Consider the following 47,335-nt stretch of genomic DNA (forward strand, 5'->3'; position numbering starts at 1 on the left):
TATCTATGTAATGCTTCATTTCATTTTTAAACTTATCTATGTCTGAATACTTTCTTAGTAAGTGGTGTTCAAATTTAAATCCACTCTTACGATTTTTTCTATAGTTGGAGTAAAGAACATATTTACTATTCATTTCTTTGATATACTTGTTAATTGCATTCTTATTTATACCTAAACTATTCGACATACTCTCTATAGTCATAAATGACTTTTGTTCAGTATTATTGCTCAACTTCTTAATTAGGCAATATACAGCATAATATTTTTCGTTTAATCCAATTGCTTTGTAATATTCCATAAGCTTAAGATCTACACTTACATAGTAGTCATTTTCAGTATCCGCTTGATCTCTATCACCATGCTCAGTTAAAATTCTATTAGTTACTGGAATATCGATAGCTGCAATGTGAAGTATGATTTGTCCTGGTATTACACCATTCTTAATGAATCTATCCCATCTGCTAACATTCAACACCTTTATTATTTTTAGTTTAATAAGCAACGAAAGATTGTCATATGTTCTTTGTTTAGTGTAGCCAGTTTCTTTTTTAAGATCATTAATTGATGTGACAAAGTAATATTCATATTGCTGTTTAGAGAGTCTAAACTTGAAAAGATTAATGTATGAGTTAAAAGCATCATATTTCATTTGACTGTATTTACCGCCAGTGTCAAACCAATTTGAACGTACCTTTAAGTGGTTTATAGTAAAGTTCATTTATTCTAAGATTCTCCCCGAATGTTTGATGGTAGCTCTTATTTCAAGCTACGAATAACTTTTTTTATTTCATTTTGCTTTGTGGTAAAGTTTTTGAATTTAGAATTTTTATAAATTCCGATAAGCCTATTAACAGACTCCCTATCCTGGTACACAAAGACCAGTTTATCTGCATCTTCTTTTTGTAAGATGTGGTCGTAATCAATTCCATTCAAAGACAGATAAGCTACAGCATTGATATCATTAACATAGCGCATTACATAATTACCTCCAAAATAAGTATAACTGTGTAGATGAGTTTGGATAAACAGCGAAAAAATAGGATGAAAGAAACGTATTCATATCAAGGGTTTGAGCACTGTGGCTTGGCAGACAGCCCAATTTCGATCATTTTTGTACATTTTTTTTGGATTTACACTAAAAAAATAGGATGAAGTAACTGATATTTTTGGATTTGAAGCGAAAAAATAGGATATACCAGAGTTATTAATTATAGCCTCAAAACCCAACTCCCATAAGGATTATTAGTCAATTGTTAAAATATGTATTTTGGATAAACAGCGAAAAAATAGGATGAGGTATGGTCTATTTCTTGGATTTAACCTTAAAAAAAGGGATATAATATTAAGATATAATAATCTTAAAGAATAAATATAATATCTCTTGTGTATACTACACAATTGCTTTAGGATACTAAAGGATTTGAGTTCAAGTTCAAAAGATAAAATTCAAAGTCGAAACCTACTGAACATGGTTTTGGATTGATATTATTTACTTCTTCTTGCGCTTCATTCTTATAATACCTGTGACTAATGCGTATATGCCTACGATGGTAACTATACCTATGTATATAGGTTTATTTGCTACTACTGGAATAGTACAGAATAATATGATTGAAATAGTTAAACGCAATTCCCCTTCTGTCACCTTCTTCATATTCATCATCTCCTTTTTAAATAATTGACATTAACCTCGTTGACTTGAATCCAATTACTGGTTTAAAATGTAAGGGAAGGTGAGACGGTTCTAGTATCCGTCTCGTGCTATATCTTATGTTTGTTTACCTTTTGGGCTGACGCTTAGTCTTTCGTGGAGACTTGGGCGTCTTTTTCTTTTTTCTCTTCCTCTTCTTCTTACTTGGCTTATGTATATATTCTATGATGTCTTTTGCTACCAATCGGATGAAGGTTAATAAGGAAATGATGACTGTTGCTTTTTGCCAAGAGTCCAAAGGTTAACACCTCCTTTCCCTTACAAGAATATTATACCATTTATTATATAGTTTGTACATTATTTTTATTTCTAAAAGGACTATACTTCTGATTAATTTTAGAAAAATAAAAAAAGAGCAATGCTTAATCAGCATCACTCTTCTGTTTGAGATTGTTTGATAATTCTAATTCATCAGCTAACTTCTTTAATGATTCATTCTTATCCCCTTCTATCTCTTCTATTGCCTTATTGTGTCTAACCTGTTCATCGTATTGTTGCTGCTCAATTTGAATGATTTGATTATTAGCCTTCGATATGTTCTCTATATGTTCACCAGTATTATCTCCAAAAAATGAGTATATGAGCTGGATCATCTGTAATATTACAAACAAAGTATTAATACGTTCACTGATTGTCATTGCTTTAACTGATACAGATTTAGTTTCTTCGTCAGTCTTAGTATCTTCATCGGTTAGAGACTCGCTTATACTTGATACTGAATCGTATGCCAATTGTAAATCGTCAATCCCTTTACCTGTATCAAGATACTCTTCTGCCTCATCTATCGTATCAAATTGAAACAATGAAGAAGGAATCATATTGCTAATGTTTATAGTGGACTGTCTCACTCGTTCATTGATACTATTAATATGTGATAAATCAATTGAAGCTATTGATGTTTGAATATCACGTATTTGCTTAATTGCATTGATATATTCTTGAGATGGTTGAACGATACGTTGAAGTTCACTTTGAAGCTCTAATATTGGAACAACAGCTTCTCTCATTTGACGCTGTGTGTTTGATACTATCTGTGATACTTTAGACAGTTCAGCAAAATTAATATTGGCATACATTTGTTTTATTGCTTTACTCAATTCATTTGATTCATTATTCAAATACTACACTCTCCATTTACTGTTCATTGGGATATGATACCATACTATTATATCATAGAGTGAGTCCACAGACACTATATACATGTAATGTTAGAGGTAATACACAACATATAGTATATAGATATAAACTGTATGGATAAATAGATAAGAATAATAATTTTCCTGTAACCATTATAGTTACAAGTATAAGTCAGCGATTTTGCGTTACATGTTATTGTCGATCTGGACTTTTTACGTCCCACCTATACATCATATGTATGAGTTAAAATTCAAAGCACAATTTGCATGATTTTTAAAAATTTTAAATTGGTTGGACCAGCTATGGAATTGTAAGCAGCCCGTGGCAGCCCGTGAGTGGTCAATAGCTCTAAATAATACACAAGTATAGTTGTATATGATATAGGGGGGATATTTAAAAGTTGAAATTGGTTAATATAAGGGAAATATTCGCCTAGCACTTCCATCTCCACACTCAACTTATTTTTCCCTTATTCAACTTTAATTACAATACTGTAACTTTTAACCTTACTCTCTATCGGAATCGCAATCGGGAACGCATCGGATTTTCCCTTATTCCATCTATGTTTTTTAACTGGTAACATTCCTGTAACCTACCCTAAATTGACCATTTTCACCCCTCTCACACCCTATAAACCCTTGCTGCGCTTACACTTTTTCGATGTGGACTACCTATTTTTGACTCAAAATTGACAAAATCCCTTGGTACATCTACGTTTTTACCACTTTTGGCTACTCTCTCCGATTGAGACTTTTCAAGCTCACGATACAGACTAACGCTTTAACGTAAAAAAGAGTAATCAGATAATAAATGACTACTCCATTAATTTTCATATTCAATTTTAACCCACTAAAAAGCAAAAACGAATCAATCGTCACCTTTTCAGGATCAATCAATTCGCCTATGCTAGATAATCGAGATCTTATACTATTAAATCTTATTTGATCAATACGGGATTTACGACAGCTGCGGTTGTATTAGCCGAATCACCTTCCGGAGCCTCGAATCTGATTTCCAATTCCTGCACTCCCTTGACAGGAACAGAAGCCGTATTCACTGGAACGCCATTTACGGCATTTCCGCTCCACAGCTCTTTGCCGTCTCCGTATACGGATATTTTAACAAGGTTTCCTGACGACCATACAGAAATTGTACCATAACCAAAATTAAGTGTCTCGTATTGTCCATTTAGGTTGTAGCTCTGAGATTCCATACGATTGTACGAATGCACAGAGGTCATAATTCCTTTGGTGTAACGCTCATCATTAATTTTCAAGCTTCTGTTTGTATCAACATTCCCAGAAGATATTTTCAAAGGAGGCAAATCAGTTAAAGACTTTTGCTCTCCAACTGAGCCTGGATCTCCAATCAATACCGATTTCGTTTTACCATCCCAAGCAACTTCCTTACTTACCATGTCCCCAACCATCTTTAATGGTACATAAGTCGTTCCACTGTATGAGAGCGAAGCCGGAACAACAGTTCCATTATTGTTGAACTTTCCGTTTAACGGAGTCTTGTCTTTGCCATCTACAATAAACTTGATTGGATCTAAACTCACTTCGATCTTTGTTGTCGCTCCAAAGGCAATTCCGCCGAAGAAAACTGCACCAAGCGTAAATCCGGTCACACCATACTTTAACTTTTTCGTCAAACTCATAAATACTCCTCATTTCTTCAATCTAGGCTAATCTTCTTTATGTATTTCTTTTACTTACTTGCCTAACTTATTATATTCGAACTTCATATTATTTACTATATCAGGAAAGATATTTATGTCCCTTTGATGTAATAAGGATTAATAGGAATTAATCCTTAATGTTTAAAAAACACTCTCAACTGGTCTATTGGTGATTATATCTCGTGCTTCCCTTTTCATTTGAAACAGCAATCCTTGATTTTGAGACTCAATCAATTTAATCAATTCCTCTTTGCTCAACTCTTCAAAAATTTGATCTTCAATCTTATCTTCAATTCTTAGACTAATCGCATTTGATTGATCATCACTATAATGTCTATAGTATTTATCAGTTACTACTATACTTGAGTGATTATAGTGAGTTTTTGCTTCTTCTAGTGTTCCAAACATGGCAGCTACGTTTCTAAAACTGTGAAATACGATATTCCTTTCAGTAGGAATATTCATCTCATCCTTCAGCTTATTCATCATATTTTGAATGGTCATCTTATCCAGGTGAAAAAACTTTCCATCATTATATTGTGCATAATATTCTTGTTCAGTAATCTTGACCAATTCTCTATACATTTCATGAGATATTGGTACTGTATGTTTTTCTCCTCCCTTACCTATTGCTGTTAACTCATAATAATTACCTGATGGATGAAGTACGATGTCATCTTTGGTAATACTCAATAAAGTACTCTTACGTAAACTTGTTGTGTAAGCTAGTCTAATTAAAGCTGATTTTTCTTGTCCTTTAGTTGTACACAGTACTCTTTGACTCATTTCTTCCGCTTCATTTGCGTATAAAGATCCACACCTTACAGAGTCATCGGGTAATGGTTTTAATTTTACATGTGAAGCTTTTAGATCATATTCATTTCTCTCTAGGAATTCATATAAGCTTTGAATTGCAGCGATTATACTATTGATATAATTGTTTGTGTAATCAGCAGGATGATCTTTAAGAAACTTTCTATATCGTAGCATATCTGCATTTCTAACATGCAAATCCTCTTTAACCAACTCGTTTACTGATTTATTTTTATACCACATAAAAAAATTCTTTAGACTTCTTTCATAATTACGTGTTGTATACTTGCTCTCAAATGAATCTAAAAACGTTCTAATGTCTCCATGTACACTTCCATTATGTAATCCAACAATATTATTTGCTGCCGTATTTTCCATATGCTTAACACTCCCTTCTTCTATATATTACCATTCAGTAATCTTCTTAGTCAATTAGAAATAAAAATAATTTACTTATTGACATAATTATATCCGGGTGGTAAATTGAATTTACAGAGATTGGTAAACAGTTTCTGATACCACATTAGAGAGGAATTAAAGACAAGTACATGACAAAAAGAAATGCGGGGACAATCTTACATAGAACGAAGCAAGAAAATTACTATGATGGTTTCGAGGAGTGGTATGATGAAGAGTTGGTGAGTAAGGAATTTAGCGGGGAATACATATTGCAAGAAGCTTATGAGCAAGAAAAGTACGATACATATGATGATGATGTTATCTGGTTGAAGAACGAAGCACAAAAGAAATATTATAGAGAACCACATAAGCCAGTACATAGTAAAGTAGAAGTTTAAATATACATATAGAATTAAAAATAATGTAGTTAATACAAATTTTTATAGGGATTTCGAATACATAAATGAAAGATAAAGGGTGTTGTAATGGCATTAGATAAACAAGTATATATTTATAGTGTAGATACAAGCGCATTTTATAATCAGAAAGAGAAATTGCTAAGAAAAGAAATACATAGAGCAAAACAGATGAAAGAATACTCCAGGGTTAAAGAACTTGAAAGAAGCTTTAGAAATGTTATTGACGCAAATAGCTATCTGCGAAGAACTTTAGATCCTACAAGCTTAAATATAAAGAACAAGGTTTCTATATTTGAGTCTTCATTAACGCGAACATTAGGACTTGAAACAGGTAATACATATGAAGAAGTGTTAATTGTTGAAACGAATTACTATAGTATTTTTGATAGTCTAATTGACAATGGATTTACTTATCATGGCGAAGAATACATCCCCTTTACTGCATCGGCTGGACAAATCAGGACTAAAAAGACACTATTTATGAAGAAAGATGTTTGGGATACCGTCAAGCAAACATTAATGTGCGGAATTAGCGAAGAAAGTATAAATTCTCACTATGATTTAGATAGGAACAACCACAGGAAATACGGAGTTAGTATTAACAAGTATTTGGCATATCTCGCTCTTTGCTCTAGTGCAACAGACCTTTGGGAAAAGTTTAATATTGACCGTACAATAGTTGTAGATGATTTTGAAACGACCATTAACACTACTGTTGATTTCGTAGATGATATAAAATATGAAATCACCCGTAAGACAATGGATATTCCAATCAATCATACGGATGGCTGCGGAATGATCTTACCTAATAAAAGTAAGAAGGCATTTATGACTAGACTTCCATGGGTAAAAGGCTTACTTGTTCCATTTCCTTTTGATAAATTTGCATTTGCTAATGGGAATAGTAAAGTGACTGATATTTATGGCAAAGAATATGATGTAGTAAAAGATAAGATTGAAGTTATTTTCACCAAAAGTCAGTTTAAAATGTGGAAATATTATAGTAGTTGGGATGACTACAAGAAATTGTTCAAAATACATAAGTGTCACGCAAGCATTACCAACATTGAAGAAGATGATATTAGTGGTGCAAGACTTTGTTATCAAATGCTTCAAACTCTAACATCAATAACAGATGAAGAATTAGATAAATTAGCTTCTATCACAAGAAACGAAATCAAACTATCCGTAAGTGAACCTGAACAAATGTTAAAATTGATTGGTGCCGTTGGCGGTGCATTTAAAGATAAGAACCATCTACAACAAGCATTATACATATATCCAGAGTTATTATTGGATTCTCACACCAAACAGAAAATTAAAGATGCTAAAGGAAGTTTAGTTAGACGAGCTAACTCGGGCAAGGTTAAAGTTGATGGGTGCTATACATTTGTAGCTCCTGACCTGTATGCATTCTGTGAATGGCTATTCAATAAAACAAGTAATCCAGTTGGACTTTTGAAGAACGGAGAAGTTTCTTGTTCTGTTATTAACCCCGGAGAAAAGGTGGATTGTTTAAGAAGTCCTCATCTATACCGAGAACATGCGGTTAGAATAAATACTCAAACAACCGATACAGACAAATGGTTTGTAAGCAAATGTGTTCATTCATCTATTCATGATCCCATTAGTAAGATTCTTATGTTTGATTGTGATGGAGACAAGATAACTGTAAGTAACGATAAAACTTTAGTTTCGGTTGCTGAGCGAAATATGATAGACATAGTTCCACTATACTATGATATGAAGAAAGCACCTCCAGAGAAGATATCAAGAAAAAGCATGAAAGAAAATCTCAAACGAGCGTTTAGCGGCAACATCGGGAATATAAGCAATGATATCACTAAGATTTGGAATAGTGATAATGTAGATATTGAGTTAGTAAAGATTAGGACGATGGAAAACAACTTTGAAATTGATGCAGCCAAAACAAATTATAAGCCGACTAGACCAGCAAATATTAAAGCACTATTCAAGCCTTACAACAAAATGAAAATGCCTTTCTTCTTCTCATATGAAAAATATCGCCCAAAACCACAAGACAAAAAAAATAAAAAGAAGAAAAGAGAAACTCAACCATGGGACAATAAGACAACCGTGAATCGGTTAAAAGAAATGTTCCCACCTGTGCGCATTAAGTTTAAATCAGTTAGTGATTTGTATGATTTTGACTACGCTCAACTAATGAGTGCTGAGCCACCAAGAGATCAAATATATGAGGAAATAATCACAAAATATAAACAGCTAAATGAACAAAAATGGTGTTTGACACCGAAAAAAAAGAGTAATGACGATATTACAACATCAGATATCTTGCCAATATACACCTATATTAAAGAAGAATTACTGAAGGTTTGCAACGACCCACATCATGTAACTAACGTTATACTTGATTATCTCTACAGAGAAATAAATGGGCAGTATAAAACTACTCTGTGGTCGTGCTTTGGAGATATCATTGTGGAAAATTTAAAAATCAATTTAAAAGATAGAATTCGTATTTGTGAGAACTGTACCACAGTCATTGATAACACTAAAAGAAAGAGCACTAACTCCAAAAAGTATTGCGAAGACTGTTCGAAGGAAATCAGAAAAGAAAAAGTTAAGAATAATGTAAGGAATTTAAGAAATAAAAATAAATAAATAGGTGTAATCAAATCGATAATTCATAGTATAGTATGAATCGTTGATACATAAGGGTTTATTAGCTTTTAGGCAATAATTAGATAGGTCTTTTAGGGGAGTGTGTAGTTAACGACTTAATGACAAAGATAGAAGCATTGCAAAGCGTTCCCTCAAATAATAAAAACTATAAAAACCAAGGGAGATTTAAAAAATGAATAAAACTGAATTGATCGCAGAGGTAGTAACTAAAACTGGATATCAAAAAAAGGATATTGAAGCTGCAGTAAACTCAACTCTAGATGTTATCTTCACTGCTCTTGCTAACGGAGGCAAAGTACAACTCGTTGGTTTTGGTAACTTTGAAGTACGCGAGCGTTCTGCACGTAAAGGACGTAATCCGCAAACAGGTGAGGAACTAGATATTCCTGCATCAAAAGCCCCTGCTTTCAAACCCAGTAAAGCACTCAAAGAAGCAGTAAAACAATAATTTTAAATATAAAATAATTAATTTATACATAATATAAAGCTTTGCATATACCGGATTAAATTTAAATAAACAGAGCCCATTTGCGGCAATGTCAGATAAAACTGTATTTTGCTTCACCGAGGGGTTCAGTTGATAAACTATGGCAAATTGACTGCCCCCTCCCCTATTCTACCTATATGAGAGGTAAATACTATGCCATTATCAAAGAGTAATCCATTGTTTGGATTTGCACCTAAGTTGACTGACGAACAGAAGGAATATGTAGATAGTATTATTGATAACCATGTTACTATTGTTAATGCGTGTGCTGGTAGTGGTAAAACTACACTGGCTGTAGCTTGTGCAAAATTATTGAATATGGAATTGTTGTACATCTTCTCCCCTGTTGAGGAAAGCGTACTTGGATTTACTCCTGGTGATGTGTTTGATAAAGAATCAAAATATACTACCCCACTTAAAGATGCCTTACTGAAGATCAATGAAAATCCAGATAGAGTAATTATATCAAAGGAAAATATTCAGAATGTGAAGAATGGAACTGCTTGGGTTACACCTGTATCACATGTGTTTGCGAGAGGCACGAATATCGAGAATAAGTTTGTAATAATTGATGAATCTCAAAACTTTTCTCGTAGCGAATTAAAGAAATTGCTAACAAGAATACATGAAAGTTGCAAGGTGGTTATTATAGGTCATGATAAGCAATGTGACCTGAAGAATCCTGCTAAAAGTGGATTTGTACCATACATAGAACATCTTAAAGACGAAGAATACGTTAAAGTGTGCAGCCTTACTCATAATTTCAGAGGTAGATTGGCAACTAAAGCAGATCAATTAGAGTGTTAATAAAAATTATATTTTAGGGAGAAATATAAATGTCAGATATTAAATTAGATGGATTGAACGAAGTTAGAGAAGTTCTTTATGATTTATATCCAAACGCAAAAACAATTACCGTAGTGGTGACTGGTGAAAAGATTAAAGTAACACCCAATGAAGAATATAGCGTTCCTGTAGGCATTCAGACCGACGAAGAGGAGTGATTGAATGACCATTACTCCTTTGCAAAGTTTAAAGAACGAATCATATGAGGACTATTTGCTAAGATTGGGTTCCAATAAAGAAGAATTAGAATTATCTTGGAGCCAAATAGCTACATTGATGAATAATTTCTTAGATGAGGAATATACGGAATCAAAATATCGTAAAGAGTATCACAACCTCAACCGTGGAATTGAAATTGGTATACGTAAATCAGCTTCGGGCGAACAACTTAGAGAGATTGAAGATAAAACAGTTGAACTCCAAAAGCAAAAGTATCAATTTAATGATCAGAAGCGTGAATACAACAATAAAATCAGATTAATTGCTCGATACGAACACCTTAAAGATGAAATTTTGAAGGGGATTAAAGAATTAGAGAAAGTAAAACCTCTCCCCTACTCGTTCGAACCATCTATATCAGACACCAATATTAGGGCAAATGTATTGTGGAGTGATTTTCACTACGGTCAAGAAACACAGAATAGTCTAAATACATATAATCCAGTAGTATTTGAGAAAAGGTTTCAACATCTTGTGGCTAAAACCATCTGCTATTGTAAGAAACACGATGTTCAAGAGTTGACTATTGGTTCTCTCGGCGATCAGATTGCTGGCTTCATTCATTTAACTTCTCGCATAGAACAAAGTGAAGATGTGGTTTCTCAGATTCAATACATATCAGAAAGATTGGCTGAAGCTATTGCAGAAGTTTCGTTACACGTCCCCAAAGTTAGAGTGGTAAATATAATCGGAAATCATGCAAGAACAACTCCAAATAAGAACGATTCAATCCTTAAAGAGAATTTTGAGAATCTCATTCCTTGGTATTTAGAAAGTAGATTAAGAAATTACAGCAATGTAGAAATCATTAGAAGTGAAGATGGATATTTTGTTGACACTACGTTTAAAGAGCCTCATGTATACGTTCACGGAGATTTAGACCATGTAACCAGCGTAGCTAAAAGTTTGCCGCAATTTCTAGGAATAATCAGTAAGTACGTTTTTATGGGACATATACATCATGATACAGTTAAAGATTACGGAAGAACCACTGTAATCTCAAACGGCAGTTTATGCGGATCGGATTCCTACGCGCTTGGTAAGCGTATGTACTCTGATGCGATGCAGAAGATGCATATTTTTAATGATAGTGGTCGAATTGAATATAAGATTGATATTAATTTGCAAGATATTAAATAATACATATCGGTATGCATACTAGTGATGCCAATGCCTTCTAATTGTTAAGGAGGCTTTATGTCGGAAGAATATAATCAAGAAGATATGGCTCTCCCCTCATCTTTTCTTTCAAAAGAAAATGAAGTGAGTTCTACAAATGTCATTGTGATACCACATTACACATTAGATATTGAATCTGTAATCGACTCCTATGTTAATCAGAGTCAATCACTTGCAACTAAAAAACAGTTGAAGTTGTTGCTACAAGACTTATGGGTAGAAGCTGAGCGTCATGGAAAAATTTTAGAGATGATAAATAAAATACAACTAGACATCAATATTCTTCAAGATGAAGTGATTTACGGTATTCCTGATGATTCGGAAGTGTTTTACGATTCTTCAGAGGAAGATTATTAATCAAATATCAAGAAGTACGGCGGACAAGAAATCTTTTGTCCGTCTTTTTGTTCATATTTGTAATGGAGGAATCTCCTGTTACAAGGCGATTTAAAAACGGGGCTCTCCCTCCCCATCTCCTCCATTGCTTTACCTATTATTCAAAAGGGAGACACAGGAAGGTGAAACAACTATGTCAGGGAGCAGCAATGATTATAAAGTATGTAAAACTTGCGGCAAAAACAGAAAGAAAATCTACTTCTATGCTTCCAAAAACAAATTCGATTCAGACGGAAGATTGGAAATATGTAAAGAATGCCTTAAAAAAGATATCGACTATAATAACTTAAATACTATTAAAGATACGCTCTTGCAGATCAACAGGCCATTCATTACCCAACTATGGCAATCTGCATTAGATGAAGCAAGTGTGAAAAACAAAGATGTTTTTGGTGTATATATGAAGAACATTCAGTTTGGAGATAATAAAGAATTGACATGGAAAGACGGAGATGATGTTCAAAGCAAGAATGTTGCTCCTACTCCTGTATTTAATACCCAATTAGTGGTTGATGATACTTCGCTCATCGAAGATGAGAAAGTATTTGATGAAAACAAAAACAAAAATGATGTCTTGAGAATGTTGGGTTATGATCCCTTTGAAACAGAGCCACAATCCGATAAGCGTCATCTCTATAATAAGCTAGTAGATTTTCTTGATGAAGGAACACTTGAAGATAGCTTCAAACTTCCAACAGTTATAGAAATCGTAAAATCTTTTAACCAATTAGACAAAATCAATAGTGCGCTTTCTACATTAGCGGCTGATGCAAAAACACTTGGTGAAAACGTTGGTGCAGTCAATTCCTTGGTTTCTACTAAAGATAAAATGTTGAAATCTGTATTGGCCCTAGCTAAAGACAATGGTATTTCTGTCAATCACAATAATAATAAAAGCAAAGGCGCAGGCACTCTTTCAGGCATAATAAAACAACTTCAAGAAAAAGGGTTCGAAGAGGCAGACGTCAATATATTCAACATTGAGACATGCGAAGGGATGCAGCAAGTTGCAAACGTGAGCAATGAAAGTATCTTCAAACAATTACAGTTTGATGAGAATGACTACACTACAATGATAATGGAACAGAGAAGTATGATTGACGATTATGAGAAAAAAACTTCAAAACTAGAAGAAGAAAATCGACTGCTTCGTAAACAACTCCTCCTGTTGCAAGATGGTGAGGCATAATGGAAAAACATAATATGTCTCAACGCAAGATAGATGGCTATTTAAAGTGGGCTGAAATTGTCAACTGGGGCAGAAAATATCCTGTAAGATTTGTCGAACGCTTCCTGGGTATGGAACTTCTTGATTATCAAAAGTATGTATTTATGAGTAGTTGGACTACTCCATTTGTTTTATGGTGTATGGGTAGAAACTCCGGCAAGACTACTCTTGGTGCTCCTTTTATAATGGCTAAATCCTTATTGATACCGAATTTCGAGGCTTATATCCTCGCTGGTGTTGGTTCTCAGAGTCAGGAAATGTTTATGAAAATTGAGAAAATCGCCAAACGAGAAATAGCATCATTCACTGGGTTGACCGATATTTTCTATAATGAAACAGTAAAAAGCTCAGCCAATACAGATGGATTTACTCACAACCCTGCTTCATATACATATAAGTTATATAACGGCAGTGTAACGCGATCACTGAACGGCTCCTTCGACAATAATAGGTCAAAGAGATCGAATTTAAATTTTTATGATGAGAGCGGATTTGCTCCTGATGAGTTATTTACGACCTCAGAACCGTTCACAACCCAGAATAGTGATTTCCGATTAGGTGGGGACACTGATGTGACACTTCTGCCAAGACAATTTCCCAATCAACTTATTTATGCTTCCTCGGCTTCCTCTACTGACACTTACTTCTTTAGAAAATATAGAGACTTTGGAATGAAAATGTTTTTAGGAGATAAGCGTTATTTTGTAGCAGATATCAGTTCAGATGTTGTTATCAATGCGACTTATAATGGAGTCCTCTACCCCGTCTCTCTTCTCTCTCAAGAAAAAGTGGATTCAGCAATGCGTGAAAACAAAGAAAAAGCATTGAGGGAATATAAAAATATATTCACTACCGAAGGCTCTGATAATCAAATAGTTAAACGAGCTACAATTATCAGAAATTCTGAAGTAAGAGTTCCTCAGCTTGCTAATGATGGTTCAAAGAAATTCGCATTGGCAGTTGACCCCGCTAGACAGCACGACAACTCTATCTGCACCATTGGAGAAATTTATTTAGATGAAAATATTGGCTACAAATTGAAATTGGTTAATTCGGTTAGTTTTGCAGACATAGCAAAAAAGAAGAGAACTCCAATGAAGACCCCTGACCAAATCAAACATTTTAAACAATTATTGCTGGATTATAATGGACCACAGTCTGCAGATTACGAAAATATCAATGGTGTATTAATCGATTCTGGAGCTGGTGGTGGAGGAGTATCTGCATGGGCTGATGGACTTTTAGACGACTGGGTAGATACTAGAGGAGTAAGGCGTAAGGGTTTAATTGATAAAGATCACGACGAATACAGTGTACACTCCCACAAATATCCAAATGCCTCTAACATCTTAAAACTCATCTCACCTCAGAAATACAAACGAGATTTATTCGATGCTCTAATTGAAATGTTAAGCCTAGATTTAATATCTTTTACGGAAAATTATGATAGTAAAGGGTATTTAAATATTGACTTAGGTGAAGGGCAATCTAAACAATATACTTTATCTCAAGATGAAGAACTGGCTTTAGTGAATTTGGATATTGCTAAAGAAGAATTGGTAAGCATCTATTCTTTTAAGAGCTCTAATGGAAATATCCGTTATGATCTACCTCCAGATAAACAAAGTAAAATCGGAGATGACAGGGCTTACACTATAGCAATGTTGGCATGGCATCTTCGAAATTTACGAAGAGAAAATATAACAAATAAATCGCAGAACAATATGAATCCTAATGACTTCTTTCTAATGAGGAAGCCAGTAATTTACAAGTGAGTTGGTGGTGACATGTGACTAATGTAAACTCGCCAGAATACTTCAAGCAGATGGCTATGATTAATTTAAGCAACGGTTCTTCGGGTACTCGATTGTTGAGCTCATACAATAAAGAAGATATTAAGAAGTTTCTCAAGAACAAACACACAGCCGACAATCAAAAGAAACTTAGAGAAATAAGTAGGGAAATTTACTATACTAGCCCTCAATATCGAAGACTCGTTAATTATTACGCAACTTTATTTAACTTAGATTATGTTCTTGAAGGATACGGCACAAGTCCTGACAAAGTAAATGCAAAATTATTCAAAAATGCTTATTTTAAAAATGTTGATTACGTTGAAAAAATGAATATCAAAGATCAATTCACTAAAGCTAGGTTTATCTCGTATAGAGATGGTATTTTCTATGGGTACGCCCGGGTAAGCAAAGATGGTTTCTATATCCAGGAGTTAAATCCAGATTATTGCCAGTTGTCCTATGTTGATATTGATACTGGTTTACTAGGTTATTCGTTTGATTTTTCATTTTTTGATAGTAAAGAAAACAGCATAGAATCATTCCCAAACGAATTCAAGTCTATTTATAATTCTCTCAATAGAGATAAGAGCAAAAGCGTTAAAAACAAATTTGTTAGAATTGAATCCCCTTATGCTATATGTTTAAAACCTATCCCAGATTTTTATGCAGTTCCCCCTTTTATCTCTCTACTTGAAGAACTCCTAGATATCCAAGACTATAAGACTTTGGATAAAAATAGTGAAGAAATCAGTAATTATATGCTGCTTACTCAAAAGATCCCAATGGATCAAAGTGGTTCAGATTCGAATAGATTTCTACTCACCCAAGACTGGGTACTCGCCTTTCATCAAAATATCGAAGATGGACTCCCGTCTCAGGTTGGATTAGCTACTACTCCAATGGAGATTGATGTAGTCAGGTTTGATAAGGAGATGGCAGAAAAAAGTAAAGTCTCTCAAGCAACAAGCCAATTTTGGAAAGACTCTGGTGTTTCGGAATTGCTATTTGGGTCAGACGCAAATTCTACAGCTTCTTTAAAATCTTCAATAATCGTAGATGATTCTGAAACTTTTGGTTTTATTAAAGATATTGAGAAGTGGATAAATGAACATCTAAAAGCTACTCAATCTGGAACTTATAAATTTAGAGTAAGGATTCTAGAAACAACCAAACACAATAGAGATGCATTTGTAGATTCCAGGTTAAAGGCTGCACAATTCGGAATGCCAGTTAAAAATGAAATAATAGCAGCTATGGGTCATCAACCTAGTTCTATGTATCTCAATAACTTTTTAGAAAACGAAATTCTAGAGCTAACAGAGAAACTCATCCCATTAATGTCTAGTCACACAGGCAATGCAACCAACAATGAAGCTGGAGCACCCGAACAAGATGAGCGAGACCTCACTGATAAAGGACAACAAACTAGAGACTTAGAAAGCAACTCGTCTGGGTGAGGAGGTGAAAAGGTAAATTGACAGAGAAAATTATGCGATTCGAAGTAAAAGCTTTAAATGTTGAGAAGATCAATCCGCTATTTAGCCAATGCAAAATTAGAATCCTCTACCCTGGTCTTAATAGAAACAATTCATACATGTCTAAAGAAGTTATTGAAGACGCAATCCCTTCTATCTACGGCATTCCTATTGTTGGTGAATTCAAAGAAGAAGATAAGAATTTTGGTGGTCACGGTGGGGAAATCGACTTTTTAGGTGATGAGATACGATGGAAAATTACTACTATGCCATATGGATTTATCCCAAGAGAAGCAAATGTTTACTGGGAAGATGTAGAAGAAGATTCTGGTGAAATTCGAGAGTACCTTGCAGTTGACGGTGCTTATTTATGGACAGGTAGATATCCTGAAGCCAAGATGCTAATTGAGCAAGAATTTAATCAGTCTATGGAAATTGATATTACAAAAGGTAAATATTCAACTTTTGATGGTCATAAAGCCTATGAGATTAATGAGTTCCTCTTCTCCGCTCTTTGTATTCTTGGTATCAGTAAGGAATCTGATCCTGATGGACATGTGGAACCTTGTTTTGAATCAGCGTCAATAGTGGCTTATCATTTAGATGAAGATGAGTTTAAAAGTAGATTTACACAAATGGTTAGCGAGTTGAAATTTTCTCTCAATATAAATAAAAATACGCAAGGAGGAAAAGAAGTGGACGAAATCCTTGAAATGCTAGAATCCTACAATGTTTCATTTGAGGATTTAAAAGCTAAGGGAATTAACCACGAAGACTTCTCTCTTGAGCAATTAGAACAAAAAGTAAAGACTGAATTTAGCAAAGAAAACAATCAAGTTCAATCTAATACATACGCTTTGACTGGTTCGCAATTGTTTGAAGAAGTTAGTCGTGAAATGGTTTCTTTTGGAACTATTGATTTCTATGGTTATGAATATCCAAGGTTTGGTTTAGTAGATATCGATACAGAAAATGGATATGTGATTGCTCAGGATTATGAGGATTGGTATTTTGCAGGCTTCTCTTATTCTTTAGATGGTGACAAAGTAAATATTAATAAAGAGTCTAATAAACGTTTTAAAATTAGTTATTCACCGATGGAATTGAATGAAGAAAGCATATTTAGTCTCGATACTGTTAAGTCCTTTAGCGAAGGCTACGCTGATCACAAAGCATCAAAAGTTAAAGAAGAGTATGATTTAACAGTTACCGAGAAAGATCAGATTATCAATGAAGCAAATCAAAAGTATGAAGCACTTCAAGCTGATTTTGCTAAGGTATCAACTGAATATTCGGCTAAGTTAGAACAAGAAAGAAAAGAAGCAGAAGATGCTATGTTTGAGCTTGTGTCCAGCGAATTAACAGAAGAGGAAATGAAATCTGTTAAGGATAAAAGTTCCGATTATACTCTTGAAGAACTTGAAGAAAAATTGTTCGCTCTAGTCGGTAAGAAGAAAGCTAAGTTTAATCACAACACATTTAAACAAAAAACAGTAATTCAAATTGATCAACCTAAAGAACCAAAATCTACAGGTAAATCATACGACATTCTATTTGAATAACATTAAACACATCTCAAAGAGGTGTGTTTTTATTTTTCCCTAAATTTAAGGAGGACTTTTTAATCATGGCAATTCGTAAAGACAAGATGCAGTCAGTTTATGCAGGTAATATTACAAGTTTACTTCTAAGTGCAGACGCACATAACGGTCAAGTGTTTGTTGTGGGTGATCCTGTAGCAGGAGAGCGTGAAGTTTTCAAAGGAGTAGCTCCTACTGATGTGTTAACACAGGAAATTGTAGTCCTCACTTCACCAGAAGTACTTTATGAACGAAAACAACACATCACTGATTTTGTAAATATAGCTAATAAAGTAGCTCGCGCTGATCACTATACAGTTGCTGACATTATTACTGTTACAGATGATGTTATTGAAGGAACTAGCGTAGTTGGTCAATACCTTATCCCAGCTAACGGCAAAACAAAATTAGTTCCGGCTGCCAACCTCACTGGAGGCACTCGTTTTGCAGCTCAAGTTATTGAGAAAACAAAAATTTATGGCAAAGCGGCAACGGCTTACCGAGTAGTAAAAGCTTAATCACAAACAATACATATAATCTGGAGGATATAAATAAATGAGTAAAGATGTAAAAGTAATTATTGAACTAGCAAATGACATCGTAACAGGTTCGCTTGGCAGCTATTCTACAAATGAGGCAAATGACAAACTTCGTGAAGCGATGAATAAAATTCTAGGCTCCGAAAACGGTAAATTTAACGCTAAAAAATTACGGAGAAATAAACTAGATTTGTTTGAGATTATTGAAGAAGCTGTTGATCAGCGTGTTGAGGCTGATGTAAGAGAGCGTTTTAAGGCTTTTGTTGATTACAGATCAACTGCATTTGGGGATAAGCTTGAGTTTATTCCAAAAAGCACAGAATTCCTCTCTGTTTCCAAGATTGCTGGAGGCACTAATAACCTTCGGAGACAGAGAATTGGGAAAGGTGAAGCCTACCGTATTGATACTGAATGGTACGGTGTAAAGATTTACGAAGAACTAGAGAGATTTTTGTCTGGTCAAATCGACTGGGTCGATCTAATCAATGATGTTGAACGTGCATTTGAAGAGCGAATTACTGCAGACATTTTTAAAGCTATTAAGGATGCATATAATGGACTAAGCGCTCCGTACAAGCATACTGGAGTGTGGGATTTAGAAGAATTCAATCTGGTGGTCGAATATGTACGTGCAGCAACAGGTCTTAAACCCATGGTAATCGGTACTCGTGTTGCTGTTTCAAAAGCAACACCTGCTTATGTTTCTAACGGCATGATGGAACAACGTAATTCGGATGGCTTCTTTAAGGAAGTTGATGGAATCACATTTGGTATCATTGAACAAGGTTTCTTGCCAGGTACAGAGCAATTTGCTATCGATAATGATTTTCTATTAATCCTTCCAAACGGTAATGAGAAAATTGTGAAGTTTGTGATGGAAGGAGAAGCTCTTATTGACGATGCAAAAGATTCAGCTAACGCAGATGACTCTGTAGAGTACACACTACGCAAGAAATATGGAGTAGCTGTAGAAAAATCCGCTAAATATGGTGCTTATATTTTAGGGTAAATAATACATGTTCTATCTAAGGGGTGAGTAGTTTCACTCCTTAGAATTTATTAAGGGAGCTGAATTTATGGTAAAGCCAATGCAAAAAAAGGAGACTGTCATCAATACTGACCCATCAGGAGATAATGATGCGCCTGAAAAAAACAATGAAATAAATGACAGTAAACAAACTACTATTGAACGCAAAGTTAGAAAACAATTAGATGAGAATTTGCTTGTTCCAATTCGAAGTAATGTAACTGGAAGGCTTACTTACAAATCTAGAACTGGAGTAGATATTCGATTCAGCAACATTGGTGATGAGGATGTGATCACTCTTAGAGATTTGCGCACCATGATCTCTTCCAATAGGTCGTTTCTTGAAAAAGGATGGATTTTAGTCCTAGATGAAGAAGTTGTTGATTACCTAAACATTAGTAGAATTCAGAAGAATGTTGTTGATGCTGAAGATATCGAACATATCCTCCAACTTCCAGGAGATAAGATTCTTAAAACTGTTAATGAGGCATCTGCTAATACAAAATCTTTAATTTTTGATCTAGCCCAAGACAAATTCCTAAACAATCAGTTGACTGATTATCATACTATAAAGGCTATTGAAGAAGGTTTAGGTCAATCTTTAGACCCTAACAACTAGGGGTGATTAATTGAGCACAACGTTTGATGAAATATATGATGTATTTCTTAGTCAAATTTCAGATCCTATTTTTATGGAGCGAGACCAGGACAATTCATTAAAATATCGTTACTTACTAAATAGTATTCCAAGGTTCAAGAAATGTAAAAAAGACCTGCAATTACGTACTGAAACCTCATTCATTGAAAAATTAAGTGATGAGGAACAGCTAATTTTAGGAAGTCTCATGGTAGTCGAGTATTTAAATCCCTTAATCACTTCAATCCGAAATATCGAGCAATTCATGTCCACTAAAGATTTTTCTATGACATCACAAGCAGCCCATCTAAAGCAACTTTTAGACATGAAGGAAAATAAAAAGCTTGATGTTAATAAGTTGATTTTAGATTATACATACAATAATGGCGATTTAGGTTTGCTTAAATGAGTTACAAAGACAAATATATAGCCAGGGACAATGCATATGGTGTTGATGTGCGTTCTAGGATTGTAAGTAGAAACAGGGATAATATTAATAGTACAATCACTCAGTCTCCCTCCTATTATCAAGTCAATGTATTAAACAAGACTGTTCCTTGTGACATGTTGATTATAGACAATAGTGATAGTAAGGATCTGAAAAACTTTGCTGTACCATTCGATTCCGAATTCTCTCTTGGGGATACTATCCACTGGAAAGACAATCATTGGCTCGCTATTCACTTTGACGAGATGAGCGAAGTTTATAAAAGAGGAATTTTACGTAAATGCTTCACCACTCTTAAATGGCTGAATTCAGAAGGTAAAGTGAAAGAAACATGGTTCACTTACTCGGGTGAATCTACATCTAATTTTGGTGTTGATGAAGGACGTTTTATTGTTCTAGATAAAGATCGAAGGCAAATTATCATCAAGAATGATAAGGAAATTTCTAATGATTTGGATAATGACAGCAGATTTATATTTGATGATAGAGCCTGGAAGGTAACTTCTATAGACAGACTTGAAAGCAATTTGATGTATTTAGTCTTAAATGCAGATCAAATAAATACTGCTACAGACAATGTTGAGCTTCGAATAGCTAATTACTATGGCAATATTGCCACCCATGAGATTAACGTGCTGAGCGGTACCTCGCTAACCCTCTCCCCTAACTTTCCTCTCCAGCTTCAAGTAGAAGTAAGAAATAGAGATCAAATAGTTCCATCCCCTACTCTATCCTTCTCTTCTAAAGATGAATCAATTTGCACAGTAAATCAGAATGGATTGCTTACACCAATATCAGAAGGTTTGACATCAATAATTGTCCAGTTTAAGGATATTCAAAGTGTGATTTCAGTTAAGGTTGTTCAAGAACAAACTTACAACTACACCGTTGAAATTATTGATGATTCATCCAATCCATTTGTTATTTACCGTGGAAAGTCTAAAGAGTTTAAAGCTGTATTTAAGGATAATGGAATAGCTTATGAGGACAATGGATTAGCTTATGAGGACAATGGATTATTCTCGCTTACTACAAATCTAGCGACTATTACATTACAAGGCGATAATCGCTGTGTGTTACAAGCTAATAGCGTTGGTAAAGTTACGTTAAAAGTTGTAGGTTCTCATGCTGAAACCACAAAAGAAATCACAATCAAATCGATACTATAGGAGGTGTGAGTCGATTTCTAGATTAAGAAACTTGTCACCAAATAAAGAAAAAATCATGAATAGGATTATCGGCTCACCCGATTTAGTAAAGGCGATATATTATCCGAATAGAGATTTTCTCGATCAGGCAGATGTTGAAGTCCCAGAAGAGTTGATTAATGACAATATTCATTTGAAGAAGAGCATCCCTCTAGACAAAGAAACTAAAACGTTCATTACGATAGATATTACTGATTTCAAACCCTCTAACAACCCTCGTTTCAAAAGAGCCACAGTCTATATTTATGTTCTCATACACAATAGTTTACTTAGTACTGATTATGGTGTTTTGCGAATGGATTACATACTATCTAAGGTCGATGATTTATTCAATGATAAACGTGGTGTTGGTGATTTTAGACTAAAGTTTAAATCAATTAGGGATGTCTCTGTGAATTCGAGTTACGAGGGTAAGTTTATCTCATTTGATTTATTGGAGTTCAACTGATGATTGATGTTGAAGACGTAAAACTTAGAAGCTGGGGTAATGAGCCATACATATATAAATCAATTCCTATCAAGCCTAAAACCATTAAAGAGATAATTCGTGATGGCTATCAAAACTTTCTTTATAACTTAAATCTGGTGGCTATAGATAAGGAACAAGTATTTCCTGACGGTAACAGTTTCGATACAGCTCTAAAAAAACTAAGTTTTGCTGAACTATTATATGCAACAGAGAACTTTGATTTTCTAAATAGCTATTTAGATGCGATCCAATACTTTCTGTCTACAGAAATATCAGTTGAACCTGATAAAGTTATTCTTATAAATGAGAACAAATACACTCTCGAGGATATTGCTTCTTTGGTCGTTATAATCAAAATCCAAAATTGTATGAGCAACAAATCAGGCAAGGACGAATTCAATCCTAAGAACGATAGAGTTCGGAAGTTAAAGGAACAACAGCAGAGATACAAAGATAAGATAGCTAAATTGAAGACTGAATCGCAGAAAGAAGATAATTTATCGTTCAGAGATTATTTATCTTCTTTAGCTGTTGTGGGTAATGGAATGAACGTCAATGAAGTGTTGAAGTTAAACTATTATCAATTCCATGATCAATTAATTCGTCTTCAAAAATACCAGAGTTATAAAGAAAATATGGACGCACTATTTCATCAAATGCTAGATACAAACAAAACTAAAATTACACATTGGATGACAAAAATCGAGTAGGCATATGTGTCTACTTATTTTTGTGTTCAATAAACGGAGGAATTCCTAAGATGACAGCAAGTCAAAACTATGGTGTTCGTGAGATTTTCAACGTGACACTTAGAGACTATAAATCAAGAGAATTAAGAGCAATTATTGAAAGCCTGACTGCATCTTCAGTTGAGATCTCAGCACAATCAGCATCTCTTAGAGGTGGACAAGGAAACCCTGAGCGTATAATTTGGGATAGTGAAAAAGATATCGCACTGAATATGACAGACTCTTTGATTACTAAAGCAACTCTTGAAGCCTTAACTGGTTCTAAATTTACTAAGGGTGCAAAAATTGTCCCTAAAAAAGAAGTAGTAACTGTAACAAGCGATGCTGGAAGTCTAGCTATCGTTCTAACTAGAATCCCTGTTGCTTCGAACGCCAAATATCCTATCTTCTTCTATAAGACAGTTGATGGTACAAACATGGGTGAAAAGCTAACAGCTACGAGTACTGGCACAGAAGTTACTTTGACAGGCAATACAGACATTAAAGAAGGTGATCAAGTAATTGCTAGTTACTATTACGAATCACCAGTCACTACACAAAGCATCACAATCACTGCTGATATTTTCCCAGGTGTTTACACACTCGAGGGTACTACTTTCTGGAGAAACGAAGACGGGTATGATGTTGAAGCTCTCTTCTTAATCCCTAAACTAAAAATTCTTCCTAATTTCACCATCGGTATGGCTTCCTCTGGAGACCCACAACCATTTGAATTCAATTGTAAGGTTCTTAAAGATAAAGAAAATGAAATGATCACAATCGTATTGCTAGAAGAAGACGATGAATAATAATTTATTATATCGAGGAGATGGCGTATGCTGTCTCCTCTTCTTTTTGTCTTATGAATCAAGTAGTTGAGTTTATTGAAAGTTTGATTGTTAAGACAATTATAATTTATAGGGAGCGTGTTAAATAAGAATGGCTAAAAATATGACTGCTACTTCTCTAAAGAAATTAGAACAAAAATTAAATCAGACAGAGAATGTTGTTATTACAGATAAATATGGTGATGAACACAATATAGCTTTATCTAAGGATTTTCGAGATTCAAAAGTAAGTAAGGTTGCTCTTCGATACTTGAAAGCATTGCAAACTTTAAACAAAAAAACTGAAATAGAAGATGAAGATGTCGTAGATACCTCTCAACTTCTTCCCGTTCTAATTTTTCAAGAATTCACCAATATACCTATTCCAAAGGAATTGAATGTTGATCAACTTATTAAACTTAATTATGCCTTTATAGACTCCTACATTACGGCAGCTCTCTTTAATGAAATGGGACAAGAGAATATTGATAAGATAAGTGATTTTGCTAAACGCGCTAGTGAAGGAGCCAATGGGATTGGTCAAAACTTTGGAGAGTTGGCATTAAAAGCAAAGTGAGTTGATTAAATGAAGATTAATGTCAGTAGTACAAAAGATTTGAATAAACTATTTGCAGAATTACAGCGGAGAGTAAATGTTACTCAGACAACTGACGTAGCTCCAACAGTAAGAGAAGAAATGAAAGATCAGATTGAACAAGTAGTCTATAGCGTGTACGACCCCAAAGAATATGAACGTCAGATGGATGATGGTGGCTTAATTGATGATGAGAATATTGATACATATATGACTGATGCTACCACATTAGTCGTTGAGAGTAATCGTTTTGACGGTGATAAGAATGTTGGTGAAGTGGTCGTTACAGGCCAAGGATATAGTTTCCCCTTCGCATATAACGGAGTAGCTAGAGATTATATTGAGGCAACAAAAGATTCTTTAGAAGCAACCAATGCTCATGTAGCTGCACTAGCAATGGGGCTAAAGAAGACTGGACTACAGATTAAGTAAAAGAGTTATTTCATAAAGAGATTGGATGTGACATAAATGATTCAAGTTTTTGACATGGAAAGAGCATCAGGAAAGAAAACGCGAGTTATCGAATTGCTAAAACAAGACCCTTCCCTATACTGTATTATCCCAAACAAACATATGAAACAATTTTACCCTAAGCACCTTCATAATCAGATTCTATATGGTACAGACATCATTGATCGGAGAAGTTTTGAGGGCAAAAAGGTTGCCAGAGTTGTGCTCGATGAAGGATTTTTATACAGAAAGAATCAAATAGCTGAATTGTATTACACATTAGGATTACTAAAAATCAAAACAATTTCCTTTGGTACATCATAATAACCTCTAGAAAGTGTGGTTTTATTGGGTAGAAAAACATACAAAAAGATCATTACAAGCGATGAACTAATCCAACAGTTTAACCCTGAGAACATAAAGCTAGTAAATAGATTCCTAAAAGACAAAAACATGAAGTGTTCCGAAGGAACAATCAATGGATATAAAAGTGATTTAAATATCTTCTTTACTTGGAACTTGCTTGAAAATGATAATAAGTTCTTTGTAGATATCCGAAAAATTGAATTTTCTGATTTCTTCAGTTATGGAATTGAGGAATTAAAATGGAGTCCAAAAAGATTTGGGCGACTGAAGTCTTGCTTAAGTAGTTTTTCGAACTTTATTGAAAACTATTTTGATGACATCTATCCATCTTTTCGCAATGTAATTTTGAAATCTATTGATAATCTTATGAATAATCCAGTTAGAGAGAAAACAATACTTCTCGAAGATCAAGTTGATGGACTTCTTAAGTATTTAAAAGATGAGCTTAAAAAACCTCAAGAGGCATGTCTCTTAGCTTTGGCTGCGAATAGTGGAGCACGAGTATCTGAGTTACTAAGATTCAACACTTCAATAATTGATGAAAACAATACTGCATTCGAAGGAATGTTTCTTGAGACAACCAAACAGATTAAAACTAAAGGTTTTGGTAAGCAAGGCAAGCTTTTACACAAATACATAATCAAAGATAAGTTTCTTCCCTACTATAAAGATTGGCTCACTGAACGGGAAAAAATTATGACAAAGAATAATAAGGAACATGATGCTATCTTTATTAAGTCTAACGGTGAACCAGCACAAGTAAGTACAGTTCGTTCTTGGAGCACCAAATGGGAAAAATATTTAGGTGTGCCTTTTTACTTCCACTCACTCCGACATTACCTTGTTACCAACTTAACTCGTATCGGTATGGAGTCAGACTTTATTATTGAGCTTGTAGGTTGGTCAAGCAGTGATATGTATAAGGTCTACAATGACCTAACAGCAAAAGAACGTAAGTGGAAAAGTTTAGACAAACTTAAAAACCATGTTGTTAAGGAAGAAAGTAACGAATAAAACTATCCTTTCATCACAATAAAAAGGACTCCTAATTTGGGAGTCCTCTTTTAATTATTGATTTACAATGGATCTTTGATTGCGACTTATTATTACACTCATTATGCTTTGCCACTGACTAGCATCTTCTAATGCTTGAGTATAAGTTGTATTTGATAATTTTAATGGAATATCACTATTTAAGATTTGTATGTTCTGGTATGGTCTTTTCAAATCATCCAAAACTATTTTTAACGAGATGCTTCTCACTTGAGTTTCGTTTTGTTTCGAGCTACTTAAACCACCTATTATTGCTCCAACTCCACCAGCTAAAACCCCACCAACTAGAGCTCCGCCAATTTGACCAGTTCTAGATACTTTACTAATAGATACTTCATCTTGGAAAATTTCTGATTCAATTACCTTCTTAAAGTCATAAGTGTATGTACCCACTGTATTAGCAATAACTAATTTCTCTTTGTTTTCATCTAAAGCTACTACGCAGTTTGCAGCATGCAGAATATTAGTCGGAGTAAAATCTTTCACCATTGAAATCTGCGATTCCAACTTCTGTATAGCATCCTCTTTCTCTTTAGTTTCTTTGGATGATAATACTAAAAATCCAGTTATGCACAAAGAAAATACTGTTAACATCACAGGACCAACTGATATTCCATTTATAATAACTAAAATTATACTTGGTATTATAAAGATTGCGTTAAAAATGAGATATCCTGTTCCCTTCTTCATCTTATATCCCCTTTCCAGTTTCATACATCTTTAATTCTAAATATATGCTCTTCAATGTCAATAAGAATATCAAGTTCATAATAGTTACATGTAAAAAAATCCTCGTCAGCTTATGTTGGTGTGGATTTTTTTGCATATAACCCCCATCAAGGAGCGATATCTATCGCTTCTTTTTTATTTTAAAAAGGAAGTGATATCAGTTTTATGGATAAATTACAAATACTAATCTCTGCTGGAATAAACACTAGTGAGAGTATTGGTAATATTAATGCTGCTCTAAAAGCATTATCAAGGCATCCTTCTCTTCAAAAATTGGATGTGAAAATTAATGTAGATGAGTCATTTGTTAAGTCGATTAGTAATTTTATTGAATCAACAAAGAAATTAAATGTAGCATTGGAAACTCAGAACAAAGTTACTCAAGAGACAATTAATGAATATCGCAAGCTAGATGGAACTGTTGAGAAAGTCACACAGCAGATTCTTAAATCTGGTGAGATCATTAATAAAACTAAAGTTATTCACGATGAAAACAAGAATAAATTAGCCGAAGAATCAGCTGCGTATAATAATCAATCGGCTTCAGTCGAACGACTTGAGAAGGATCTTAAGAATCTCAGTTTAGCTCAAGAAAAAGTTAAAAAGAATAAATATGGTGAAATAACGGGAACCAATTCAACTTATAAGTCTGATGACGGAACTCAAAAGGTAACCGCTAATTACAATAAAGATGGATTGTTAAATAGTTATTCCATATCTGAGGACTATGAAAAACTACTTCGAGACGAAGAACAATTCATAGATCAGATGTATCAACAAAGACTTAAGGCAGAATCAAATACACGAAACTTTTATAACAATTGGGAAAAGGCTCAACAAGAACACATTAGCAAGAATGCAGATTTAAATAGAAAAGATATTCAAAATGAGAAACAACTTGAATTAGATAGAGACAAGCAACATTACATAGCCTTACAACAAAACCGTAAAAGACAACAAGAATATGAGAAAGCAATTAAAGAAGCTGAGATAAGATTAGCTTCAGCTAGAAAGCAGTACAGAAACAACTCTACTTCTGCGAATAGCATAGATGGATTGACTAATGAGTTATCCCAGATTACAAGTGTTGGGAACTATAAGAAGGCTATTAGTGATGTCAATACAAAACTTAAAGAAATAACTACAACATCTAAGAAGGCAGAATTGCAAGTCAATGCTCTAGGGCAACAGTTTGCAAGTGCCGCTAGTAAGATTGCGTTATGGGGTGGTATATCTACTGCCATCTTCCTTCCAATTCAAGGCTTACAGAACGCTGTACAAACAATAGTTGAAGTTAATACTCAAATGACTCAACTGCAACGTGTTATGAGTGACAACACTAACTTCGACTCAATGTTGGAAAGTAGTATTGAATTAGCAAATGAATATGGCAGATCCATCAAAGATGTTAATGAGAATCTTATTGGATTTGCTCGAATGGGCTTCAGTGAAATTGATACTACAGCATTAGCTGAAACCACAACTTTGCTACAAAACATTTCTGATTTAACACCCGAAGAATCGGTTGATACATTAACTGCAGCCATGACTGTATTTAATATTGAGGCAGATAAAAGTATTGAGATTGCAGACAAGTTGAACGAGGTTAACTTATCAGCCTCCTTGTGTGATAACACACATGTAAAATCTCTTCTAATTGACTTGGAGTTCCGACTTGTCGGATAACAGGGGGCAAGTTTAAATACAGCCTGAACGACTTAACGAAGAGACTTCCTGTAATAAGGGAGAAGCGAAAGTCTGAACTTCTGTAGTAATACAGAGAAGGATACTCAAACGTAAAGACGTTTCTGGAAGCAGTATCCTCGCTATTTCAAACTTGAAATAGTCAGTAGCTCGAATATGAGTGAAAGTAACAGATCGTGATAACAACTACGCAGTCACAACGCAAGACCTTGCATTAGGTATCACCAAAGCTGGTTCAGCAGCAAATACATTCGGTGGGGATTCAACCCTAGCCGCCTAGTCGAGTGATCGATTAGTGAAAAGTCAGCCATATCGGGAAAACTCTGGGGACAGACAATTCCGAGGAAAGAACACTATAAAATTCAGTAAATTGTATGGGTCAATTAATAATGGAGGTTATTAATTGATAGTTAATTGTGCGTTTTGTGATAATGAAATAAATAGAAGCCCTAGCGATATTAAAAGATGTAAGAATTCGTTTTGCAACAAAGAGTGTAAAGATAAGTTTCAATCAACTCTAAAAGGTGAAGATTCCCCTCATTACAAACAAGCCACAGTAGAATGCGGTCATTGCAATAAGAGCATAAGAGTTCCACAATATAAACTTAAGGATTTAAAACAGGGTAAAAGAAAAAATCTGTTCTGTGACAGACACTGTTTAGCTGAATGGCAGAAGATTGAGTTTTCTAAACAACCTATTCTAAAGACTTGTAAGACTTGTGAAACGAAATATCAAACAAAAAGAGAAAATCAAGAATATTGTTCTAATATATGTTTTAACAAGTCGAAGATTGCGAATGTAGACTTAGAATGCGATTATTGCACCACTCTACTTACAAAGAAACCTGCACAGGTTAGAGATAACAATTTTTGCTCAGTTGAATGTAGATCAAAATGGAATTCAGAAACCAAGAATAAGCAAATTAATAAAAAGTGTACGATATGTAATGAAAATTATATAGTTCAAAACAATCGAAGAAAATCTAAGTGCTGTTCTGTAAAATGTTTAAATATCTGGAAAAGTAAAATCTACCCTAATACTCCTGAAGGAAAGTTACTTTACATCAACAACGGAATTAGATCTACTTTAAACGCAAAGCATAAAGACACAAAGCCGGAGAGAATGGTTAGAGATTACTTAAAGTCTAATCATATTCCGTATGAACCACAGAAACTAATGTACGACAAATTCATTGTAGACTTCTACCTCCCCTCTCACGATACAGTAATCGAGGTTTTAGGTGATTACTGGCATGCCAATCCAATCAAATATGGTAACGAAGAAGATGGTTTAATCCCACTCACTCCCAAACAAGAAAGACAAAGAAACAAAGACAAAGCTAGATTCGCTTATCTCAAGACAGTTGGGCACAATATTGTAGGCATCTGGGAAAATGATATATACATAGATACGTCATTAGCAATAAAAGAGCAAATAGATTTATTTGAGTAATAATTGATTCATATATTTGCAAAGATTTTATAGTGTTATCCGTAACGACTACGCGATTATGATGGTGACATCATAGTCCTACGCTGACTATCTTTCACCCTCCATGAAAGATAAACATAGAGTCTGTTCTGCATCGATAATCCAATTCTTTTTTATGAATATGAAAATGCAGAGACAAGCAGAAATGACTTGTCCCCTTCTTTACCGCTAAGAAGGAGTAACAAAAAGGTAAGCTTAGAAAAGCTTTTAGGTGATACTACAGCAATTACAACAGCTACTCGTGAGAGTGGATCAGTGGTCGGTAAAATAGTTGCCGCCTAGCATAGGAATATGTTAGTGAAAAATCTCTACTTATTGACTTGGAACTCCTTAATGGACAACAAGGCGGAAGTTTAAATACACCGTGAACGACTGAGTGTAGAGATATCCAGAACGGATAATGCGACAGTCTGAACTCTATAGCAATATAGAGAGAAATGGTCAAGTGTAAAGACACTTATTGAAGAACCATTTCCGCTACAATTTTAACTATTGTAGTCAGTAAAATTGAAATAGAATTCTTCAATTTGAAGTAACAGAGTGAACTCACTGAAAACCATCTATTCACGAATTACAACAATGGATAAATCCGAAGGTGTTTTAAAAGATGTTGGCATAGCCATGAGAGGCATCAACGGTGAAGTCCGTGATGTATCTGATATTCTTGATGAACTTGCTGGAAAATGGAACTCATTGACCTCAGAACAACAACAAAATACAGCAGTTAATTTGGCGGGTTAAAAATAAACGGCCCCACAATCAAGTGATTGATTGTTGCAAAGTCAACCGTATCGGTGAACACCTTAACATGTCACGATGAAGGCAATACCGAGGAAACTTTGTTTTGTGAGGACATTGTTTCTCATGAACTTAGATCCGTAACGACTAAACGTTGACCATCTTATAACCTAAGATGATGTTATAGTCTGAGCACTATGGAAACATAGTGAGGAATGGTCGAGTGTAAAGACACTCTGAGGGTTTAACGCTTCTCTAAGAAGAACCATTCCCGCTGTACTTTTTAGTATAGTCAGTAAGGCAGAAAAGCCTGAAAGTAACAGATACTTGCGTTTCCAATTAACTCGCTTCCTTGCGCTTATGCAGAATTATTCAATTTCGGTTAGCGCCACAGAAACAGCTCTAAATTCTCAAGGTTCATCTATGCGTGAAAACGAGAAGTATATGGACAGTCTTGCAGCTCGTATTCAGAAAATGAAAACAGCCTGGGAAACCCTTTCGGTGGCATTCGGGAATGCAGTAATCTCTGATTCGATTATTGCTATTACCACAGCACTTGCATCTCTTTTAAATTCTACTGCAGTTATTGTCGATAAATTTGGCGCACTACCAGTTGTATTGGGGCTTGTTGCAGCTTCTTTAACATTAGTTAGCTCGAAATATCGTACATTTAATGTTTCTCTAGCAGCAGGAACAACCTCTTTAATCAAAAATGCAGCAGCAGCAACTACTGCAGGCACTGGTTTCAGAGGATTAGCAACCGCTCTTACGATTTCTAAAACAGCTATGAGAGGATTTCTAGCCAGTACTGGAGTTGGGCTAGTTTTAGTCGCAATTGGATATGCTGCAGAATGGCTAATTGGTAAATTCGCAGATGCGTCTGAATCTACCGAACAACTATCGACCGATCTCAATGAGCTAAACGATAAAACTGCTTCACTTAAAAATCTCGAACGTCTCTCCTCTACTTACCAAGAACTCGCAAATAAAACGGAGTTAACAACAGACGAAAAAATTAAACTCGCCAATGCGGAAGAAGCTTTGTCATCCCAGCACGGTATCGTTCTCTCTAATCTTAGTAATCAAAGCCAAGCTTTCAAAGAGAACACTGATGCTATTAACGGCAAAGTAGCAGCACTTAGAGAAGAAATTGCTATTGAACGTGAAAAGGCTCAATTGGAATACCAGTCCAATGCATCAACTATTAATGCTGAGATTGACGAACGTAAAAAGAAGACTCAGGAAGCTGCTACAGCATACCAGGAAGCGAGTAAAAAACAACAAGAATTCCTGAACAACTTACGTGATAATGTAGCCATGAATAACGAAGGTGGTCAATGGACTGACCAATTACCGAGTATGATTGGCCTTGACCCGAACAATAAAGATCATATAAACGGAATTGAATCGATGGGTGAATTACTTGCCCAGGCAGTTAAAACAGCTAAAGAGAAATATGATAAAGAAAATGGCGAGTTCATCAAACAAATCAGCGTCAAAGAAAAGGCGATGGCCGCTGCTTTTCAAAATTATATCGACTCACAAGAACTACAAGGCAAAAAAATCAAAGAATCTACTCGCTCTATCTCAGATATCTTCGCTGCTGTTTCTGCTAGATCTGGACAAAGTGAAGTAAGTTCGCTTGAGGACTTTGAGAAAGTATTTAAAGAAATCCAAGATGCTGATGTATCAAATATAGATCAAGCAGTTAAGCTATTTGAAAAGTTGCCCGGAGTATCAAAACTTAATACAGATGAATTTAAATCACTCAGCAATGCATTGTCTCAAATTAACTTCAGTGGAATATCTGAAGACGCAGATGAGCTATCTGGTATCACAGATGTTGCAAATATAGCGGAAGATGCTGTTCTTAGTTTGGCAGATGCTATTTCATTATTATCCGGTGATACCAATTTAACTTCGGCTGAGATTGGACACTTTGCAAAAGCACTTAGTGCAGCGAAAGATGAAACAACACTACTTGATACTGCTCAAAATGAACTTAAGAAATCTAACAAATTATCTGCCGAGACAATTGAAAAGCTTAATAAACAATACGGTGATTTTAACAAAGTTGTTGGACTAAGCAGTGAAGAGTTATACAAATATCTAACAGCCAAAAAAGATGAGACTGACGGCTTCATACAGGCTGAAAAGGATAAAACGGATAATTTAATAGAAGAAACCAAGAAACGTATCAAAGCTATTGATCTTGAGCGTGAACAACTCATTGAATTGTATAGTGTTAAAGTTGAAACTGGACAAGTGGATGAGTTAACAGCCGAACGGATTATTGCTGGAAACACCAATGGATCTTCTCGCTTACTAGCAGAACTGGAAGCTCTTAAGCAGAGAAGCAATCTACTCAGCACAGCTCGACAGGAGTTAGCTGAAACTACTGCAAACAACAAAAAATCTTTTGAAGAAGAAGCTAAGTCTGCCTCAAAAGCAAGTAAGGCAGAAAAGAACTCACAAGAGACTACAAAAGAAACAACAGAAGTACTCACAGAACTTCAAAAGAAGCTTAATGATGTTGAATCAGCGCTCTCTAAAATTCAAAACGAACGCAGTAAATATGCCACTTCATCAAAGAAATATCTCGATTCAATCGCAAAAGAAAACAAATTACTACTTGAGAAAAAGAAATTGCTTAAAGAAGGCGAACTAGATCCTTCGAAGCTTATGTCGATTAAGACAACAACCTCAACTACAACAACTTCTTCGGGAGGCTCATCTTCTGGTTCTACGGTTGTTTCTGGATCGAGTAAGAACGTAACTGGTGATTATTCTAATTACATAAACAAGTATGCAGCGCAATACGGAATTGATCCCGCATTAGTTAAAGCAGTAGCTATGCAAGAATCAACTCTAGGCAAAGCTTCGAACAATGTTATGCAGGTAAATGGAATGAGTAATTCTACTCCTGAAGCAAGCATTAAAAAGGGAACTCAAATGCTCGCAGATTTGCTCAAGAAGACGAACGGAGATATTAACAAAGCGTTATCTGCTTATAACATGGGTCCCGGAGTACTAAACTACTTTAATAAAAATGGTGGATATTCCAAAGAAAACATGCAAGGATTTTCAAATTATCAAAAGAACAAAAATGGATACCGTATATATGGAGATCCTGACTATGTTAATCATGTTCTTAGATACTATGATAACGCATCAACTACTACATCCACTCCCTCAACCAATACATCTTCATCCTCAAGTTCCAAAACAAAGGTTACCGTAGATAAACCGACTCAAAAAGAATTAGATGCACAACGTGAAAGTGCTATTCAAGAGCAACTAGCAATTGATAAGCAGATTTATGAGAATAGACTCAAAATTATCGATGGCTACACCGCACGCTATCAAGGGAAAATTGCCGAACAAGATGCGGTACTTTCTAAATCTGAACGCACTCAAGAAAAGTATAGTCAGAATACTGAAAGATGGCGCAAAATTGAGGGCAACCAAATTGACGTACTCACAAAAAAACAAGGAATTATTCACAATGAAGCTGAAGCTATTCGAACGCTTATGTCTAAGTGGGGTATTGAGTCAGATGAATTGACTCAGCGATTAGCTCAACTATCCGAAGAATGGTATTCCTTGGCCGATGAAAAAGCCGCTAAACAGTTTTCCATCACTATTAGTGTATTGGATGAGTACACTGAGAAAGTTGCCAAATTAGGTGATTCCATTGATTTCTCTAATGCCAAACTTTCTGCTCTAAACGATGGAACTGATGCCTATAAAGCTGAATTAGCCGCACAAATTCCTTTGCTTCAGAAACAACAAGACTTACTCCATAAGGAAGCAGAGCTTATTAGAGAAAGCTTAAAGAATGACAAGTTAACTGCTGAACGGAAAGCTGAACTAAGCGCCAGATTACAGCAGCTAACAACTGACTGGTGGAATAATGAAGCTGCCATTAAATCCACTTATCAGACTCTCCTTTCATTCACCAATGAAGCTTTATCTTCTCTTATTGACACGATGAAGACTTCTCTCGATTCCGAGGATATCTTCAATTTGGATGAGTTTAATGACTCAATTGATTCTATAATCGCTCAATTAGATATGATTGATGGTAAATATGAGAACGGTGTACAGTTTGTAGATACTACTTCTCAATCACGCTCGGATCTTAATGACTATGCTAATAAAGTTAAAGATATTGCTAACAGTGTAAAGAGTGCGCTTAATTACACCAGCGATATGAGCAACATCAATTTTAGCAATATGTCTGCTCTTGGTAATCAGATTAAATCTCAAATTAATTTAGTAGCACAACTTAAGAATCAGTTATCGGATATAGATGATCAAATTCGTGATACTGAATTAGCATATCAAAAGCAAGAAGCAGCTCTAGAACAGCAGATTAAAAATACTGAAAAGTATTACGATGTTCAGATTGAGAAACAACAAGAGATTCTTGATAACTTAGAGGAACAGTATGAGAAAGAAGACAGAGTAAAGAAACTCAAGGAAATCAATGATGAACTTGACGCAGCTAAGAATGATAAGCGATTCAGCTATATTACTGAAGCTGGAGAAGAAATCCTTACATATGATAAGGGTAGAGTTGAAGAACTTGAGAAACAAAAGGATGAACTTGTTGAACAATATGAACGTGAAGATGTAAAACAAGCTATCCAAGATGAGATTGATCGTCTACAAGAGGCTAAGGAAAGAGAAGTTGAAATACAGCAAGAAGCTCTAGAAAAGACGAAACAAATTCATCAGCAAAATCTTGAGTCAATGAAACTTTATCAATCCTACTTATCCTCCCTCTACTCTCAGACTGTTACAGACACTCAAACTAAAATGGATCAGTATGAGGAAGCTTTACGAAAAGGTTTGGAAGATGGAACTCTTAGTGCAGATGAAGGAAGTAAGTTGCTACAACTCGTAGTTGATGGATGGCAAGCTTCATCATTGCAAAAATGGGATGTCTATATCTCACAAGTAGCATCTAAATTAGCTGAGCTACAGTCTATGTATGCTAATTTGGCGAATGTTGCAGCTTCTATGGGCTCAATTGGAGGAAATTCCTCTGGTTCATCTAGTTCTTCTTCAAGTGGAAGTTCGAGTGGTAGCACAGCATTACAGTCCGCAAAGGATCAAGCTATATCCTCTAGTAGTTCAAGCGCACAAGGCTATATCAGCGGTATCGTATCCGTTGATGGGAACAAGATATCTCAGGATGCTTTGGATGCTATTGAGTACAACACAAATTGGAGAGCTAATCGTAAGTATCATACTGGCGGACGTGTTGGAGATGCTCCACTCAAATCCAATGAGTACCCTACTGTTCTTGAAATGGGAGAATACGTTTTAACCGAGGATCACATGTCTAAAATAAAACAATCGCTTATGGAACCTTGGACAATGTTGAAGAATCTCTATAGTGGAGTTAAGGACAATATTTCTAGATTTGCTTCTAGTGCTGATAAAGCAACTATTGCTACACCTTCAGGTGATACGTTTAACTTCTACGATACAAAAATCACTACTAATAATCCAGATGATTTCTGGTCTAAAATCCAGACTCAAGTTGATGCTAGACGAAAGTAATAGGTACACAAAAGGGAGTACTCCTCCCTTTTCTTCTTTTTCACGGAAGGTGATTTATATGACAATGATTGGACTAGATTTTTATGGTACTCATTTTTTCAGGAGTCCTGGAACAGCTATACGAGATATGTACTATGGTGAATTAAAAAATGGCACATACGATGAATTAGAAATTAGAGAAGCTACAAATGTTAATACAGATAGCAATAAAAGTAATTGGGAAGCTGATACGAGAGCGATATTTAAATTTATCGAGGATCTTGAAGGTGGTAACATTGCCAACAATGGACTAGAAATCGTATCGTTTCAAATTAAAAGACGTAGACTGAATGAGTTAGACGGATACACGCTTGCTACCATTCCTTTTGAAAACAACAAGAAAATTGAATACATAGATTACACTCAACCAAATGGTGAACTTATTTATAGTATTGTTCCATTGGCTGAGAATGCTTTAGACGGTAAATCAGTCGAGATTCAGACAGAATCCATGTTTGTGGGTTGGTGGATTGTTGATAAAGAAACTAACAATATCCTTCCCATGGATAAATCAATTGGTAGCATGGGCGATGTCGAAACAAGCTTGCAGCAAGGAAGAACAGTTATTGAAACGTTAACTAGATACCCTACTGTATTTTATAGTGAGAAGAACTATCATGAGTTTAGCCTTTCTACGGTTATCACCCCAGAAGAATTTAATCTGTCTGGTTTGGAATATGAGAAGATTCTAAATGACTTCATATATAGTCATAAGCCCTGCCTTGTAAAATCCAGCGATGGACGCCTATTTATTTGTGATGTTCATTATCCAAAGGAATCTACTCCGCAAAACACATGGAAAGACTATGATTATAAGACAATCACTTTCGATTTCACTGAAATAGGTGGTTATGATGAATACATGAGAGGAGAATTATAATATGATTCCCTCCTCTTCTGATTTTCTCAGAGCACTACGATTACCTATTAAAGAGTTCTATCTAAAAATTGAATTCTATGATTCTAAAATGAACTATCTTAACGAATTCACAAAACAGATTACAGAAAATGATATTGGTAGTATTACGGTAGACTCTTCTAGAGCGGTGAGACGCAGTTTTCAATTTACCCTTCTAAACAAACATGGTGAGTTCCTTTTTGGATCTGATAAATTGATTTGGCTAAATAAACGTGTGCGGGTTTACACAGGATTGAAATTAACTAATAAAACTATTGAGTATATCCCTCAAGGGGTATTTGTGTTAACTGAATTAAAAGATACTGACAATGAGAATGGAAGCTACACGACTATCTCTGGTCAAGACAAAATGTATTTACAAACAGATAAACGAGGCAGTTTGAAATATGATACAGAGTTAGCTGTGGGATTGAACATTGGTGAAGCCATTAAGGTGTTAGCTAGAAATAATGGTGAAACATTGTTCAACTTTGACACAGTAACTGAAACTGTTCCATATACCCTTACATATCAAGCAGGAGATAGTACGTATAAAGCCTATGAAGAGTTAAGCCTCTTAGCTAAATGCGACTTATACTATGATGTAAATGGATATCTGAGACTTAGAAAAATAGACTTAAATAGCTTTGAACATGAACCATCTGTGTGGAAGGTAGATTCAACGAATCCAAATGAACGTTTCTATGCAGGTAATCAGCGTAGCCTGGAAGATACAATAGCCAATCATATTGTAGTATTGGGTGGCTCAGGTCAAACAGCTACTCAAAAGTGTGAGTTGATTGTTACTGAAACAGATCCGAAGTGGAAAGATTCTCCTTATACGGTTGAGTCAATTGGTCGCATTACATATTGGCACAACAATGGTGAGCCAGATTCACTTCTAGGTGGAGAGGATAATGGCCCTGTATTGTGGAGGGCTAAGTACGAATTGTTGAATCGTTTATCTTACTCAGAGAGATTGTCATTAAATCTGGCACCAATTTATGTCTTAGAAGCTAACGACATTATAGAAGTAAATGTTCCAAACAATTCAGTGAATGGAAAGTATCTAATTCAATCACTAAACATCCCCTTAAAACCAGAGATTATGACTTGTGATTGTTTGAAATATGTGAAGGTTATTGATGATTGGGATTTCCTTTAATAAAGGAGTTAAATGATGCAAGAATATGAATTGATTAAGAAGATAATTCATGCTGAGATATCTAACTTAGGTTTGCTTAAAGGTGATTACCACTTAGGAAAAGTTCAGGCTGTAAAAGCAAATAGTATACTTTCCGTTTTTGTGGATGGTTCCATTACTCCACAGGACATTCCATGTAATCCAGATGGAAACTTTAGTGTTAATTCAGAAGTTTGGGTTATTTTCATCAATGGAGACTCTAAAAATAAGTTTGTTATCTCACGCAGAGCTGTATAAGAAGGTGAAAAGTTGGCTCTACAAAAACCATATAATATAAATATACGTGGTCAAACACTAGACGCAAAAGATCAAATTAAAATTACATGGCAAGTTTCAGGTGATCCATCTGTTGCTTATCAAATTAGAATTTATAGAAACTCAAATAATGCATTGATTCATGATACAGGTAAGATTACTTCCTTTGCTCAATCCCACACTCTTCCCTCTAACACAATAGCTAATGGAATTGAATATAAGATTCAAGTTACCATCTGGAATCAATCAGGATTAAGTATTAGCTCAGACAATGAGATATTCCAGACATCCTCTAGGCCAATTGTAACTATTGATAGTATTGGAACTATCCCCTCTCCTTCCTACTCGTTTGGCGCTACATATTATCAGGCCGAAACTATTCCTTTAAGATCATGGGTTGTCTATTTATATGATTCAAATAAAACTAAGATTTCACAGAGTTCTATCAGTATAGAACCTAATATTGAATACATATTTAGCAATATGAAAAGTGGAACATCTTATTATATTGAGTTTCAAGTTACATCGGCTAAAGGTTTAGTCGGGACTAGTGGATTAGTATCATTTACTGTTCAATATCAACAACCTGATATCAAGGTTAATTTAACAGCTGAGAATACAGATAATGCTGGTATGTTAATTAGTTGGAACACGATTCAGATTATAGGCACGACAACTAAGAGTCCTATATTTCTAGATGGAACGTACATAGATTTAACCAATGACACATTTAGTTGGTCAGAAGGATTTAGCTTATCTCAAGATTTTACTATTAAGATGTGGATTAAAAGTTTCAAATCAAATGTTGATCTATTTGTACTCAAAGGGATTAATGGAAATTTGTCTCTGCAGTATTGGGAGAATGATCAGAAGTTTCACTTAATAAAAGAAGTATATGGATTTAAATCGCATTATGTCAGTGAACCTGTTGTAAAAGGTGACACTGGCTTTTTTGTATGTCTGCAACAAATTTTTAGTGACATGAATATATTCGCAGAGGTGATTAATTAAATATGGCTTTTCCTCAAGAGGTGTACCAATTTCAGCTCCGAACAGAAATTTTGGCTTCAGATGTCCCATACGTTCAGAGGTTTCAAGAGTTAAAACTAAAAGCAAATCGCACTCCTGAAGAGGAAACTGAAATGTCTAATCTTATGGCTCGATTGAGATCTAAATTTATTAGTTCAGATGATTGGAATCAATTCCAGAATGCATTAGTGGAGATGCAACTATTTCTCAAAAATAATGTTGAGGGTTACATAGATGGTATGGTCGTCCAAGTTGATGTGGCTAGAGATAATGCGTTGATTGCTATTGATCAAAAGAAGAACGCAATCATCGTTTATTTGGATAGCTTAGAGGCGGGCAAATTGCGTAATGACATTGGAGTTATGGCTGAACTTAATACAAACGCTAAAAATTCACTTGTTGCCGCTGTTAATGAAGTTAATTCTAAAGCTCCTACGGATGCTTCAACTACTCAAAAAGGTATTGTTCAACTCGCCTCTACTTCTAGCACAAGTGAAGTATTAGCTGCTACGCCTAAACTTGTGAAAGATGTATCGGATGCATTGACTACACATAGCAACATAACTACAACATCCGTACATGGTTCAACTAGTGCTGCTACCGCAAATAGAATCATACAAAGAGATGCAAGTGGCAGAGCTAAGGTAGCGGCTCCATCAGCAGTTGACGATATTGCACGATTAGATACTGTAACTGGTCAAGTTGGTACGTTATCCAGTCTACAAACAACAGCTAAAACTAATGTGGTTAGTGCTATTAATGAGGTTTTTCAATCTGGCGTTAATGCGAAACAAGGCATGGTGGATGCCATTAACGCCAAGGGTGGAAGTGCATCCATTAATGATACATGGGATTCATTGTTTGCGAAGGTACGTGCCATCAGCACAACGATGAAATACACCAAGATCATGAATATAAACCAAGATGCAGCGGCAAGTAATGCGAATGTGTACACGACTCCTGCATTAGGTTTTACTCCAAAGTTAATAGAAGTGAATATGAGTTTTAATACTTACTTTGGAAGTACGTTCACTGCAGTGAATTGTATTCTAACTGCCGACAAATTATCAGGAGTGGTTGAGTATAGGAGAGGCAGTTCAGGCGCTGCTTACGGATATTTCAGTAATGTGACCTTTAATGCTAACACCGTAACTTTTGGGGTACTTGCTGTAAACACTGACCTTAGTGGAACGCATGCGACTACTATACGAAGCGTTTGCGTTTATGGAGATTAAAAAAGGAGGATTAATATGTTACAGAGGTTTGTTGTTTATAAACCTTATGCAGAAAATGTAGGAACAGTTGTGTCAATCCTTTCTGGAAATATACCCGACGACTCTTCTAATGGAGTATATACTTCTTCTCAAGATCCTGAGATTAAAAATTACCCAAATCTTTCAGCTGTTTTAAGAATTGAGTTGGATTCTAAAGAACTTTTTTATGATTACGAATCTAGTACCACTATTGAAATGCGTGTTGTTAACTTAGCTTCAAATTTAAATGATCTAGAACTTCAAAAAGAAGAATTAGCTAATCAAGTTTCATCTCTAAATACAGACATAACAGATACTCAAGTAGCTGTGACAGAATCATATGAAACTACACTTGAAGTTGAAAAAGACAACACTAAAACACAACTAGCACTAACCGAAGTATACGAAGATTTACAAAAAACAAAGGCTGCTCTCTCAACTGTTAATTTAGCAATCCAAACCTTACAAACAGAAATTGCAAAACTTAAAGGAGAATAGTTCATCATGAATCAGATTTATGCATCTCTCATCATCAAAGGAGAAAAACAGATTGAAGATGTTCCAACGAGAAACAAAAAAGAAGTTCAAGCTATTCTCGATAATAAATAATTACCTCTCTAAATTATCTACTAATATCGGACTTTTACTTATTGGAGGAGGTGATGAAATGGTAGTCGTATATGCAACTCTTATTGTAAAAGGTGTTAAAACTATTCAACAAGTTCCAACTAAACTTCAGGCAGATGTAAGAAATCACCTTAACTCGCTTGACCTTGATGAGAATGGTAATCCCCTCTCTCCTATCGCAACATCAGCAGCATAATACATAAAAATAGCAGGAATATGAAATAGGCATTTCATGAAGTAAAAAGGCTCAGAAAACCCACTAGTAGCAAGGGTTTTGGATGGGTCTATTTGTGTTTTCAGTAGTAAATCAATTAATGGAGGAATTTACTTGGCAAATGAAATCAAAGTATACACTGGTGTAAAAATTGCTGGTGTTGAAACAACATCAGATGGTCGAATGAAAGTGGATATTGGTGGAGCAAATATTAATGCAACGCTTGGCGATATTAAATCTGCCATAAAAGCACACACATTTCATAACTCTGAAACTAAGATTGCTGAAGGCAACTTATTTACTGTGGAATCATATAAGAGTATGACTATAGAGATATATGGAACCGCAACGTCTGCCACAGTAAATTTTAAAGCTGTGAGTGCAAGTGGTGTATCCAGACCTATTTCCGGCATAAGAATATCCGATCTCTCTCTGGGTACCAGTGGTTCTATAAATGAAATATGGCAAATTGACATTACAGGATTAGAATCAATAGCCGTGGAGATAGTATCGCTTTCTGGAGGCAGCTTAACGGCAAAAGGAAAGGCGGTAGCTTAATGGATGTATTGGGTGCTTCTGCTCTAAACAAAGTTAACTCATTGAACACTATGTTGAATAGTAAAAACTTTCTGTTTGATTCTACAAAAAGTAAAGATCTATCATTATATTTTGGACCCGGCAAGCTTCGATTAGCTGATGGAACTTTCTTGAAATACGGAGGTGGAGCAGTTAATGTTCCTCCAAGTACTCCTTGTGAAATTATGTTGGATTTGTATGATAATAAATTACATGCTTTACCAAGGGCTATTCATCGTGGGGCAATACATATTGCATCAGTCCAAACAAATGCATCTTCCTTTACTAGTGTAGAACAACCTGATGTATTTCTGATACCTACTAGTCGCATTGAGAAAACTAAAAGAAAAATAAAAAGAAAAGGACAGGTTGTTAGAGTTGAATTACTGGGAGACTCTTTGACTCAAGGAGCAGGAGACACTCCATACTGGAGATCAATAATTTTTGATTCTACTAATTCTGCGCTCGGATATAGTCTCTCTAGACTTACCGATATTACAATTGACAATTATGCTGTTGGTAGCCAGACATCTAGGTATGGGTTTGCTGTTACTGGTCGCAAGGTTTACACTTCTAATGCTCAGTATGATAACACATCGGTGACACTTGGAGAATACATAAATAATGTGTATATTAATCCACCAAAACCAGCTGCTTCATCTCCTGTCGCTTCTACTCAATACGATCTTGCTATTGTTTCTTTTGGTGCAAACGGAGGAACAAACTACCTTTCCTATTTAGAAAATATAATAAAAGAGCTCCGCACAAACGATGTGGAAGTTATTCTTACATCATCAAATTTTAGTAGAGATGATAGTAATTTTCTATATGATGATACTAAATTAATGAGAGATATGGCGGATGTTTGGGGTTGCGAGTTTGCAGACACATGGGCTTATGTTAGAGAAGCTCAATGGAATGGAGATAATGTTCATGCTGATAGCATTCACATGTCTACTAAAGGTCATATTGCTTGGGCTAAGGCTATTAGGTCAACACTAAACGATATTTATCAAGAGCCTGAACTTACTAATCCACATACTCAAACACGTATTATGCCAGTATCTGATTCTGGATTATATTCAAAATTCCCTAATGCTTGTGAAATCGTATTTGATCCTTTTGCTAAAACTGGTACAACTGAAGGTGGAACATCCACCGTTGCTTCGTTTAATCCAGCGCTACTTTTTGGTGGTAAATTGACTACTAACTATTTACAGACGGTTAGCCAAGGTCAAAATGTTCAATATGGGCACGCTCATGCGCATGCGGTAGATATCATTTATGAATATTCTTCTGCCTTCACAGCAAATGTAACTCGTAATGGAGACGCTATCGCTGTAAAAACTATATCTCACTCCACTATACACCCCACAAGGATTGGTTTAATCGAAGTTGCCGATCTTGGAGTGTGGGGTGACGCATCCAATGGCAAGCCAGGATATAGAAATGCTGGAATTAAGATAAATTGTACCTCTGGAACCATGAAGATTGTCGGGGTAGTTTTTCACACCTGGAAAAATAGAGAACTTCGTTTCGATGAAATTAAATACACTGGAACTTGGTTAGAAGAACCTTGGATGTGGAATGTACCATACACAAAATATACAGACACTAATGGAGACTCTTTTGATTTTGAATTTCTGGGAACTGGTGCTCAATTGTTGTTTTCAAATAAAAGTGCTAGCGGCAAAGTAGATGTTTATCTTGATGGTGTAAAAGTAATTACCGGCAAGGATTTATATAGTGCAAATAACAATGTGGCTTCTGTAGATCTATTCCCATATTCATCAATTAATCGATTTGATATTGGTTATGGTAAACATTATGTCAAAGTTGTTTTTAATGGTCTAAATACTTCTGCCACCGAATCTCTTGAAACAAACAGAAGGATACAGTTTCTTGGCGGGTATATTTTCGACTCAAGATAAGTATTCTTTTTTATGGAGGGTGCTTAATAGGTGAGTTTTTATAAAAATCTAGCTTTATCTACACTAAAAAAAATCAATGATTTTAATTTAAATTTCAAGAATTCTATAAACGAACGTTCGGTTAGTGTTTCAGAATTTAAAAACAAGCAAAATGTTTACGATCCAGACGATGACACCAAAGCATTGCAGTCAGCTATTGATAAGGTAAAATCAGATGGTGGAGGAGTAGTCTTAATACCAAATAGGACATTGTACATAAATTCTCCCATATTAATTGATTCAAAAAACACCTCATTAAAAGGCGTGGGACATGGCTCGAAGTTAAAGGCTGTTGTCTCCATGCCGTACGTTCTCAAATATGTTGGAATTAATAAGTTCGGCAATCGAGGTGGAACTGTAAAGGATTTGCTTATTGATTGTGATAATTTAACTACAAACGGCCTAATAATCGGCTCTGATAAGGGGACAGTTGTTGGAAATAAATTTACCCACATTAGAATTGAAAGATCTATTGAGTACGGTATGGTATGGGATGCTTGCCAAAACAATTACTTCAACTTAATTGACATTGAGTATTGTGGTGGGTCGTTAGCTATGCTCAATGGGGCTGGTAATAATGTTGTAATGAAAAGTGAGTTTGCCTCAGCTAGTCGAACTCACCATATCTACGGAGGAACATCGCAAGCTTTAGGCGGGTATGGTAACAATGATTTTAATAATGTACCACAAGCTAATAAATTTTATGGATGTGTGTTCGAAAGAGGAACTTGTTTAAGCGCAGTTAGACTTGATGGTGGCAAACAAAATGAATTCAACGATTGTGAATTTTCAACTACTGACATGTCTATCGCCGCTGTTGAAATAAATGATTCTCAGTTAAATTACTTCAATAATTGTAGATTCTCAGGCGAAAAAACAACTTTGCCCGCTATAATTAATAAGGGGTATCAGACGCACATTACACAATGTTATTTTGAAAATTATGATGAAACAGAGATATACGTGGGTAATAGAACTATCTTTCTAAACAATAGTTCTAATAAAACATCTAAGTATCCAATTGTTGTGAATTTAACTGGTGATGCCGCATCAAATATTATTATGTGTTCAGCACCTATTTATGTAGGCTCCAATTACAATGTCACAGATTCGAAGATATCTGAATTTTATTTCGATGATCAAAATCGAATATATTTTCAAGGGAAAACAAAATTACAGCAAATACTGACAGGTAAGAATTTTACTTATAAAACTATATCCCCTACTGGAACATCACATAATTGTACATCTGTTCTGAATCAAGGAAGTTGGTTAATTAATGTAACGTTTATGACATCAGATTCTAATAATACATTGTCTTCTACGCTGATATCCAGATTTAAAACGGCAACGTTAAGTGAAAACACACTTGCTAGCATATTAAAAATTCAGAGTGATGTAACTACAGGAACAATGATTTCAAACTTGCATGCAACATTAGACACTAACGGAGATCTCAATATTTCTTGCTCCACCACATCGTCTGTCGAATTAATTATTTACATTAATGCTGTATGTCAAAATGAATATTAAAAATAAAAAGGGAGCAATTAGCTCCCTTATCTTTTTGGTAATCACCTGATAAATATTCTTCTAGTTCTCACGTCTTTTGCTGCAATCTCTTCCCTTTTTTTAGGTTTAAACTTCACAAATACAAAGGAAAAGAATATAAATGAAGCTAAATATGAAATACCATTCATTAGGTCGCCTCTCATCAAAAACGGTTGGTAAGCCGCAAAGAAGGGTACTAGGATTCTAAAAAAGGTAACTGTATTATCTGAAATACTTTCCATAAATTTTCTCTGTAAATAGCTAGTCATCAGCCCATATAGGAAAAATCCTACTATTATTCCTATAACGCCCATATTTAAGTATGCTTCAGCCCAAAGAGGTTCTGATAGATTTGTAAAGCGATAGCCCAATCCCTCCCCTACTAGTTGAGCTGAACTCAGTGGTTTGTCTGGCCATATAGACCTAGGAACAAAAAAGAAAATTGCCCCTAAAAATTGCATTCCATAAGTAAGTCCATATGTGTCGACAAATTTAATAGTATTCATCAACATCTGAAAAGCGTCATAATCTCCATTTTGAGTAATTTGGGTTGCTATACTTTCAATTTCTATGCCATTAAACTCAGTCGTAACTCTAAATATGTCTGAGTATGGAAAAATGATTAGTAGCAAAGTTATTATTGTTATAGTCCAAAAACTGAATGAATTATTTTTCCATTTTAAAATTATAAATCCTAAGGATAAAATCACCGATCCAAACCAGTATCGGGAGTTTGAAAGTGGATTACTTATAATTAGATTAATAACAATCAGTACAATACCCAACAATAATAATTTTTTACCACCATTTTTAATCTGAGTTATACACAGAACAAGTATTACAAATAGAGGTACCTTTTGCAGGTTACCGAAGATCAAGAGATTTGTTTTAGAATAAGTGTCATTAAATACTTGGTTAATTTCAGTTCTAGAGGAAAATAACGAAGATAGTCCACCAATTCTATTTATGAGGAATAATGATATCATCAAGAAAACTATTGATAGAAGTATAATCCACGGTTTCGGGATATCTAATTTTGTAGAATTCGTTTCTAAAGTCTTTGTGCTAGTTTTTTGTTGGTGTTTCTTTCTATCGCCTACTATAATTC

General features: G+C 35.0%; 44 protein-coding genes. 37 read left to right on the plus strand and 7 right to left on the minus strand.

The features are described from left to right. The 5 genes from KFT32_RS22465 to KFT32_RS22485 form a co-directional block, all read right to left on the minus strand. Positions 1–718, minus strand: a 718-nt coding sequence (locus KFT32_RS22465; protein WP_211749672.1) for a hypothetical protein, incomplete at its 3' end; no start/stop codon positions are given. A 38-nt stretch (positions 719–756) separates the two neighbouring features. After that, positions 757–975, minus strand: a complete 219-nt coding sequence (locus tag KFT32_RS22470; RefSeq protein WP_211749673.1) for a DUF5659 domain-containing protein — start codon at positions 973–975, stop codon at positions 757–759. A gap of 1,098 nt (positions 976–2,073) precedes the next feature. Next, entirely contained in the window at positions 2,074–2,829 is a 756-nt protein-coding gene (locus tag KFT32_RS22475; RefSeq protein ID WP_211749674.1) for a hypothetical protein, read from the minus strand. Positions 2,830–3,785: 956 nt separating this feature from the next. Beyond that, positions 3,786–4,508: an NPCBM/NEW2 domain-containing protein gene (locus tag KFT32_RS22480; protein ID WP_211749675.1), complete on the minus strand. Its 723-nt coding sequence runs from the start codon at positions 4,506–4,508 to the stop codon at positions 3,786–3,788. Positions 4,509–4,670: 162 nt separating this feature from the next. Beyond that, complete coding sequence (locus tag KFT32_RS22485) at positions 4,671–5,720, minus strand: tyrosine-type recombinase/integrase (protein ID WP_211749676.1); 1,050 nt, start codon at positions 5,718–5,720, stop codon at positions 4,671–4,673. A gap of 170 nt (positions 5,721–5,890) precedes the next feature. On the opposite strand from KFT32_RS22485, the gene KFT32_RS22490 reads away from it, so the two are divergent. The 22 genes from KFT32_RS22490 (at position 5,891) to KFT32_RS22595 (ending at position 26,338) form a co-directional block, all read left to right on the plus strand. Further along, positions 5,891–6,139: a hypothetical protein gene (locus KFT32_RS22490; RefSeq protein WP_211749677.1), complete on the plus strand. Its 249-nt coding sequence runs from the start codon at positions 5,891–5,893 to the stop codon at positions 6,137–6,139. Between the two features lie 87 nt (positions 6,140–6,226). Beyond that, positions 6,227–8,803 (plus strand): RNA dependent RNA polymerase, encoded by a 2,577-nt coding sequence (locus tag KFT32_RS22495; RefSeq protein ID WP_211749678.1) that lies wholly within the window; start codon positions 6,227–6,229, stop codon positions 8,801–8,803. A gap of 193 nt (positions 8,804–8,996) precedes the next feature. Continuing rightward, positions 8,997–9,272 carry an HU family DNA-binding protein gene (locus KFT32_RS22500; protein WP_211749679.1) on the plus strand — a complete coding sequence of 92 codons (276 nt, stop codon included), beginning with the start codon at positions 8,997–8,999 and terminating at the stop codon, positions 9,270–9,272. Positions 9,273–9,464: 192 nt separating this feature from the next. Continuing rightward, positions 9,465–10,118, plus strand: coding sequence for a PhoH family protein (locus KFT32_RS22505; protein WP_211749680.1), 654 nt, complete (start codon positions 9,465–9,467; stop codon positions 10,116–10,118). A gap of 29 nt (positions 10,119–10,147) precedes the next feature. Continuing rightward, the gene (locus KFT32_RS22510; protein ID WP_211749681.1) at positions 10,148–10,315 is read left to right on the plus strand and encodes a hypothetical protein; all 168 of its coding nucleotides are present in this window, start codon (positions 10,148–10,150) and stop codon (positions 10,313–10,315) included. Positions 10,316–10,319: 4 nt separating this feature from the next. Next, positions 10,320–11,516, plus strand: a complete 1,197-nt coding sequence (locus tag KFT32_RS22515) for a hypothetical protein (RefSeq protein WP_211749682.1) — start codon at positions 10,320–10,322, stop codon at positions 11,514–11,516. Between the two features lie 57 nt (positions 11,517–11,573). Beyond that, positions 11,574–11,912 (plus strand): hypothetical protein, encoded by a 339-nt coding sequence (locus KFT32_RS22520; RefSeq protein ID WP_211749683.1) that lies wholly within the window; start codon positions 11,574–11,576, stop codon positions 11,910–11,912. Positions 11,913–12,084: 172 nt separating this feature from the next. Next, positions 12,085–13,140, plus strand: a complete 1,056-nt coding sequence (locus KFT32_RS27325; RefSeq protein ID WP_249436073.1) for a hypothetical protein — start codon at positions 12,085–12,087, stop codon at positions 13,138–13,140. After that, a complete protein-coding gene (locus tag KFT32_RS22530; protein ID WP_211749684.1) occupies positions 13,140–14,954 on the plus strand; it encodes a terminase in 1,815 nt (604 codons plus the stop codon). Before KFT32_RS27325 ends, KFT32_RS22530 begins: the two co-directional genes overlap by 1 nt. 14 nt (positions 14,955–14,968) lie before the next feature. Next, positions 14,969–16,432 carry a hypothetical protein gene (locus tag KFT32_RS22535; protein WP_211749685.1) on the plus strand — a complete coding sequence of 488 codons (1,464 nt, stop codon included), beginning with the start codon at positions 14,969–14,971 and terminating at the stop codon, positions 16,430–16,432. Between the two features lie 17 nt (positions 16,433–16,449). Continuing rightward, positions 16,450–18,012, plus strand: a complete 1,563-nt coding sequence (locus KFT32_RS22540; RefSeq protein ID WP_211749686.1) for a hypothetical protein — start codon at positions 16,450–16,452, stop codon at positions 18,010–18,012. A gap of 65 nt (positions 18,013–18,077) precedes the next feature. After that, positions 18,078–18,548 (plus strand): hypothetical protein, encoded by a 471-nt coding sequence (locus KFT32_RS22545; protein WP_211749687.1) that lies wholly within the window; start codon positions 18,078–18,080, stop codon positions 18,546–18,548. A gap of 37 nt (positions 18,549–18,585) precedes the next feature. After that, positions 18,586–19,578: a hypothetical protein gene (locus KFT32_RS22550; protein ID WP_211749688.1), complete on the plus strand. Its 993-nt coding sequence runs from the start codon at positions 18,586–18,588 to the stop codon at positions 19,576–19,578. A gap of 67 nt (positions 19,579–19,645) precedes the next feature. Beyond that, entirely contained in the window at positions 19,646–20,215 is a 570-nt protein-coding gene (locus KFT32_RS22555) for a hypothetical protein (protein WP_211749689.1), read from the plus strand. 10 nt (positions 20,216–20,225) lie between these two features. Continuing rightward, entirely contained in the window at positions 20,226–20,642 is a 417-nt protein-coding gene (locus KFT32_RS22560) for a hypothetical protein (protein WP_211749690.1), read from the plus strand. Then, positions 20,639–21,850: an Ig-like domain-containing protein gene (locus KFT32_RS22565; RefSeq protein ID WP_211749691.1), complete on the plus strand. Its 1,212-nt coding sequence runs from the start codon at positions 20,639–20,641 to the stop codon at positions 21,848–21,850. Before KFT32_RS22560 ends, KFT32_RS22565 begins: the two co-directional genes overlap by 4 nt. Before the next feature lie 486 nt (positions 21,851–22,336). Further along, positions 22,337–23,068: a hypothetical protein gene (locus KFT32_RS22570; protein ID WP_211749692.1), complete on the plus strand. Its 732-nt coding sequence runs from the start codon at positions 22,337–22,339 to the stop codon at positions 23,066–23,068. 50 nt (positions 23,069–23,118) lie between these two features. Then, positions 23,119–23,895, plus strand: a complete 777-nt coding sequence (locus KFT32_RS22575; RefSeq protein WP_211749693.1) for a hypothetical protein — start codon at positions 23,119–23,121, stop codon at positions 23,893–23,895. 130 nt (positions 23,896–24,025) lie between these two features. Beyond that, positions 24,026–24,490 carry a hypothetical protein gene (locus tag KFT32_RS22580; protein WP_211749694.1) on the plus strand — a complete coding sequence of 155 codons (465 nt, stop codon included), beginning with the start codon at positions 24,026–24,028 and terminating at the stop codon, positions 24,488–24,490. Between the two features lie 9 nt (positions 24,491–24,499). Further along, a complete protein-coding gene (locus tag KFT32_RS22585; RefSeq protein WP_211749695.1) occupies positions 24,500–24,940 on the plus strand; it encodes a hypothetical protein in 441 nt (146 codons plus the stop codon). A 36-nt stretch (positions 24,941–24,976) separates the two neighbouring features. Continuing rightward, positions 24,977–25,282, plus strand: coding sequence for a hypothetical protein (locus KFT32_RS22590; RefSeq protein WP_211749696.1), 306 nt, complete (start codon positions 24,977–24,979; stop codon positions 25,280–25,282). 24 nt (positions 25,283–25,306) lie between these two features. After that, positions 25,307–26,338 (plus strand): tyrosine-type recombinase/integrase, encoded by a 1,032-nt coding sequence (locus tag KFT32_RS22595; RefSeq protein ID WP_211749697.1) that lies wholly within the window; start codon positions 25,307–25,309, stop codon positions 26,336–26,338. A gap of 54 nt (positions 26,339–26,392) precedes the next feature. On the opposite strand, the gene KFT32_RS22600 is transcribed toward KFT32_RS22595, so the two are convergent. After that, a complete protein-coding gene (locus tag KFT32_RS22600; RefSeq protein WP_211749698.1) occupies positions 26,393–27,067 on the minus strand; it encodes a hypothetical protein in 675 nt (224 codons plus the stop codon). A 204-nt stretch (positions 27,068–27,271) separates the two neighbouring features. On the opposite strand from KFT32_RS22600, the gene KFT32_RS22605 reads away from it, so the two are divergent. From KFT32_RS22605 to KFT32_RS22670, 15 genes are all read left to right on the plus strand, one after another. Continuing rightward, complete coding sequence (locus tag KFT32_RS22605; protein ID WP_211749699.1) at positions 27,272–28,792, plus strand: phage tail tape measure protein; 1,521 nt, start codon at positions 27,272–27,274, stop codon at positions 28,790–28,792. Between the two features lie 421 nt (positions 28,793–29,213). After that, positions 29,214–30,263 carry a PDDEXK family nuclease gene (locus KFT32_RS22610; protein WP_211749700.1) on the plus strand — a complete coding sequence of 350 codons (1,050 nt, stop codon included), beginning with the start codon at positions 29,214–29,216 and terminating at the stop codon, positions 30,261–30,263. A gap of 579 nt (positions 30,264–30,842) precedes the next feature. After that, positions 30,843–31,043: a phage tail tape measure protein gene (locus KFT32_RS22615; RefSeq protein WP_211749701.1), complete on the plus strand. Its 201-nt coding sequence runs from the start codon at positions 30,843–30,845 to the stop codon at positions 31,041–31,043. 324 nt (positions 31,044–31,367) lie between these two features. Further along, a complete protein-coding gene (locus KFT32_RS22620) occupies positions 31,368–36,611 on the plus strand; it encodes a transglycosylase SLT domain-containing protein (RefSeq protein WP_211749702.1) in 5,244 nt (1,747 codons plus the stop codon). Between the two features lie 58 nt (positions 36,612–36,669). Then, complete coding sequence (locus tag KFT32_RS22625) at positions 36,670–37,530, plus strand: hypothetical protein (RefSeq protein WP_211749703.1); 861 nt, start codon at positions 36,670–36,672, stop codon at positions 37,528–37,530. A gap of 1 nt (position 37,531) precedes the next feature. Continuing rightward, entirely contained in the window at positions 37,532–38,713 is a 1,182-nt protein-coding gene (locus KFT32_RS22630; RefSeq protein ID WP_211749704.1) for a hypothetical protein, read from the plus strand. 12 nt (positions 38,714–38,725) lie between these two features. Continuing rightward, positions 38,726–38,989, plus strand: coding sequence for a hypothetical protein (locus tag KFT32_RS22635; protein ID WP_211749705.1), 264 nt, complete (start codon positions 38,726–38,728; stop codon positions 38,987–38,989). A gap of 12 nt (positions 38,990–39,001) precedes the next feature. Further along, positions 39,002–40,018 carry a fibronectin type III domain-containing protein gene (locus KFT32_RS22640; protein ID WP_211749706.1) on the plus strand — a complete coding sequence of 339 codons (1,017 nt, stop codon included), beginning with the start codon at positions 39,002–39,004 and terminating at the stop codon, positions 40,016–40,018. Between the two features lie 143 nt (positions 40,019–40,161). Continuing rightward, entirely contained in the window at positions 40,162–41,271 is a 1,110-nt protein-coding gene (locus KFT32_RS22645) for a phage tail protein (RefSeq protein WP_211749707.1), read from the plus strand. 15 nt (positions 41,272–41,286) lie between these two features. After that, a complete protein-coding gene (locus tag KFT32_RS22650) occupies positions 41,287–41,787 on the plus strand; it encodes a hypothetical protein (RefSeq protein ID WP_211749708.1) in 501 nt (166 codons plus the stop codon). A 6-nt stretch (positions 41,788–41,793) separates the two neighbouring features. Further along, complete coding sequence (locus KFT32_RS27510; RefSeq protein WP_283246464.1) at positions 41,794–41,898, plus strand: CD1375 family protein; 105 nt, start codon at positions 41,794–41,796, stop codon at positions 41,896–41,898. Positions 41,899–41,956: 58 nt separating this feature from the next. Continuing rightward, positions 41,957–42,112 (plus strand): CD1375 family protein, encoded by a 156-nt coding sequence (locus tag KFT32_RS22655; RefSeq protein WP_211749709.1) that lies wholly within the window; start codon positions 41,957–41,959, stop codon positions 42,110–42,112. Positions 42,113–42,244: 132 nt separating this feature from the next. Continuing rightward, the gene (locus tag KFT32_RS22660; protein ID WP_211749710.1) at positions 42,245–42,688 is read left to right on the plus strand and encodes a hypothetical protein; all 444 of its coding nucleotides are present in this window, start codon (positions 42,245–42,247) and stop codon (positions 42,686–42,688) included. After that, positions 42,688–44,637 (plus strand): SGNH/GDSL hydrolase family protein, encoded by a 1,950-nt coding sequence (locus KFT32_RS22665; protein WP_211749711.1) that lies wholly within the window; start codon positions 42,688–42,690, stop codon positions 44,635–44,637. The genes KFT32_RS22660 and KFT32_RS22665 overlap by 1 nt, the downstream gene beginning before the upstream one ends. A gap of 30 nt (positions 44,638–44,667) precedes the next feature. Continuing rightward, positions 44,668–46,209 carry a hypothetical protein gene (locus KFT32_RS22670; RefSeq protein ID WP_211749712.1) on the plus strand — a complete coding sequence of 514 codons (1,542 nt, stop codon included), beginning with the start codon at positions 44,668–44,670 and terminating at the stop codon, positions 46,207–46,209. 41 nt (positions 46,210–46,250) lie between these two features. On the opposite strand, the gene KFT32_RS22675 is transcribed toward KFT32_RS22670, so the two are convergent. Then, positions 46,251–47,335, minus strand: a 1,085-nt coding sequence (locus KFT32_RS22675) for an oligosaccharide repeat unit polymerase (protein ID WP_211749713.1), incomplete at its 5' end; no start/stop codon positions are given.

Origin of the sequence: Paenibacillus sp. Marseille-Q4541, assembly GCF_018310695.1 — a bacterium.
Classification (GTDB): Bacteria; Bacillota; Bacilli; order Paenibacillales; family Paenibacillaceae; genus Paenibacillus.

Coding starts and splice junctions, on each gene's coding strand:
- KFT32_RS22530 (WP_211749684.1), top strand. CDS start 13,140: ATGGAAAAACATAATATGTCTCAACGCAAGATAGATGGCTATTTAAAG.
- KFT32_RS22520 (WP_211749683.1), top strand. CDS start 11,574: ATGTCGGAAGAATATAATCAAGAAGATATGGCTCTCCCCTCATCTTTT.
- KFT32_RS22505 (WP_211749680.1), top strand. CDS start 9,465: ATGCCATTATCAAAGAGTAATCCATTGTTTGGATTTGCACCTAAGTTG.
- KFT32_RS22500 (WP_211749679.1), top strand. CDS start 8,997: ATGAATAAAACTGAATTGATCGCAGAGGTAGTAACTAAAACTGGATAT.
- KFT32_RS22565 (WP_211749691.1), top strand. CDS start 20,639: ATGAGTTACAAAGACAAATATATAGCCAGGGACAATGCATATGGTGTT.
- KFT32_RS22635 (WP_211749705.1), top strand. CDS start 38,726: ATGATGCAAGAATATGAATTGATTAAGAAGATAATTCATGCTGAGATA.
- KFT32_RS27510 (WP_283246464.1), top strand. CDS start 41,794: ATGAATCAGATTTATGCATCTCTCATCATCAAAGGAGAAAAACAGATT.
- KFT32_RS22605 (WP_211749699.1), top strand. CDS start 27,272: ATGGATAAATTACAAATACTAATCTCTGCTGGAATAAACACTAGTGAG.
- KFT32_RS22495 (WP_211749678.1), top strand. CDS start 6,227: ATGGCATTAGATAAACAAGTATATATTTATAGTGTAGATACAAGCGCA.
- KFT32_RS22585 (WP_211749695.1), top strand. CDS start 24,500: ATGAAGATTAATGTCAGTAGTACAAAAGATTTGAATAAACTATTTGCA.
- KFT32_RS22570 (WP_211749692.1), top strand. CDS start 22,337: ATGATTGATGTTGAAGACGTAAAACTTAGAAGCTGGGGTAATGAGCCA.
- KFT32_RS22470 (WP_211749673.1), bottom strand. CDS start 975: ATGCGCTATGTTAATGATATCAATGCTGTAGCTTATCTGTCTTTGAAT.
- KFT32_RS22645 (WP_211749707.1), top strand. CDS start 40,162: ATGGCTCGATTGAGATCTAAATTTATTAGTTCAGATGATTGGAATCAA.
- KFT32_RS27325 (WP_249436073.1), top strand. CDS start 12,085: ATGTCAGGGAGCAGCAATGATTATAAAGTATGTAAAACTTGCGGCAAA.
- KFT32_RS22575 (WP_211749693.1), top strand. CDS start 23,119: ATGACAGCAAGTCAAAACTATGGTGTTCGTGAGATTTTCAACGTGACA.
- KFT32_RS22650 (WP_211749708.1), top strand. CDS start 41,287: ATGTTACAGAGGTTTGTTGTTTATAAACCTTATGCAGAAAATGTAGGA.
- KFT32_RS22485 (WP_211749676.1), bottom strand. CDS start 5,720: ATGGAAAATACGGCAGCAAATAATATTGTTGGATTACATAATGGAAGT.
- KFT32_RS22655 (WP_211749709.1), top strand. CDS start 41,957: ATGGTAGTCGTATATGCAACTCTTATTGTAAAAGGTGTTAAAACTATT.
- KFT32_RS22590 (WP_211749696.1), top strand. CDS start 24,977: ATGATTCAAGTTTTTGACATGGAAAGAGCATCAGGAAAGAAAACGCGA.
- KFT32_RS22515 (WP_211749682.1), top strand. CDS start 10,320: ATGACCATTACTCCTTTGCAAAGTTTAAAGAACGAATCATATGAGGAC.
- KFT32_RS22550 (WP_211749688.1), top strand. CDS start 18,586: ATGAGTAAAGATGTAAAAGTAATTATTGAACTAGCAAATGACATCGTA.
- KFT32_RS22580 (WP_211749694.1), top strand. CDS start 24,026: ATGGCTAAAAATATGACTGCTACTTCTCTAAAGAAATTAGAACAAAAA.
- KFT32_RS22665 (WP_211749711.1), top strand. CDS start 42,688: ATGGATGTATTGGGTGCTTCTGCTCTAAACAAAGTTAACTCATTGAAC.
- KFT32_RS22490 (WP_211749677.1), top strand. CDS start 5,891: ATGACAAAAAGAAATGCGGGGACAATCTTACATAGAACGAAGCAAGAA.
- KFT32_RS22545 (WP_211749687.1), top strand. CDS start 18,078: ATGGCAATTCGTAAAGACAAGATGCAGTCAGTTTATGCAGGTAATATT.
- KFT32_RS22480 (WP_211749675.1), bottom strand. CDS start 4,508: ATGAGTTTGACGAAAAAGTTAAAGTATGGTGTGACCGGATTTACGCTT.
- KFT32_RS22625 (WP_211749703.1), top strand. CDS start 36,670: ATGACAATGATTGGACTAGATTTTTATGGTACTCATTTTTTCAGGAGT.
- KFT32_RS22600 (WP_211749698.1), bottom strand. CDS start 27,067: ATGAAGAAGGGAACAGGATATCTCATTTTTAACGCAATCTTTATAATA.
- KFT32_RS22510 (WP_211749681.1), top strand. CDS start 10,148: ATGTCAGATATTAAATTAGATGGATTGAACGAAGTTAGAGAAGTTCTT.
- KFT32_RS22555 (WP_211749689.1), top strand. CDS start 19,646: ATGGTAAAGCCAATGCAAAAAAAGGAGACTGTCATCAATACTGACCCA.
- KFT32_RS22630 (WP_211749704.1), top strand. CDS start 37,532: ATGATTCCCTCCTCTTCTGATTTTCTCAGAGCACTACGATTACCTATT.